Annotated in this window: 49 protein-coding genes and 3 tRNA genes (1 of these 52 running past the window's edge); 26 read left to right on the forward strand and 26 right to left on the reverse strand. The window is 72.5% G+C overall.

The window, feature by feature from the left end:
* The 4 genes from recO to ACFYUS_RS12030 form a co-directional block, all read left to right on the forward strand.
* Positions 1–575: the 3' portion of a DNA repair protein RecO gene (recO, locus tag ACFYUS_RS12015; protein WP_388848988.1), read on the forward strand. It extends 175 nt beyond the left edge of the window; the window shows 575 of its 750 coding nt (coding positions 176–750); its start codon lies off the left edge, out of view; the stop codon is at positions 573–575.
* 61 nt (positions 576–636) lie between these two features.
* On the forward strand, positions 637–2,154 hold the full coding sequence (locus tag ACFYUS_RS12020) for a RodZ domain-containing protein (protein ID WP_388848991.1): 1,518 nt from the start codon (positions 637–639) through the stop codon (positions 2,152–2,154).
* Positions 2,155–2,224: 70 nt separating this feature from the next.
* A complete protein-coding gene (locus ACFYUS_RS12025) occupies positions 2,225–3,049 on the forward strand; it encodes an isoprenyl transferase (RefSeq protein WP_388848994.1) in 825 nt (274 codons plus the stop codon).
* A gap of 2 nt (positions 3,050–3,051) precedes the next feature.
* Positions 3,052–3,564, forward strand: coding sequence for a YcxB family protein (locus ACFYUS_RS12030; protein WP_388848997.1), 513 nt, complete (start codon positions 3,052–3,054; stop codon positions 3,562–3,564).
* 57 nt (positions 3,565–3,621) lie between these two features.
* On the opposite strand, the gene ACFYUS_RS12035 is transcribed toward ACFYUS_RS12030, so the two are convergent.
* From ACFYUS_RS12035 to ACFYUS_RS12050, 4 genes are all read right to left on the reverse strand, one after another.
* Positions 3,622–4,032, reverse strand: a complete 411-nt coding sequence (locus tag ACFYUS_RS12035) for a Fur family transcriptional regulator (RefSeq protein ID WP_382856207.1) — start codon at positions 4,030–4,032, stop codon at positions 3,622–3,624.
* A gap of 72 nt (positions 4,033–4,104) precedes the next feature.
* Positions 4,105–4,998: a metal ABC transporter permease gene (locus tag ACFYUS_RS12040; RefSeq protein WP_388849001.1), complete on the reverse strand. Its 894-nt coding sequence runs from the start codon at positions 4,996–4,998 to the stop codon at positions 4,105–4,107.
* 2 nt (positions 4,999–5,000) lie between these two features.
* On the reverse strand, positions 5,001–5,768 hold the full coding sequence (locus ACFYUS_RS12045) for a metal ABC transporter ATP-binding protein (RefSeq protein WP_388849004.1): 768 nt from the start codon (positions 5,766–5,768) through the stop codon (positions 5,001–5,003).
* Between the two features lie 9 nt (positions 5,769–5,777).
* The gene (locus ACFYUS_RS12050; protein ID WP_388849007.1) at positions 5,778–6,731 is read right to left on the reverse strand and encodes a metal ABC transporter substrate-binding protein; all 954 of its coding nucleotides are present in this window, start codon (positions 6,729–6,731) and stop codon (positions 5,778–5,780) included.
* Positions 6,732–6,897: 166 nt separating this feature from the next.
* On the opposite strand from ACFYUS_RS12050, the gene ACFYUS_RS12055 reads away from it, so the two are divergent.
* Positions 6,898–8,280 carry a glycine--tRNA ligase gene (locus ACFYUS_RS12055; RefSeq protein ID WP_388849011.1) on the forward strand — a complete coding sequence of 461 codons (1,383 nt, stop codon included), beginning with the start codon at positions 6,898–6,900 and terminating at the stop codon, positions 8,278–8,280.
* Between the two features lie 82 nt (positions 8,281–8,362).
* On the opposite strand, the gene ACFYUS_RS12060 is transcribed toward ACFYUS_RS12055, so the two are convergent.
* The 4 genes from ACFYUS_RS12060 to ACFYUS_RS12075 all read right to left on the reverse strand — a co-directional run bounded on the left by ACFYUS_RS12060 (position 8,363) and on the right by ACFYUS_RS12075 (position 12,312).
* Positions 8,363–9,061, reverse strand: coding sequence for a VC0807 family protein (locus tag ACFYUS_RS12060; protein WP_388849014.1), 699 nt, complete (start codon positions 9,059–9,061; stop codon positions 8,363–8,365).
* Between the two features lie 107 nt (positions 9,062–9,168).
* On the reverse strand, positions 9,169–9,759 hold the full coding sequence (locus ACFYUS_RS12065; protein ID WP_388849017.1) for a TetR/AcrR family transcriptional regulator: 591 nt from the start codon (positions 9,757–9,759) through the stop codon (positions 9,169–9,171).
* Positions 9,760–9,775: 16 nt separating this feature from the next.
* A complete protein-coding gene (locus ACFYUS_RS12070) occupies positions 9,776–10,804 on the reverse strand; it encodes an aldo/keto reductase (protein ID WP_388849020.1) in 1,029 nt (342 codons plus the stop codon).
* Between the two features lie 71 nt (positions 10,805–10,875).
* Complete coding sequence (locus ACFYUS_RS12075; RefSeq protein WP_388849023.1) at positions 10,876–12,312, reverse strand: MFS transporter; 1,437 nt, start codon at positions 12,310–12,312, stop codon at positions 10,876–10,878.
* Positions 12,313–12,413: 101 nt separating this feature from the next.
* On the opposite strand from ACFYUS_RS12075, the gene ACFYUS_RS12080 reads away from it, so the two are divergent.
* Complete coding sequence (locus ACFYUS_RS12080; protein WP_388849026.1) at positions 12,414–13,310, forward strand: helix-turn-helix domain-containing protein; 897 nt, start codon at positions 12,414–12,416, stop codon at positions 13,308–13,310.
* Here ACFYUS_RS12080 and ACFYUS_RS12085 read toward each other — a convergent pair.
* Positions 13,280–14,722 carry an MFS transporter gene (locus ACFYUS_RS12085; protein ID WP_388849029.1) on the reverse strand — a complete coding sequence of 481 codons (1,443 nt, stop codon included), beginning with the start codon at positions 14,720–14,722 and terminating at the stop codon, positions 13,280–13,282. The two genes, ACFYUS_RS12080 and ACFYUS_RS12085, sit on opposite strands and share 31 nt — an antisense overlap.
* A 52-nt stretch (positions 14,723–14,774) precedes the next feature.
* Here ACFYUS_RS12085 and dusB point away from each other — a divergent pair, with 52 nt between their 5' ends.
* From dusB to ACFYUS_RS12110, 5 genes are all read left to right on the forward strand, one after another.
* A complete protein-coding gene (dusB, locus tag ACFYUS_RS12090; protein WP_388849032.1) occupies positions 14,775–15,911 on the forward strand; it encodes a tRNA dihydrouridine synthase DusB in 1,137 nt (378 codons plus the stop codon).
* 356 nt (positions 15,912–16,267) lie between these two features.
* Positions 16,268–18,979: a pyruvate, phosphate dikinase gene (ppdK, locus tag ACFYUS_RS12095; RefSeq protein ID WP_388849035.1), complete on the forward strand. Its 2,712-nt coding sequence runs from the start codon at positions 16,268–16,270 to the stop codon at positions 18,977–18,979.
* Positions 18,980–19,491: 512 nt separating this feature from the next.
* The gene (locus ACFYUS_RS12100; RefSeq protein WP_388849038.1) at positions 19,492–20,526 is read left to right on the forward strand and encodes a helix-turn-helix domain-containing protein; all 1,035 of its coding nucleotides are present in this window, start codon (positions 19,492–19,494) and stop codon (positions 20,524–20,526) included.
* 86 nt (positions 20,527–20,612) lie between these two features.
* Positions 20,613–21,062 (forward strand): group III truncated hemoglobin, encoded by a 450-nt coding sequence (locus ACFYUS_RS12105; RefSeq protein WP_388849041.1) that lies wholly within the window; start codon positions 20,613–20,615, stop codon positions 21,060–21,062.
* Between the two features lie 101 nt (positions 21,063–21,163).
* Positions 21,164–21,583 (forward strand): VOC family protein, encoded by a 420-nt coding sequence (locus tag ACFYUS_RS12110; RefSeq protein WP_388849044.1) that lies wholly within the window; start codon positions 21,164–21,166, stop codon positions 21,581–21,583.
* A gap of 8 nt (positions 21,584–21,591) precedes the next feature.
* Here the strand turns inward: ACFYUS_RS12110 and ACFYUS_RS12115 are convergent, their stop codons facing one another.
* The 6 genes from ACFYUS_RS12115 to ACFYUS_RS12140 form a co-directional block, all read right to left on the reverse strand.
* A complete protein-coding gene (locus ACFYUS_RS12115; RefSeq protein ID WP_388849047.1) occupies positions 21,592–22,353 on the reverse strand; it encodes an SDR family NAD(P)-dependent oxidoreductase in 762 nt (253 codons plus the stop codon).
* A 5-nt stretch (positions 22,354–22,358) separates the two neighbouring features.
* The gene (locus ACFYUS_RS12120; RefSeq protein ID WP_388849050.1) at positions 22,359–23,939 is read right to left on the reverse strand and encodes an MFS transporter; all 1,581 of its coding nucleotides are present in this window, start codon (positions 23,937–23,939) and stop codon (positions 22,359–22,361) included.
* A 77-nt stretch (positions 23,940–24,016) separates the two neighbouring features.
* Positions 24,017–24,601 (reverse strand): TetR/AcrR family transcriptional regulator, encoded by a 585-nt coding sequence (locus ACFYUS_RS12125; RefSeq protein ID WP_388849053.1) that lies wholly within the window; start codon positions 24,599–24,601, stop codon positions 24,017–24,019.
* A 37-nt stretch (positions 24,602–24,638) separates the two neighbouring features.
* Positions 24,639–24,929, reverse strand: a complete 291-nt coding sequence (gene nirD / locus ACFYUS_RS12130; protein ID WP_388849189.1) for a nitrite reductase small subunit NirD — start codon at positions 24,927–24,929, stop codon at positions 24,639–24,641.
* 110 nt (positions 24,930–25,039) lie between these two features.
* Positions 25,040–27,553: a nitrite reductase large subunit NirB gene (gene nirB / locus ACFYUS_RS12135; RefSeq protein ID WP_388849056.1), complete on the reverse strand. Its 2,514-nt coding sequence runs from the start codon at positions 27,551–27,553 to the stop codon at positions 25,040–25,042.
* Positions 27,550–28,962, reverse strand: a complete 1,413-nt coding sequence (locus tag ACFYUS_RS12140) for an NAD(P)/FAD-dependent oxidoreductase (protein ID WP_388849059.1) — start codon at positions 28,960–28,962, stop codon at positions 27,550–27,552. The genes nirB and ACFYUS_RS12140 overlap by 4 nt, the downstream gene beginning before the upstream one ends.
* Before the next feature lie 272 nt (positions 28,963–29,234).
* Between ACFYUS_RS12140 and ACFYUS_RS12145 the strand changes: the two genes are divergently transcribed.
* From ACFYUS_RS12145 to ACFYUS_RS12155, 3 genes are read left to right on the forward strand one after another with little or no spacing between them, the layout of a single operon-like run.
* Positions 29,235–30,542 (forward strand): ferric reductase-like transmembrane domain-containing protein, encoded by a 1,308-nt coding sequence (locus tag ACFYUS_RS12145; protein ID WP_388849192.1) that lies wholly within the window; start codon positions 29,235–29,237, stop codon positions 30,540–30,542.
* On the forward strand, positions 30,535–30,720 hold the full coding sequence (locus ACFYUS_RS12150; RefSeq protein ID WP_388849062.1) for a hypothetical protein: 186 nt from the start codon (positions 30,535–30,537) through the stop codon (positions 30,718–30,720). Before ACFYUS_RS12145 ends, ACFYUS_RS12150 begins: the two co-directional genes overlap by 8 nt.
* A gap of 37 nt (positions 30,721–30,757) precedes the next feature.
* On the forward strand, positions 30,758–31,543 hold the full coding sequence (locus ACFYUS_RS12155; protein ID WP_388849065.1) for a sulfite exporter TauE/SafE family protein: 786 nt from the start codon (positions 30,758–30,760) through the stop codon (positions 31,541–31,543).
* A gap of 18 nt (positions 31,544–31,561) precedes the next feature.
* On the opposite strand, the gene ACFYUS_RS12160 is transcribed toward ACFYUS_RS12155, so the two are convergent.
* The 3 genes from ACFYUS_RS12160 to ACFYUS_RS12170 all read right to left on the reverse strand — a co-directional run bounded on the left by ACFYUS_RS12160 (position 31,562) and on the right by ACFYUS_RS12170 (position 33,964).
* Positions 31,562–32,275: a class F sortase gene (locus ACFYUS_RS12160; RefSeq protein ID WP_388849068.1), complete on the reverse strand. Its 714-nt coding sequence runs from the start codon at positions 32,273–32,275 to the stop codon at positions 31,562–31,564.
* 97 nt (positions 32,276–32,372) lie between these two features.
* Positions 32,373–32,942 (reverse strand): hypothetical protein, encoded by a 570-nt coding sequence (locus ACFYUS_RS12165; protein WP_388849071.1) that lies wholly within the window; start codon positions 32,940–32,942, stop codon positions 32,373–32,375.
* 254 nt (positions 32,943–33,196) lie between these two features.
* Positions 33,197–33,964 carry an aminotransferase class IV gene (locus tag ACFYUS_RS12170; RefSeq protein ID WP_388849075.1) on the reverse strand — a complete coding sequence of 256 codons (768 nt, stop codon included), beginning with the start codon at positions 33,962–33,964 and terminating at the stop codon, positions 33,197–33,199.
* Between the two features lie 367 nt (positions 33,965–34,331).
* Between ACFYUS_RS12170 and ACFYUS_RS12175 the strand changes: the two genes are divergently transcribed.
* From ACFYUS_RS12175 to cutA, 3 genes are read left to right on the forward strand one after another with little or no spacing between them, the layout of a single operon-like run.
* Complete coding sequence (locus ACFYUS_RS12175; protein WP_388849079.1) at positions 34,332–36,065, forward strand: ABC transporter ATP-binding protein; 1,734 nt, start codon at positions 34,332–34,334, stop codon at positions 36,063–36,065.
* Positions 36,062–37,960: an ABC transporter ATP-binding protein gene (locus ACFYUS_RS12180; RefSeq protein ID WP_388849082.1), complete on the forward strand. Its 1,899-nt coding sequence runs from the start codon at positions 36,062–36,064 to the stop codon at positions 37,958–37,960. The genes ACFYUS_RS12175 and ACFYUS_RS12180 overlap by 4 nt, the downstream gene beginning before the upstream one ends.
* A complete protein-coding gene (gene cutA / locus ACFYUS_RS12185; RefSeq protein ID WP_388849085.1) occupies positions 37,957–38,679 on the forward strand; it encodes a divalent cation tolerance protein CutA in 723 nt (240 codons plus the stop codon). The genes ACFYUS_RS12180 and cutA overlap by 4 nt, the downstream gene beginning before the upstream one ends.
* 12 nt (positions 38,680–38,691) lie before the next feature.
* Here the strand turns inward: cutA and ACFYUS_RS12190 are convergent, their stop codons facing one another.
* Genes ACFYUS_RS12190 through ACFYUS_RS12200 form a run of 3 tightly spaced genes read right to left on the reverse strand, consistent with a single transcriptional unit; the run spans position 38,692 to position 42,301 of the window.
* A complete protein-coding gene (locus ACFYUS_RS12190) occupies positions 38,692–40,785 on the reverse strand; it encodes a molybdopterin oxidoreductase family protein (RefSeq protein ID WP_388849088.1) in 2,094 nt (697 codons plus the stop codon).
* Between the two features lie 45 nt (positions 40,786–40,830).
* Positions 40,831–41,547 (reverse strand): vancomycin high temperature exclusion protein, encoded by a 717-nt coding sequence (locus ACFYUS_RS12195; protein WP_388849091.1) that lies wholly within the window; start codon positions 41,545–41,547, stop codon positions 40,831–40,833.
* 31 nt (positions 41,548–41,578) lie between these two features.
* Positions 41,579–42,301: an aquaporin gene (locus ACFYUS_RS12200; protein ID WP_388849094.1), complete on the reverse strand. Its 723-nt coding sequence runs from the start codon at positions 42,299–42,301 to the stop codon at positions 41,579–41,581.
* 66 nt (positions 42,302–42,367) lie between these two features.
* On the opposite strand from ACFYUS_RS12200, the gene ACFYUS_RS12205 reads away from it, so the two are divergent.
* The 6 genes from ACFYUS_RS12205 to ACFYUS_RS12230 all read left to right on the forward strand — a co-directional run bounded on the left by ACFYUS_RS12205 (position 42,368) and on the right by ACFYUS_RS12230 (position 49,610).
* Positions 42,368–42,871, forward strand: a complete 504-nt coding sequence (locus tag ACFYUS_RS12205) for a GNAT family N-acetyltransferase (RefSeq protein ID WP_388849195.1) — start codon at positions 42,368–42,370, stop codon at positions 42,869–42,871.
* An 89-nt stretch (positions 42,872–42,960) separates the two neighbouring features.
* Positions 42,961–43,785 carry a sirohydrochlorin chelatase gene (locus ACFYUS_RS12210; RefSeq protein WP_388849097.1) on the forward strand — a complete coding sequence of 275 codons (825 nt, stop codon included), beginning with the start codon at positions 42,961–42,963 and terminating at the stop codon, positions 43,783–43,785.
* Between the two features lie 35 nt (positions 43,786–43,820).
* Complete coding sequence (locus ACFYUS_RS12215) at positions 43,821–45,167, forward strand: deoxyguanosinetriphosphate triphosphohydrolase (RefSeq protein WP_388849100.1); 1,347 nt, start codon at positions 43,821–43,823, stop codon at positions 45,165–45,167.
* A gap of 117 nt (positions 45,168–45,284) precedes the next feature.
* A complete protein-coding gene (locus ACFYUS_RS12220; RefSeq protein WP_388849103.1) occupies positions 45,285–46,544 on the forward strand; it encodes an NAD(P)/FAD-dependent oxidoreductase in 1,260 nt (419 codons plus the stop codon).
* 39 nt (positions 46,545–46,583) lie between these two features.
* Positions 46,584–48,476, forward strand: a complete 1,893-nt coding sequence (gene dnaG, locus ACFYUS_RS12225; protein WP_388849106.1) for a DNA primase — start codon at positions 46,584–46,586, stop codon at positions 48,474–48,476.
* A 78-nt stretch (positions 48,477–48,554) separates the two neighbouring features.
* On the forward strand, positions 48,555–49,610 hold the full coding sequence (locus tag ACFYUS_RS12230; RefSeq protein ID WP_388849109.1) for an RNA polymerase sigma factor: 1,056 nt from the start codon (positions 48,555–48,557) through the stop codon (positions 49,608–49,610).
* Positions 49,611–49,618: 8 nt separating this feature from the next.
* Here ACFYUS_RS12230 and ACFYUS_RS12235 read toward each other — a convergent pair whose 3' ends face one another.
* The 4 genes from ACFYUS_RS12235 to ACFYUS_RS12250 all read right to left on the reverse strand — a co-directional run bounded on the left by ACFYUS_RS12235 (position 49,619) and on the right by ACFYUS_RS12250 (position 55,181).
* A complete protein-coding gene (locus tag ACFYUS_RS12235) occupies positions 49,619–51,571 on the reverse strand; it encodes an ABC transporter ATP-binding protein (RefSeq protein ID WP_388849112.1) in 1,953 nt (650 codons plus the stop codon).
* Complete coding sequence (locus tag ACFYUS_RS12240) at positions 51,571–53,304, reverse strand: ABC transporter ATP-binding protein (RefSeq protein WP_388849115.1); 1,734 nt, start codon at positions 53,302–53,304, stop codon at positions 51,571–51,573. The genes ACFYUS_RS12235 and ACFYUS_RS12240 overlap by 1 nt, the downstream gene beginning before the upstream one ends.
* A gap of 96 nt (positions 53,305–53,400) precedes the next feature.
* Entirely contained in the window at positions 53,401–54,840 is a 1,440-nt protein-coding gene (locus tag ACFYUS_RS12245) for an FGGY family carbohydrate kinase (protein ID WP_388849118.1), read from the reverse strand.
* A 29-nt stretch (positions 54,841–54,869) separates the two neighbouring features.
* Positions 54,870–55,181 carry a YtxH domain-containing protein gene (locus tag ACFYUS_RS12250; RefSeq protein WP_388849121.1) on the reverse strand — a complete coding sequence of 104 codons (312 nt, stop codon included), beginning with the start codon at positions 55,179–55,181 and terminating at the stop codon, positions 54,870–54,872.
* Positions 55,182–55,317: 136 nt separating this feature from the next.
* On the opposite strand from ACFYUS_RS12250, the gene ACFYUS_RS12255 reads away from it, so the two are divergent.
* The 3 genes from ACFYUS_RS12255 (at position 55,318) to ACFYUS_RS12265 (ending at position 55,708) form a co-directional block, all read left to right on the forward strand.
* Positions 55,318–55,390, forward strand: a tRNA-Asn gene (locus ACFYUS_RS12255).
* Positions 55,391–55,395: 5 nt separating this feature from the next.
* Positions 55,396–55,468, forward strand: a tRNA-Asn gene (locus ACFYUS_RS12260).
* A gap of 166 nt (positions 55,469–55,634) precedes the next feature.
* A tRNA-Ile gene (locus tag ACFYUS_RS12265) sits at positions 55,635–55,708 on the forward strand.
* 478 nt (positions 55,709–56,186) lie between these two features.
* Here ACFYUS_RS12265 and ACFYUS_RS12270 read toward each other — a convergent pair.
* Complete coding sequence (locus tag ACFYUS_RS12270; protein ID WP_388849124.1) at positions 56,187–56,627, reverse strand: hypothetical protein; 441 nt, start codon at positions 56,625–56,627, stop codon at positions 56,187–56,189.
* Positions 56,628–56,635 lie beyond the last annotated feature (8 nt).

A 56,635-nucleotide genomic window follows, 5' to 3' on the forward strand; every position in this document is an offset into this window, starting at 1 on the left:
TGCAGTTCTTCGCCCGGGGGAGCGAACTGGTCGGACGCGGCCTTCCGCTGTGCACGCAGAGCGAGACCATCGCCGCGTACGGCGGCGGGATCGTCACCGACTACGCCCGGTACACCGCCGGCACGGCCATGCTGGAGACGGCGGAACGGTTCACCGACCACGAGGGCGAGCCCGCCGTCCAGCAGTACCTGCTCCTCGTCGGCGGTCTGCGGACGCTCGCCCGGGGCGAGCACGCCCCCCACCTCATCCTCGACGCCTTCCTCCTCCGCTCCCTCGCCGTGAACGGCTACGCGCCCAGCTTCGAGGACTGCGCGAAATGCGGCCTCCACGGGCCGAACCGGTTCTTCTCGGTCGCCGCGGGCGGGGTCATATGCGGTGACTGCCGGGTCCCCGGAAGCGTCGTACCCTCCACCGAGGCCATCGGTCTGCTCAGCGCGCTGCTCACCGGCGACTGGGCGACGGCGGACGCGTGCGAGCCGCGTCACGTCAGGGAGGGCAGCGGGCTCGTGTCCGCCTATCTCCACTGGCACCTGGAGCGCGGCCTGCGCTCGCTGCGGTACGTGGAGAAGGGCTGACGAGGGCCCGGAGGGCGCGGTCGCGCACGGACGGCCGTGCGCAGGGGGAGGAGTGCGGGCGATGGAGAACGACGCGGACCTGCCGCGGCGGATCGGTGTCTACACCGTCGAGCGGGAGCTCGGCGCGGGCGGCATGGGGACGGTCTACCTCGCCCGGTCCCCGGGCGGCCGGGCCGTCGCGGTCAAGGTGGCCCGCCCCGAGCTGGCGGCCGACCCGCACTTCCGCCGACGGTTCCGCGCGGAGGTCGAGGCCGCCCGCCGGGTCGGCGGTTTCCACACGGCCCCGGTCGTGGACGCCGACCCCGACGCGAAGGTGCCCTGGCTGGCCACCGCGTACATCCCCGGACCCACGCTCGCCGAGCTGATCGAACTCCAAGGCCCCATGGACGAGGGGCGGTTGAGGTCCCTCGGGGCCGCTCTCGCGGAAGCGCTCCAGGCCGTCCACGCCTGCGGGCTCGTCCACCGGGACCTCAAGCCGGGGAACATCATCATGGCCGAGGACGGACCCCGCGTCCTCGACTTCGGCATCGCGCGGGCCGTGGAGTCCACCCGGCTCACCGCCACCGGCGCGGCCTTCGGCACCCCCGGCTACCTCGCGCCCGAGCAGGCGCAGGGCGAAGACGTCGGCGCCGCCGCCGACGTCTTCGCCCTCGGCGCCGTCCTCGTCGCGGCGGCCGGCGGCCGCGCCTTCGGCACCGGCACGCCCATGGGGCTCATGTACCGCTCGGTCCACGAGCCCGCGGACGTCTCCGCCCTGCCGGGGGAGCTGCGGCCACTGGTCGCCGCCTGCCTGTCCAAGGACCCGGCCGACCGTCCCGCGCCGGAGGAGCTTCTGCGCGCGCTGAGGGCGGACGCGGGCGCGGGGCCGGTGCCGGCCGCGCGCCCGAGCCCAGGCCCTGTACCGACTCCGAGTCCGGATCCGCGCCGGAGCCCGGACCCCGTACCGGACGCGAGCCCGGACCCCGTACTGGACGCGGACCTGGATCCCGTACCGGACGCGAACCCGGACCCCGTCCCCGTCCCCGTACCGAACACGCTCGTGCTCGCCGCCCCCGACCGGACGCGTGTCGAGCCGCCCGCCCCGGCCGGACCCCCGCGCAGGCCCCGCACGGTCACCCTCGTGATCGTGGCCGTCGCCGTGACGGGCGCGCTCGGGGGCGGTCTGCTCGCGTTCACCCGGCAGGGGGACGAGGTCAAGGGCGCCGGGCCCTCCGTCACCGCTTCGGATTCCCGGTCGGCCACGGCCTCCCGGTCGGCCACGACGGAGGCCTCCGCCCCGCCGACCACCACGCCTCCCGCCCCGCCCGGGGCGAGCGCGGCCCCCAAGGACAGGGTCACCGTCGTCGTGACCGCCGCGAGTGACGAGACGAGCTGGGTATCGGCGAAGGGCGACGACGGCCACGTGCTGTTCGACGGAGTGCTGACCGTCGGCGAGACCAGGACCTTCACGGACAAGAAGCAGGTCGCCCTGGTCCTCGGCAATGCCGCCGCCGTCCGGATCGTCGTCAACGGCAAGCAGGTCCCGAACGACTTCCCGCCCGGTCAGGTCCAACGTCTCACCTACGGCAGGGGCGACTAGGCGCCCCACCCGCCGTGGGAAACTCGACTACGCGTGAAGTACGGCAACACCTCTTAGGAGATCCATCGCCATGGCCATCGCACGACTCCTCGGGCGCCAGCGCCGGGAATACAGGACCCCCGAGCCGCACCCGTCCGGTGCCCGCCCGCCGAAGCTCCAGACCGAGCTGGTGCCGGAGCACGTCGCGATCGTCATGGACGGGAACGGCCGCTGGGCCAAGGAGCGCGGGCTTCCGCGCACCGAGGGGCACAAGGTCGGCGCGGAGCAGGTGCTCGACGTGCTGCAGGGCGCGATCGAGATGGGCGTGGGCGCGATCTCGCTGTACGCCTTCTCCACCGAGAACTGGAAGCGCTCGCCCGAGGAGGTGCGCTTCCTCATGAACTTCAACCGCGACTTCATCCGCAAGACCCGCGACCAGCTCGACGAGCTCGGCATCCGGGTGCGCTGGGTGGGCCGCATGCCCAAGCTGTGGAAGTCCGTCGCCAAGGAGCTCCAGGTCGCGCAGGAGCAGACGAAGGACAACACCAAGCTCACGCTGTACTTCTGCATGAACTACGGCGGCCGCGCCGAGCTCACCGACGCGGCGCAGGCGATGGCCGAGGACGTGAAGGCGGGCCGGCTCGAACCGGCGAAGATCACCGAGAAGACCATCCAGAAGTACCTGTACTACCCGGACATGCCGGACGTGGACCTGTTCCTGCGGCCCAGCGGCGAGCAGCGCACCTCCAACTACCTGATCTGGCAGAGCGCGTACGCCGAGATGGTCTTCCAGGACGTGCTGTGGCCCGACTTCGACCGCCGCGACCTGTGGCGGGCCTGCGTCGAGTACGCCCAGCGCGACCGCCGCTTCGGCGGCGTCGACCCGGCGGACCTCGCGGTCCTCGACAAGGCGTGAGCGTGGGGGAGCGGCTGGAGCTCGTCTACTCGGCCGAGTTCGCCGAGGTGTACGAGGCGGTACGGGTCAGGCTGCGGTCCACCCGCTGGTGGCGGCTGTTCCGGTGGACCACCAGGGCTGTCTGCGCGCTGGCCGCCCTCGTCGCCGTCGTGGCGCTGCGGCACGGCGACGTGGAGGTGGTGGTCAAGCTCGTCTTCCTCGGCCTGGTGGCCGTGGCCTGCGCCGAGCTGGTGCCGTGGGCGTCCGCCCGCAGCCTCTTCCGGCTGATCGGCTCCCAGGGCGAGGCCCGGGCGGTCCTCGACGAGGACGGCGGGCGGTGGACCACCCGGGACACCGACACGGCGATCCGCTGGGCACTGCTGACCCGGTACGCGGAGACGCCCCGGCTCTTCGTCCTCTTCACGGAACGTTCGTCCGGCACCGGCTTCGCGTACCTGCCCAAGCGCGGACTCGACGGTCCGGCCGACGAGGACCGGCTGCGGGCGATCCTGGACCGGAACACGGTCAGGGCCTGAGACGACGCCGAAGGGCCCGCACCGGATCGATCCGGTGCGGGCCCTTCGGCCATCGGGTCACTTCCCGGCGCACTCCGCGCACGTCCCGAAGATCTCCACGGTGTGCGCCACGTTCACGAAGCCGTGTTCCGACGCGATGGTCTCGGCCCACTGCTCCACCATCGGGCCCTCCACCTCCACGGCCTTGCCGCAGACGCGGCAGACCAGATGGTGGTGGTGGTCGCCGGTCGAGCAGCGGCGGTAGACCGTCTCGCCGTCACTGGTGCGCAGCGCGTCGACCTCGCCCGCGTCCGCGAGGGACTGGAGCGTGCGGTAGACGGTGGTGAGGCCGACGGAGTCGCCGCGGTGCTTGAGCATGTCGTGCAGCTCCTGGGCGCTGCGGAACTCGTCCACCTCGCTCAGCGCTGCCGACACTGCTGCCCGCTGTTTGGTCGAGCGGCCGCGTACGGGGGGTCCTGCCGTCGCCACGGGGGCCTCCTTGGATGCTTGTCTGCCCCCGCCATTCTGCCAGCCCCCCATGCCGCCGGGATCAGTCGCGGATCAGACCTTCACGTCGTCCGCGGGCCGCCGCGTGGCCGGAACCTGCGCGTCGCAGTCCCGCGTGGCCGCCTCGGCCGCGCGGGCCCGCCGCTTGGCGAGCGGGGTGGCGAGCAGGGTCAGGACGATGAAGATCCCGATCGCGTACAGGACGATCGTCGCGCCGGGCGGGGCCTCCACGTAGTACGTGGTGATCGTGCCGGACAGGGCCACGACGATCCCGATGAGGACCGCGCCCACGAAGGTCGTGCGGAAGGACTTCGACAGCTGCTGGGCCGCCGCGACGGGCACGACCATGAGCGCGCTGACGAGGAGCAGCCCGACGACCCGCATGGCGACCGTGACGGTCACCGCGGCCGTGACCGCGATCAGCAGGTTCAGGGCGCGCACCGGCAGGCCGGTGACCCGGGCGAACTCCTCGTCCTGGCTGACGGCGAAGAGCTGCCGCCGCAGGCCGACCGTGACCAGGACCACGAAGGCGGCCAGGATGCCGATCGCGGTGATGTCCTCGGGCGAGACCGTGGTGAGCGAGCCGAAGAGGTACGAGGTGAGGTTGGCGTTGGAGCCGGTCGGCGAGAGGTTGATCAGCAGGACGCCGCCCGCCATGCCGCCGTAGAAGAGCAGCGCGAGCGCCATGTCGCCCCGGGTCTTGCCGTACGCCCGGATCAGCTCCATGACGACGGAGCCGACGACGGCGACCAGCGTCGCCATCCACACCGGGTTCGCCGACATGAGGAAGCCGAGGCCGACGCCCGTCATGGCGACGTGGCCGATGCCGTCGCCCATGAGGGCCTGGCGGCGCTGGACGAGGTAGACGCCGACGGCGGGCGCGGTGATGCCGACGAGGAGGGCGGCGATCAGCGCCCGCTGCATGAAGGCGGGTTCGAGGAAGTCCATGGTCAGGTCAGCAGTCCCGTGCGGAGCGGCTCGCCGGCCGCGTGCGGATGTACGTGGTCGTGGCCCGGCAGGGCGTGCTGGCCGAGGGCCTCGGGCGGCGGGCCGTCGTGGACGACACAGCCGTCGCGCAGGACGACCGCGCGGTCGATGAGGGGCTCCAGGGGGCCCAGCTCGTGCAGGACGAGGAGGACGGACGTGCCGCCGGCGACCTGCTCGCGCAGGGTCGCGGCCAGGATCTCCTGGCTGGCGAGGTCCACGCCGGCCATCGGCTCGTCCATGATCAGGAGTTCGGGCCGGGAGGCGAGCGCGCGGGCGATCAGGACCCGCTGGTGCTGGCCGCCGGAGAGCGCGGAGACGGAGTCCCTGGCGCGGTCGGTGAGGCCGACGAGTTCGATGGCCCGCTCGACGGCGGCCTTGTCGTCCTTCGTCAGCCAGCCGAACCTGCGGCGGGAGAGCCGGCCGGAGGAGACGACCTCGCGGATGGTGGCGGGGACGCCGCTCGCGGCGGTGGTGCGCTGCGGCACGTAGCCGACGCGGGCCCAGTCGCGGAACCGCTTCTGCTCGGTGCCGAACAGCTCGATCGTGCCGCCGGTCAGCGGCACCTGGCCGATGACGGAGCGGATGGCGGTGGACTTGCCGGAGCCGTTGGCGCCGAGCAGGGCGACGACCTCGCCGCGCCGGACGGTCAGGTCGACGCCCCGGAGGACGGGGCGGGCGCCGAGCGCCGCCGTGGCTCCGTGGATCGAGAGGACGGGCTGGTCATCACTCACGACGGCCTCCTACTTGGCGCCGAGCGCGGTCTTCAGCGCGGCGAGGTTGGACTGCATGACCTCGATGTAGTCGTGGCCCTTGGACTTGTCGGTGATGCCTTCGAGCGGGTCGAGCACATCGGTCCTGAGACCGGTGTCGCCGGCGAGGGTCTTCGCGGTCTTGTCGCTCGCGAGGGTCTCGAAGAAGACGGTGGAGACCTTGTCCTTCTCCGCGATCGCGTGGAGCTCCTTGACGCGGGCGGGGCTCGGCTCGGACTCGGGGTCGATGCCGGTGATGCTCTCCTGCTCCAGGCCGTAGCGCTCGGCGAGGTAGCCGAAGGCGGAGTGGGTGGTGATGAAGGTCCTGGTGGCGGTGGTCCTCAGGCCCGTCTCGAACGCGGTGTTCAGCTCGCCGAGCTTCTTCACCAGGGCGTCGGTGTTCTTCTCGTAGTCGGCGGCGTGGTCCGGGTCGGCCTTCTCGAAGGCGGCGCCCACGCCCTTGGCGACCTCGGCGTACTTCACGGGGTCCAGCCAGACGTGCGGGTCGGCGCCGGCCTCGGACTCCGCCTCCTCGCCGCCGTGGTCGTGGCCGACCTCGGCGCCGTGCTCCTCCATCTTCGTGAGGGTGGCGGCGTCGACGGTGTTCTTCACGCCGGCCTGGGCGATGGCCTCGTCGACGGCGGGCTGGATGCCCTTGAGGTAGAGGAGGACGTCGGCCTCGCCGAGCTCGCCGACCTGCCGCGGCTTGAGCTCCAGGTCGTGCGGCTCGACGCCGGGCTTGGTGAGCGTGTTGACGGCGACGTGGTCGCCGCCTATCTGCTCGGCCAGGTACTGCATGGGGTAGAACGACGCGACCACGTCCAGCTTGCCGCCGTTCCCCTTGTCCGCGGCGTCGGAGGTCCCGGAGCAGGCGGAGAGGGTGACGGCGCCGAGCGCGACGGCTCCGGCGAGGGCGGTGCTGGGTATCAGTCGGCGTACGTTCATGACAGTCATTTTCAACAAAGATGGAAACGGTTGTCAATTGCCTTGTCTGTGTTCCGGACCACCCGGGACATCGCGGGCCTTCGTCGCAGAACCGATTTGATACGGGGCCCCAGGGCGCCGGTAACCTGAGGCATTCGCACTTCGTCGTCGTAATGAAGAGAGCACCGTGGCCGCCGACAAGATCGACACCATCGTCAGCCTGAGCAAGCGCCGTGGCTTCGTTTTCCCCTGCAGTGAGATCTACGGCGGTCAGCGCGCCGCCTGGGACTACGGACACCTGGGCGTCGAGCTCAAGGAGAACATCAAGCGCCAGTGGTGGCGTTACATGGTCACCTCGCGCGAGGACGTCGTCGGCATCGACTCGTCGGTCATCCTGGCCACCGAGGTCTGGGAGGCCTCCGGCCACGTCGCCACCTTCACCGACCCGCTGACCGAGTGCACCTCCTGCCACAAGCGCTTCCGCGCCGACCACCTGGAGGAGGCGTACGAGGAGAAGCACGGCCGCCTCCCCGAGAACGGCCTCGCCGACCTGAACTGCCCGAACTGCGGCAACAAGGGCACCTTCACCGAGCCCAAGAACTTCTCGGGCCTGCTCGCCACCCACCTCGGCCCGACCCAGGACTCCGGCTCCGTCGCGTACCTGCGCCCCGAGACCGCCCAGGGCATCTTCACCAACTTCTCCCAGGTGCAGACCACCGCGCGCAAGAAGCCCCCGTTCGGCATCGCGCAGATGGGCAAGTCCTTCCGGAACGAGATCACTCCGGGCAACTTCATCTTCCGCACGCGCGAGTTCGAGCAGATGGAGATGGAGTTCTTCGTCAAGCCGGGCGAGGACGAGCAGTGGCAGGAGTACTGGATGCAGCAGCGCTGGAACTGGTACACCGGCCTGGGTCTCCGCGAGGAGAACATGCGCTGGTACGAGCACCCGCAGGAGAAGCTCTCCCACTACTCGAAGCGCACCGCCGACATCGAGTACCGCTTCTCCTTCGGCGGCAGCGAGTGGGGCGAGCTCGAGGGCGTCGCCAACCGCACCGACTACGACCTGAGCGCCCACTCCAAGGCCTCCGGCGCCAGCCTCACGTACCTGGACCAGGAGTCCGGCGAGCGCTACACGCCGTTCGTCATCGAGCCGGCGGCCGGTGTCGGCCGCACGATGCTGGCCTTCCTGCTCGACGCGTACACCGAGGACGAGGCCCCCAACGCCAAGGGCGTCATGGAGAAGCGCACCGTGCTGCGCCTCGACCACCGCCTGGCCCCGGTCAAGGCCGCCGTCCTGCCGCTGTCGCGCAACCCGCAGCTCTCCCCGAAGGCCAAGGGCCTCGCGGCGGACCTGCGCCAGAACTGGAACATCGAGTTCGACGACGCCGGCGCCATCGGCCGCCGCTACCGCCGCCAGGACGAGATCGGCACCCCGTTCTGCATCACCGTCGACTTCGACACCCTCGACGACAACGCGGTGACCGTGCGCGAGCGCGACACCATGAAGCAGGAGCGCGTCTCCCTCGACCAGATCCAGGGCTACCTGGCCAGCCGCCTCCTCGGCTGCTGAACCCTCTGATCGCTTCTTCCACGGGAAGGCCCCCGGTTCCGTCTTCGGAACCGGGGGCCTTCCCGTCTGTGCGTCGTGTACGTCAGGCGGTCGCGGCCGCTGCCGCCGCGGCCTCGGCCTCGGCCTGGCGCCGGGCCCCCTCCGCCGCGCGGCGCTTGCCGAACCAGGCCGTCCACACGCCGAGGGCACCGAGGACGCCGTAGATCATGATCGGGCTGAGCGTGACCATGGTCTTGGTCGCGAGGACGTACGCGAGGGCGATGCGGACCAGCGCCTCGGTCACGTACGCCACGCCCCACACCAGCGTCATCGTGCGCATGGTGTTGCGGAAGCCCTCGAACTGCCACATGCCGTTCCACCAGGCCGTGGACTCCGGGGTGCCGTCGGTCGCGAACTTGCGGCCGAAGTAGAACATCAGCGGGCGCGGGGCGAGCAGCGTCACCAGGCACAGCAGGCCGAACAGGCCCGTCACCGCCGAGTCCTTGATCAGGAGCGCACGGGCGGTGTGCGCGCCGACCAGCGAGACCACGGCCGTGATCACCAGGAAGACCAGGGTGACCATGGCGAACTCGTCGATCTTGCGGCGCCAGGCGGCCATGATCGCGGTGTCGAGGACCGGCCAGGCGCCGCTGAGGAGCAGCGCGGAGAACTCGGACCAGCCGTGGTCCTCGGTCAGCGTGTTGTACGTGAGGATCGGCGCGACGACGTTGAGGCCGATCGTGAGGACCCACCCGATCGCGGAGGCCCCGCCTGATCGGGCCGGCTTGGCGGGTGTGGACATGGTTCCCCCTGGGATCTCTACGGTCGAGGTGCGGGGGAACGGTAGTCATGCACCGGACAGGGAAGGGGAAATTCCAAGCCAAATGATCTTCAAAAGGGGTGCGCGGCTCAGGCCTTCAGTGCGCGCTGTACGAGGGACACGACCGCCGCGAACGCGTCCTCGACGTCCGGGGCCGACCAGTCGGCGGCGTGCGCCGGATTGTGGAAGCGGTCCGTGGCGTCGAAGACCGCGCGCGCCGTCGTCGCGAAGTCCCGCTCCGGCGCCGCGAACAGGCCCTCGCGGCGACCGTCCTCCAGGATGCGGGCGATCTGCTCGACGAGGTGCTCCTCGTGCCGGTCGACCACCGCGCTGTTCTCGCCGATCAGCACCTGGAAGGTGGCCATCAGCTCCGGATCCCCGCCCGCCTTCTTGCGCTTCAGGGCGAACAGGGCCGTGAGCCAGCCGGTCAGCCGCCAGTCCGCCGGGCCCTCGGCCTCCATGTACGGCGTGAGCTCCACGATCGTCCGCTCCAGCCACCGCTCGGTGACCGCCTCGCGCAGCGCCGCCTTCGTGCGGAAGTGCCGGTAGACGCTGCCGTGGCTCACGCCGAGCACCCGCGCCACGTCGACGACGGTCGCCTTCCCCGGCCCGTAGCGTCGCAGCACCTCCTCGGTGGCTTCGAGGATGCGCTCTGCGGTCAGGGTCTCGGTGGCGGCCATGGAATGACAGTACCCGTCAGTGCTCACTGTCCAGGTGGGCCATCTGGGCCTCCGGGTAGCGGGCGCCGGCCGCCGCGTCCGCCGGGACGGCCTCCTCGATCGCGGCCAGGTCGGCGGCGTCGAGGGTGACGTCCAGGGCGCCGAGGGCCTCGGCGAGGCGGTCGCGGCGGCGGGCGCCGATCAGGGGGACGATGTCGGTGCCCTGGGCGAGGACCCAGGCGATCGCGGTCTGGGCGACCGTGACGCCCTTGGCCTCGGCGACCGCGCGCAGCCGGTCCACGAGGTCCAGGTTGTGGTCGAGGTTGTCGCCCTGGAAGCGCGGGCTGAAGCCGCGGAAGTCGCCGGGGCCGAGCTGCCGGTCCCGGGTGAAGTGGCCGCTGATCAGGCCGCGGGAGAGGACCCCGTACGCGGTGACGCCGATGCCCAGCTCGCGGGCGGTGGGGAGGATCTTCTCCTCGATGGAGCGGGATATCAGGCTGTACTCGATCTGGAGGTCCGCGATCGGGGCGACGGCCGCCGCCCGGCGCAGGGTGTCCGCGCCGACCTCGGAGAGGCCGATGTGCCGGACGTGCCCCGCCTCGACCAGTTCGGCGATGGCGCCGACGGTCTCCTCGATCGGCACGTCGGGGTCGACGCGGGCGATCCGGTAGATGTCGATGTGGTCGGCGCCGAGGCGCTGGAGCGAGTACGCCGCGAAGTTCTTCACGGCGGCCGGGCGGCCGTCGTACCCGCTGAAGCCGCCCTCGACCGTGCGCAGGGCGCCGAACTTCACGCTGGTCAGCGCCTGCTCGCGGGCGGCGGCGGGCGCGGTCCGCAGCGCTTCGGCGATGAGCAGTTCGTTGTGGCCCATCCCGTAGAAGTCGCCCGTGTCGAGCAGGGTGACGCCGGCGTCCAGGGCCGCGTGGATCGTCGCGATCGACTCGGCCCGGTCGCTCTCGCCGTACAGGGCGGACATGCCCATGCAGCCGAGGCCGAGCGCGGAGACGACGGGGCCGGTGGCGCCGAGCGGACGGGTGGGGACGGGGTTCTTCGCTGTGGTGGTCATGGAACAACCATGACATGTGCGATGACAGATTTCAATATCTGTCACTCCATCTTCGTTCTTCGTTCCGGGGGTCACTTCACCGTGCGGGGGAGGCGCAGGCTCAGCAGCAGCGCCAGCGCCACCACGCCCAGCTGGACGAGCAGCGTCGTCCGCAGCGCCGAGCCCATGGCGGCCGGCGAGGACGCCAGCGAGAGGAAGAGCGAACCCAGCGTCGCCACGCCCAGCGTCAGCGCCGACTGCTGCGTGGTCACCATGACCCCGCTGCCCACGCCCGCCCGCTCCGACGGCACCTCGGAGAGCACCACCCGGAACAGCACCGGCAGCTGGAGCCCCTGGCCGAGCCCCGCCACCGCCATCCCCGGCACCAGGTCCCCGACCGAAAGGCCCTGCCAGTCGCGCCCCACCGACCACACGATCGCCGCGATGCCGAGCCCCTGGAGCAGGGCCCCCACCGGCACGATCCGGGTGCCCCAGCGCCGTACGAGCCGCGGCCCCGCCAGCGAGGCGCCGAAGAAGGCCAGCGCCATCGGCACGAGCGCCATGCCCGAGGCCACCGCGCCCATCCGCAGGCCCTGCTGGAGCGCCACCGCGATCACGAACATGAAGCCGGAGAAGCCCAGCGAGAGCGCCAGGACCACCGGGAGCCCCCGCCGCAGCGGGACCAGGGCGAGCAGGCTCGGCGGGACCAGCGGGACGGCGCCCCGGCGGTCCGCCCGCCGCTCCACCCACCAGAAGGCCCCGGCCGCGAACGGGAACACCGCGAGCGACACCCAGGTCCACAGCGGCCAGCCCGCCGCCCGGCCCTCCGTCAGCGGCGCGAGCAGGGCCAGCAGCGCGAGCGCGAGGAGCAGCGTGCCCGGCACGTCCACCGGCGCCGGCCGGTCCGAGCGGGTCTCCGGCACGGTACGGAGGGCGAGGGCCAGGCCCGCCACCGCCACCGGCACGTTCACCAGGAACACCGCGCGCCAGCCGGAGCCCGCGATGTCGGCGGTCACGAGCACCCCGCCCAGGATCTGGCCGCCCGCCATCGCGAGCCCGGCGGTCGCCCCGTACAGGCTCAGCGCCCGCGCCCGGCGCGGCCCCTCGGTCGAGGAGTGGATGGTCGCGAGGACCTGCGGCAGCATCAGCGCCGCCGCCGCGCCCTGCGCCACCCGCGCCGCGACCAGGGTCCAGGCGTCCGGGGCGAGCCCGCAGGCCAGCGAGGTCAGTCCGAAGGCGGCCATGCCGGCGAGGAAGAGCCGGCGGCGGCCGAAGAGGTCGCCGAGCCGCCCGCCGAGGACGAGCAGCACGGAGTACGCCAGGCCGTACCCGGCGACGACCAGCTCCAGGAGCGCCGGGCCCGCGGCGAGGTCCTGGTCGATGGACGGCAGGGCGACGTTGACGATGAAGAAGTCGATGAGGGGGAGCGCGGCACCGAGGAGGACGGTGAACAGGCCGGGGGTGCCGAGCGCCGGGGCCCGGCGACCGGCAGGGGGAGCCGTACGGACGGAGGGGGAGGTCGTAGTCACGGGACCGAGCCTCCGCCTCCGCTCAGCCTGGTACCAGAGTGTCTTTATCCTGGTAGAAGCACTACCTGGAAACCGGCTGACCGCCCCGGCACCCTGGAGGCATGACCGTCATGGCGATGAGCGCACCCGAGCAGGACGTCCGGCGCCACGAGCTCGCCGCCTTCCTGCGCAGCCGCCGCGAGCGCATCACCCCCGAGGAGGTCGGTCTGCCCCGGGGCCGGCGCCGCCGCACCCCCGGCCTGCGCCGGGAGGAGGTCGCGCAGCTCTCCGCCGTCGGCGTCACCTGGTACACGTGGTTGGAGCAGGCCCGGGACATCCAGGTCTCCCCGCAGGTCCTCGACGCCCTCGCCGGAGCCCTGCTGCTCGACCCGACCGAGCGCAGCCACCTCTTCGCCCTCGCGGGCCACGCGGACCCGCACCCCGAGGCGCCCTGCTCCGCCGTCACGCCCACCCTGCGCCGCCTGCTCGACCAACTGGAGCCCGTGCCCGCCGCGATCCAGAACAGCCGGTACGACTTCCTCGCCCACAACCGCACCTTCGGGCAGCTCTTCTGCGACCTGGACGCGCTGCCCCGCGAGGACCGCAACTCCCTCTGGCTGGCCTTCACCAACGAGGACTTCCGCGCCTCGGTCACCGACCTCCCCGAGGTCATGCGCGCCCTCGCCGGCAAACTCCGCGCCGCCATGGCCGAACACCTCGCCGAGCCCGCCTGGAAGCAGCTCGTGCGCCGCCTGGAAGACGCCTCGCCCGAGTTCCGCGAGCTCTGGGCCCGGCACGAGGTGGTCGCCCCCGGCGGCCGCGTCAAGGTCATCCGCAACGCGCGCGTGGGGCTCCTCAGCTTCGAGCACACCAACCTGTGGCTCGGCCCGAACGCCGGGACCCACCTCGTCACCTACGTCCCCGTGGACGACGCCACCCAGGCCGGCGTCGCCCGCCTCCTCGACCTGGTGGTCCGGGAGCGGGCGGCTCAGGGGGACGGCACCTTGGCGGTGGCGTGAGGCCCGTCCTCCGTACCGCTCTCCGGGGCCAGGGACCGCGCCGTGCGTTCCGCCGTGCGCCGAGCCCAGGGTCCGCTGGTGAGGGCTCCGACCGCGAGGACGGCGAGCCCGCAGCCGGTGATGATCCAGTAGCCGGGGCGGGCCGCGGCGACGAAGGCGTCGGTGTCGAGGGCGGCGCCGGCCCCGGCCGCGAGGACCGTGCCGATCACGGCGACGCCGAGGGTCTGGCCGACCTGGCGGCTCGTCGAGGCGACGGCTGCCGCGACCCCGGCCTGGGCGCGGGGCATGCCGGAGACCGCGGTGTTGGTGATGGGGGCGTTGACCAGGCCGAAGCCGATGCCGAAGACCACGTAGCCGGTGAGGAGGAGCGGGTCGCTCGTCTCGGCGGAGAAGGCGGCGAAGAGCAGGGGGCCCGCCGCCATCGCCGTGCCCGCGAGGAGCAGGGAGGGGCGCGGGCCGCGCGATGCCGTGAGGCGTCCGGACAGGGGGGCGAAGACGAAGGTCATGCCGGCCATCGGGAGCATCCAGAGGCCGGCGGCCAGGGGGGAGAGGCCGCGGACGTCCTGGAGGTACAGGGTGTTCAGGAAGAGGAAGCCGCCGAGGGAGGCGAAGGCGCAGACCGCGATGACGGTGGCCCCGCTGAAGGGCGCGCTGCGGAAGAACCGGAGGTCGATGAGGGGCTCGTGGCGCCGGGGCTCGTAGAGGAGCAGCCCGACGAGGGCGGCGGCGGCGATCCCGGCGAAGAGCGGGTCGGTCTCGATGATCGCGTACGTGAGCGAGCCGAGGAGCACGGTCACCAGGACCTGCCCCACGGGGTCGGGGCGCCGGGGCCGGGGAGCGCGGGACTCGGGGACGTACCGCAGGGTCAGGAGGAGGGCGAGGAGGGCGACCGGCAGGTTCACCCAGAAGATCGCCCGCCAGCCGACCGACTGGACGAGCACGCCGCCGACCAGCGGTCCGGCGGCCATGGAGACGCCGACGACCCCGCCCCAGACCCCGATGGCACGCGCGCGTTCCGCCGGTTCCGTGAAGGTGTTCGTGATGATCGACATGGCGACCGGGTTCAGCATCGAGCCGCCCACGGCCTGGACCGCCCGGAAGGCGATCAGGGACTCCAGGTTCGGCGCGAGGGAGCAGAGCAGCGAGCCGAGGGCGAAGACGGCGAGGCCGGTGACGAAGACCTTGCGGCGGCCGATCCGGTCGGCGGTGGAGCCCGCGAGCATCAGCAGGGAGGCGAGGACCAGGGTGTAGGCGTCGATGGTCCACTGCATGCCGGCGACGGTGGCGCCGAGGTCCTCGCGCATGGCGGGCAGGGCGACGTTCAGCGCGGTGTTGTCCAGGCTGACGATCAGCAGGCTCGTGCAGCAGATCGCGAGGACGACGAGACGGCGCTCGCGTGTGAGCTCGGGCATGCCTGGATCGTACGGCTGTCTAACAATCTTCGCCGTGCGCGACAATGGCTGAATGACCGCGTTCACCCCTCTCGCCATCGGGCCGCACATCGTGCAGCCGCCGGTGGTGCTCGCCCCCATGGCCGGCATCACCAACGCCCCCTTCCGTACCCTCTGCCGTGAGTTCAGCGGTGGCAAGGGGCTGTTCGTGAGCGAGATGATCACGACGCGCGCCCTGGTCGAGCGCAACGAGAAGACGATGCAGCTCATCCGCTTCGACGAGACGGAGAAGCCGCGCTCGATCCAGCTGTACGGGGTGGATCCGGTGACGGTCGGCAAGGCCGTGCGGATGATCGTCGACGAGGACCTCGCCGACCACATCGACCTGAACTTCGGCTGCCCGGTCCCGAAGGTGACCCGGAAGGGCGGCGGCTCGGCGCTGCCCTACAAGCGGCCGCTGCTGCGGGCGATCCTGAACGAGGCCGTGTCCAACGCGGGCGACCTGCCGGTCACGATGAAGATGCGCAAGGGCATCGACGACGACCACATCACGTACCTGGACGCGGGCCGGATCGCGGTCGAGGAGGGCGTGACGGCGATCGCCCTGCACGGGCGGACGGCGGCGCAGCACTACGGCGGTACGGCCGACTGGGACGCGATCGCGCGGCTCAAGGAGCACGTGCCGGAGATCCCGGTGCTCGGCAACGGCGACATCTGGTCGGCGGACGACGCCCTGCGGATGATGCGGGAGACGGGCTGCGACGGCGTCGTCGTCGGCCGTGGCTGCCTGGGCCGCCCGTGGCTCTTCGGGGACCTGGTGGCGGGCTTCGAGGGCACCGGCGCCTACGCGCAGCCGGGGCTGCGGGAGGTCGCGGACGCGATGGTGCGGCACGCGCGGCTGCTCGGCGAGTGGCTGGGCGACGAGGCACGCGGTGTCATCGACTTCCGCAAGCACGTGGCCTGGTACCTGAAGGGCTTCTCGGTCGGCTCCGAGATGCGCAAGAAGCTCGCGATCACCTCTTCCCTGGACGAGCTGCGCGCTCAGTTGAGCGAGCTCGACCTGGACCAGCCGTGGCCGGTGGGTGCGGACGGCCCCCGGGGTCGTACGTCCGGAAACAACCGAGTTGTCCTGCCGGACGGCTGGCTCAAGGACCCCTACGACTGCGCCGGAGTGAGCGAGGACGCAGAGCTGGACACGTCCGGCGGCTGAGATTCGGCCCTTCCGGGGGAGTGATCCTCGCCACCCCTGAGGGGGGTGGTGCTCAGATGAGCGGGTTACGGAAGGGTGCATCGCCTGAAGGGGTGGCACTGGGTGCCACCCTTTTTGTGTTCAAGAGTTGAACGCAAGTGCTCGATTGTCCGCTCATCTGAGCGTGTAACCCCTGGATTACGCCAAATGGCCTTCGGGGCGTGAAATCGGAAGCTTTACCTCGGTAACTTTCGAAGTGCTGGCGGACGGGTGGTTAAGACCGCGTGACCGGCAGGCGTACCTCCCCAGAAGCCTTCGATCTGGGTATGTTCCTCGCCGTCAGGGCAGCCAACCGAGTCATCGAGGAGTCGGGACCCGTGTCGGAAAACAATGATCAGAAGTTCGTCTACGACTTCACCGAGGGCAACAGGGACCTGAAGGACCTGCTCGGTGGCAAGGGCGCCAACCTCGCCGAGATGACCAACCTCGGTCTTCCGGTGCCTCCGGGCTTCACGATCACCACCGAGGCGTGCAAGGTCTACCTCGAGAGCGGCTCGGAGCCGGTCGAGCTCCGCGACGAGGTGAGCGCGCACCTCGACGCCCTCGAGCAGCAGATGGGCAAGAAGCTCGGCCAGGCCGACAACCCGCTTCTCGTCTCGGTCCGCTCGGGCGCCAAGTTCTCCATGCCGGGCATGATGGACACCGTCCTCAACATCGGCCTCTCCGACGAGTCGGTGGCCGGCCTCGCCCGCCAGGCCGACAACGAGCGCTTCGCCTGGGACTCGTACCGCCGGCTCATCCAGATGTTCGGCAAGACCGTCCTCGGCGTCGACGGCGAGCTCTTCGAGGAGGCCCTCGACGAGGCCAAGGCCGCGAAGAAGGTCGCCAGCGACACCGACCTGGACGCCGCCGACCTCAAGAAGGTCGTCGAGCAGTTCAAGAAGATCGTGAAGGCCCAGACCGGCCGCGACTTCCCGCAGGACCCGCGCGAGCAGATGGACCTCGCCATCGAGGCCGTCTTCAACTCCTGGAACACGGACCGCGCCAAGCTCTACCGCCGCCAGGAGCGCATCCCGGGCGACCTCGGCACCGCCGTCAACGTCTGCTCGATGGTCTTCGGCAACCTCGGCCCCGACTCCGGCACCGGTGTCGCCTTCACCCGCGACCCCGCCTCCGGCCACGCCGGCGTCTACGGCGACTACCTGCAGAACGCGCAGGGCGAGGACGTCGTCGCCGGCATCCGCAACACCGTGCCGCTGGCCGACCTCGAGCAGATCGACAAGAAGTCGTACGACCAGCTCATGCACATCATGAGCACCCTGGAGACCCACTACAAGGATCTCTGCGACATCGAGTTCACCATCGAGCGCGGCCAGCTCTGGATGCTCCAGACCCGCGTCGGCAAGCGCACCGCCGGTGCCGCCTTCCGCATCGCCACGCAGCTCGTGGACCAGGGCCTGATCGACGAGGCCGAGGCGCTCCAGCGCGTCACCGGCGCCCAGCTCGCCCAGCTGATGTTCCCCAAGTTCGACGAGAACGCGAAGGTCGAGCAGATCGGCCGCGGCATCGCCGCCTCCCCGGGGGCGGCCGTCGGCAAGGCCGTCTTCGACTCGTACACGGCCGTCAAGTGGTCCCGCTCCGGCGAGAAGGTCATCCTGATCCGCCGCGAGACCAACCCGGACGACCTGGACGGCATGATCGCCGCCGAGGGCATCCTCACCTCCCGCGGCGGCAAGACCTCGCACGCCGCCGTCGTCGCCCGCGGCATGGGCAAGACCTGTGTCTGCGGCGCCGAGGAGCTGGAGGTCGACACCAAGCGCCGCCGCATGACCACCGCCTCCGGCGCGGTCATCGAGGAGGGCGACGTCGTCTCCATCGACGGCTCCACCGGCAAGGTCTACCTCGGTGAGGTACCCGTCGTCCCGTCCCCGGTCGTCGAGTACTTCGAGGGCCGCATGCACGCCGGCGCCGACGACGCCGACGAGCTCGTCGGCGCGGTCCACCGGATCATGGCCTACGCCGACCGCGTCCGCCGCCTGCGGGTCCGCGCCAACGCCGACAACGCCGAGGACGCCTCGCGCGCCCGCCGCTTCGGCGCCCAGGGCATCGGCCTGTGCCGCACCGAGCACATGTTCCTCGGCGAGCGCCGCCAGTACGTCGAGCGCCTCATCCTGGCCGACACGGACGCCGAGCGCGAGGAGTCGCTGAAGGCGCTGCTCCCGCTGCAGAAGCAGGACTTCATCGAGCTCTTCGAGGCCATGGACGGGCTGCCCGTCACGGTCCGCCTGCTCGACCCGCCGCTGCACGAGTTCCTGCCCGACATCACCGAGCTGTCGGTGCGCGTCGCCCTCGCCGAGTCCCGCAAGGAGCCGCACGAGAACGACCTGCGCCTGCTCCAGGCCGTGCACCGGCTGCACGAGCAGAACCCGATGCTGGGTCTGCGCGGCGTCCGCCTCGGCCTGGTCATCCCCGGCCTGTTCACCATGCAGGTCCGGGCGATCGCCGAGGCCGCGGCCCACCGCATCGACGCCAAGGGCGACCCGCGCGCCGAGATCATGATCCCGCTCGTCGGCACCGTCCAGGAGCTGGAGATCGTCCGCGAGGAGGCCGAGCAGGTCATCGCCGAGGTCCAGGCGCAGACCGGCGTCGAGCTGAAGCTCGCGCTCGGCACCATGATCGAGCTGCCGCGCGCCGCCGTGACCGCCGGTCAGATCGCCGAGGCCGCGGAGTTCTTCTCCTTCGGCACCAACGACCTGACCCAGACGGTCTGGGGCTTCTCCCGCGACGACGTGGAGGCCTCGTTCTTCACCGCGTACCTGGAGAAGGGCATCTTCGGCGTCAGCCCCTTCGAGACCATCGACAAGGACGGCGTGGGCGCCCTGGTCCGCAGCGCCGTCCAGGCCGGCCGCGCCACCCGCCCCGACATCAAGCTCGGTGTCTGCGGCGAGCACGGCGGCGACCCGGAGTCGGTGCACTTCTTCCACGAGGTCGGCCTCGACTACGTCTCCTGCTCGCCCTTCCGGATCCCGGTGGCGCGCCTGGAGGCGGGCCGCGCGGCCGCCGAGGCGAAGGGCAGCGACAGCCGCTGAGTGCCGGGGCACCGAGCCCCGCGAGCCACCGGGGCCGCCGTCGGTCACCTCTCACCCTCACCGGCGGGCGGCGGCTCCGGATTCACAAAGAGACGGGACGGACACCTTTTGTGCGGAGGTGTCCGTCCCGTTGTTTGTTTGCTCTTCAAGCTGATGTGAATCAATGTTCAATTGCGGCCGATTGAATTATTGGGAATTGAACTTCTTCGATTCCTCGGCGCAAAGAACGGGCGGGCGCGACCCCCGGATCCCCACCCGGAGGCCGCGCCCTTTACCGATGCCGGGCAGGTGAGCCGCAACCTCGCCGACCGCCGCCGGACGGGCAAAGCCCCCCACGGTCTTCGCCACGTCACCTCGGTCCTGAAGGTTTCCTGCCCGACCCGTACAGCTTTTCGGTTCCGCCCGATTGCCGCGATGCCTTTCATCTGTGGCTGAAACACCCTGGTAACGTGCAGTGATGCTGTGCATACTCGACGTCGGGGGTGGTTGCGAGTGCACGGGTGGGGACGTTCATGCTGCGGATTCATTTCACCGGGAACGATTTGGCAGGGGTGCGGACGGCCGCCCGGCCGGACGTTCTGTGGGAAACGATTCTGAGCTTTCACCGCTTAAGAGACCGGCGCGGACCCGTCGTCTACGGGGAATGGCGCTCGGGCGCCCGCATGCGGCTCGGCGGCGAGACCCGCCTCCTCGCCGCCCTCGTTCCCAGCCGCGGCTATTTCCCCGACTTCCTGACGCCCGCGGAAGGCGTCCACGGGATCGACGAGGGCCTCCAGGCCATCCGGGCCACCGAGCCCGGCCGGCTGCGCGGCGAACTCTCGCTGCTCGCCGCCGACCGCTCCGGCGGCCGGACCGTGCCCCACTCGCTGCGCGCCCTCGCCGACGGCGCCACGGAGCCCTTCGACCGGCTCGTGGGGGCGCTCAGGAGCTACCACCGGGCCGCGATCGAGCCGTACTGGCCGCACGTCCGGGCCCGCGTCGAGGCCGACCGGGCTCGCCGCGGCCGGGCCCTCCTCGACGGCGGAGCCGAGGAGCTGCTCGCCTCGCTGCCGCCGATGCTCCGCTGGCGCGCGCCCGTCCTGGAGGCGGACTACCCCGTCGACCGGGACGTCCACCTCGACGGGCGGGGGCTGCTGCTCCAGCCCTCGTTCTTCTGCCGGGGGACCCCCGTGGTGCTGCGCGACCCCACGCTGCCCCCGGTCCTCGTCTACCCCGTCACGCACGGCGAGGCGCCGACCGTCCGCGCGCCGGGCGGCTCCTCGCTGGCCAAACTGGTCGGCCAGACCCGCTCGGCCGTCCTGCACGCCATCGGCGACGGCGGCACGACCAGCGAACTCGCCCGCAGGGCCGGCGTGTCCCTGGCCTCTGCCAGCCAGCACGCCGGCGTGCTGCGCGAGGCCGGGCTCATCACGACCCTCCGCCACGGCAACGCGGTCCTGCACACCCTCACCCCCCTGGGCGCCGCCCTGCTCGGCGGCGCCCAACGGCAGATGGACCTGCGGTGCTACACGGGTAGATACGCGGGGAACGGGCCGGTCACCTCGTAGGCGATGCCGCACCCGGCGTGCGTCGGTGCCGGGCGCCGGGTTCCCGGCATGCGCTGGACGGTCCGGAAGCGGGGACACTGGAGGGCATGCGTGCCACCTCCGACATCGGCGACCGTCGTGACCTCGACGTGCTGCTGCGGCGCTTCTACGGGGCGGCCTTCGCCGACCCGCTGATCGGGCCTTTCTTCACCGAGGTCGCCGGTACGGACCTGGAGGCGCATCTGCCGAGCATCGTCGGCTTCTGGGAGCGCGCCCTTTTCCGTACCGGCGCCTACGGGCGCGACGCCTTCGCGCCGCACGCCGGGCTCCACGCCGCCCGGCCGCTCACCGCTGCCCACTTCGGCCGCTGGGTGCAGCTGTGGCACGCGAGCGTGGACGGGCTGCACAGGGGGCCGACGGCGGAGCGGGCCAAGGCGCAGGGTGAGCGGATCGCGCTCGCGATGCTGCGGAGGCTCGCCGGGGCCGGGGCGGACACCGGGGGGACGGGCGGGGGGTTCGTCCCGCTGGCGGTGCTCGAACTGCGTTCGGTCGGCTGAGCGAAAAGAATCCTCGGGAGAGCGATGAGTTCCGAGGAGCGGGCCCGTCTTACCTCTCGACAGCACCGAACGACGCACCGCACGACGGAAGAGAGAGCGCCATGGCCCCGCAGATGATCTTCGTGAACCTGCCCGTGAAGGACGTCGACGCCAGCAAGGCCTTCTTCGAGAAGCTCGGGTACTCCTCGAACCCGCAGTTCAGCGACGAGACCACGGCCTGTGTGGTCATCAGCGACACGATCTTCGCGATGCTCCTCGAAGAGCCCAAGTTCAAGTCCTTCATGGCTCCCGGCAAGGAGATCTCCGACGCGACCAGGAGCACCGAGGTGCTGGTGACGCTGAGCGCGGAGAGCCGGGAGGAGTGCGACCGGCTCGCCGACGCCGCCCTCGCCGCCGGCGGTGGCCCGGCGAAGGAGCCGCTGGAGATGGGCTTCATGTACGGCCGCTCCTTCACCGACCTGGACGGGCACCACTGGGAGGTCTTCTGGATGGACCCGGCGGCCGTCCAGGGCCAGGTCTGATCCGGGCCTCAGGCCGAGACGCCGCCGTCGATCACCAGGTCCGCGCCGACGACGGAGCCCGCGTCGTCCGACGCGAGGTACAGCACCGCCGCCGCCACCTCGGCCGCCGAAGAGATGCGGCCGAGGGGCGACTGCTCCTTCATGCGGACCTCCCGCTCCGCCTCGGTCTCGCCGGGGCGGAGCGACATCGTGGAGTCCGAAGGGCCGGGGCTGACCGCGTTGATCCGGACTCCGTCGCCGATGTGGTCCAGGGCCGCCGCCCGGGTCATCGCCGAGACCGCCGCCTTGGAGACCTGGTAGCCGAAGACCCCCGGGATCCGGACGTGCGGGCCCAGGTTGGACGCGATGTTCACGATGGCCCCGCCGCCGTTCGCCCGCATGTGGGCGACCTCGGCCTGGAGGGCGTGCAGCACCCCCGTGACGTTGATGTCGAGCAGCGCCTGCCAGTCCTCCAGGGGGAAGTCGGCCGCGCTGTGGCCGCCCCGGAAGACCCCCGCGTTGTTCACGGCGACGTCCAGGCGGCCGAAGAGCTCGACCGCACGCCGGACCAGCTCCCGGGTGGACCCGGCGCTCGCCACGTCGGCGGTCACCGCGGCGGCCGTGCCCCCGGCGGCCTCGATCAGCGCGACCGTCCCGTCGAGGGACTCCGGCGTACGGCCGGCGACGACGACCTTCGCCTCCTCGGCGGCGAAGGCGAGCGCGATGGCCCGGCCCAGACCGGAACCGGCTCCGGTGACGAGGACGGTGCGGTCGGTGAAGCGTGCGGACATGGTGGTCAGCCTTTCTGACGGAGGAGTACGGCGGCGGCGAGAGCGGTGAACAGGGCGGCCGCGGCCGCCAGCGACACCGCGTCGCCGCCGAGGGTGAGCAGGGCGGCGAAGAGCACGGTCGGCCCGAGCTCCATCGCCGTGTTCAGGACGCCGCCCGCGAGGCCCGCACGGTGCGCCGGGACCCCGTCGGTGGCGAGGACGGCCGCGCCCGCGAAGGACAGGGCGCCGCCGGCAGGGAGCAGGACCAGGCCGGGCAGCAGGCCGTACGCGTACGGCACGGAGGTGTCGAACCCGGTCGCCGCGAGCAGCCCGAGCCCGGCGGCGGCCGCGCCGAGCCCGGCGGCGGTCACCCGCCCGGGGCCGTACCGCCCGATCAGCGGGCCCGCGCCCCGGCCCGCACCGAGCAGGGCGGCCGCGAAGGGCACGAAGGCGGCGGAGGTGAGCAGCGGGGACCAGCCGCGCTGCTGCTGGAGCGCGAGGGAGAGGAGGACGAAGACCGTCGCCGTGCCGGCGGCCGTGATTCCGATCGCCGCGAGGCCCAGGACCCGGCGGCCGTCCCGCAGGAAGTCCGGGGGCAGCAGCGGGTCGGCGGCCCGCCGCTCGACCGCCGCGAAGGCGGCGAGGAGGGCGAGTCCGGTGAGCAGGGGGAGGAGGACCGGGGCGGAGCCCCAGGGGCGGGCGTCGGTGAGGACGAGTCCGTGACTGGCGAGCGTGATCCCGGCGGTGGCGAGCAGGGCGCCGGGGAGGTCGAGGGAGCGGCGGGCGCGGGGCGGGGGCGGGGGCGGGGCGACGTCGGTCGTGGCCCGGGAGGGGGTGATGCCGGGCGTGGTGGTGGTCCGCGCGGTGCCGGGGCCGGGTGTGGTGGGGCGAGCGGTGTCGGTGTCGCGCGTGGTGGGGCGAGCGGTCTCGGTGTCGCGCGTGGTGGTGGTTCGCGCGGTGCCGGGGCCGGTCGCGGTTTCTGCGTGGGCGTCGGCCGGCGGCGGCGTCGGCGGCAGCAGCCTCGGTGCCAGGACCAGTGCCGTCGCCGTCACCGCGACCGGGACCGCGAAGGTGCCGCGCCAGGAGGTGGCGGCCGCGATGACCCCGGAGAGCAGGTTCCCGGCGGTGGCGCCGAGGACGGAGAGTCCGCCCCAGGTGGCCATCGCCCTGCCGTACGCGGCCGGTTCGGGGTGCAGCGCCCGCAGCACCGCCATCGCGGCCGGGGCGACGAGCGCCGCGCCGGCGCCCTGTCCGAACCGGGCGGCGAGCAGGGTCTCGTACCCGGGGGCGAGGGGCGCGAGGGCGGAGGCGGTGCCGAAGAGCAGGAGGCCGGCGGTGAGGACCCGGCGTCCGCCGGAGCGGTCGGCGAGCCGGCCGCCGAGGAGGAGCAGTCCGGCGAAGGTCAGCCCGTAGGCGGCGCTCAGCAGGATCAGTTGGGCGCGGTCGAGCCGGAACGCGGCGCCGATGCGGGGGAGCGGGACGGCGAGGGAGGCGAGCGTGAAGATGAGCGTCGTCTGGACGGCCCCGAGGAGGAGGAAGCCGTGCCGGGAGTCCACGGCGTACGCGGTGTGCACGGCCCGGGGTCGTCGTAATCCTGTCGTCGTCATTCCTGCCCCCCTGAGCTTGACCGTACGTTCCAGATTGAACCCCGAAGAAAGGGCGCCCCCCCGCGGGCGCCCGCTCCTCAGTCCAGCAGTCCCAGTGCCTGTTCCGCCGCGTCCGTGACCCGGCCCGGCTCGCTCGACACCTTGCCGACCACCCGGATCCCCTGGAGCAGGACGAGCAGCATCCGGGCGAGCGCCCGCGGGTCCCGGTCGGCCGGGAGTTCGCCCCCGGCGCGGGCCCGGGTGAGCGCCCCGTGCAGGAGCGTCTCGATCTGCTCCCAGCTCAGCTCGACCCGGCGGGCGACCACCGTGTCGTGCGGGCCCAGTTCCGCCGCCGAGTTGGTGACGAAGCAGCCGTTCAGGCGCTCCCCGTCCGCCGCCGCCTCGGCGGCGAAGCGGCGGACGAGCGCGCGCACGGCCGGCAGTGCCGGGCCCGGCGCGGACAGCTCCTCGACGATCCGCGGGTCGCGGGTCTCCAGGTAGCGGTCCATCGCCTTCAGGTACAGCTCGTGCTTGTTGCCGAAGGTCGCGTAGATGCTGGCGCGGCCGATGCCGAGGTGTTCCACGAGGTCCGACATCGTCGTCGCCTCGTAGCCGCGCGCCCAGAACAGTTCGAGGGCTGCCTGGAGCGCGGCCTCCGGATCGAATTCCTTGGTCCTGGCCATGAGGGGACCGTACGACTATCTGGAACGATCGGTCAAGTTACTTCGTGCGGACCGGATATACCGACACCGCGACCTCCTCGTCGTCCAGGCACCGGCCCGTCTCCAGGTCGAACCGCTGCTTCAGGAGCGGCGAGGCCACGAACGGCCGCCCGCCCGCCGAGCCGACGAGACCCCGGGACAGCACCTGCGCCCCCGTGAACGGATCGCGGTTGTCGATCGCGTACGCGCGGCCCGACCGGTCCCGGAAGACCGCCGCCTGCCGGCCGTCCGGCAGCAGCGCCGCCACGCCCCGGCCGGGGGTCAGCCGGGCCTCCTCGCAGACCGTCATCCAGGAACCGGGGGACGAGGAGAGTTCGAGCGTTCCCGTCGGTTCGAGCGTTCCCGTCGGTTCGGGCGCTCCCGTCGGTTCGGGCGCTCCCGCAGGTTCGAGCGTCGTCGTCATCGGGAGGTGACTCCTTCCAGGGTCAGGACCGTGAGGTCCGGCTTGATCTGGTCGCGCTCCGGCACGAACCGGACGGACGGATCCGGCGCCCCCGGGGCGTTCACGAAGGAGACGAAGCGCCGCAGCCGCTCCGGGTCGTCGAGGGTCTCGGCCCACTCGTCCCGGTAGCCGGCGACGTGCGCGGCCATCAGCGCCTCCAGTTCGTCGCAGAGTCCCAGGGAGTCGTGCACCACCACGTCCTTGAGGTGGTCGAGCCCGCCCTCCAGCCGCTCCAGCCAGGTCGACGTCCGCTCGAGGCGGTCCGCCGTCCGGATGTAGAACATCAGGAACCGGTCGATGAGGCGGACCAGTTCGGCGTCCGAGAGGTCCTGCGCGAGGAGGTCCGCGTGGCGCGGGGTCGCGCCGCCGTTCCCGCCGACGTACAGGTTCCAGCCGTTCGCCGTCGCGATGATCCCGAAGTCCTTCGACTGGGCCTCCGCGCACTCGCGGGCGCAGCCCGAGACCGCCGACTTCAGCTTGTGCGGGGCGCGCAGGCCCCGGTAGCGCAGCTCCAGCCCGATCGCCATCTTCACCGAGTCCTGGACGCCGTACCGGCACCAGGTCTGCCCCACGCAGGACTTCACCGTGCGCAGCGCCTTGCCGTACGCGTGCCCCGACTCGAAGCCCGCGTCGACCAACCGCGTCCAGATCGAGGGAAGCTGGTCCACCCGGGCGCCGAAGAGGTCGATCCGCTGACCGCCGGTGATCTTCGTGTAGAGCCCGAAGTCCCGCGCCACCTCGCCGATCACGATCAGCTTGTCCGGGGTGATCTCGCCGCCGGGGATGCGCGGCACCACCGAATAGGAGCCGTTGCGCTGCATGTTGGCGAGGAAGTGGTCGTTGGTGTCCTGGAGGGAGGCCTGCTCGCCGTCCAGGATGTAGCCGTTGTCGAGGCTGGCGAGGATGGAGCCGACGGTCGGCTTGCAGACCTCGCAGCCCTCGCCGCCCCGCGCCTCCTCCCGCCCGTGCGAGTCGAGCAGCGCGGCGAAGGAGGTCAGCCGCAGGGTGCGGGCGATCTCGTACAGCTCGCTCCGGGTGTACGAGAAGCAGCCGCACAGCCCCTCGTCGACGGCGGCCGGCAGCAGCTTCTCGATCGTCTTCACGCAACTGCCGCATCCCGTACCGGCCTTGGTGCACCTCTTCACCTCGGGGAGGCTCGTGCACTGGCCGATCGCGTGCTTCGTCACGTTGTGGCAGGAGCAGATGACGGCGTCGTCCGGCAGCGCGGACGGGCCGAGCGCGACCGGGGCGCCGGCGCCCGCCGGGAGCACCAGCCGCTCGGGGGAGACGGGGGGTACGGAACCGGTGAGCGGGCGCAGGAGCCCGTACTGCTCGGCGTCGCCGACCAGGACACCGCCGAGGAGCACCCCGTCACCGGAGACGACCAGCTTCTTGTAGACGCCCGAGCGGGAGTCCGAGTACACGACGTCGAGGCAGCCCTCGGCCGTCCCGTGCGCGTCGCCGAAGGAGGCCACGTCCACGCCGAGCAGCTTCAGCTTGGTCGACATGTCGGCGCCGGTGAAGCCCTGGGGGCTCTCCTCGGCGATCACCGCCGCCGCCGTCTGCGCCATCTCGTAGCCCGGCGCCACCAGGCCGTACACCCGGCCGTCCGAGGCGAGCGCGCACTCGCCGATCGCGAAGACCGCCGGGTCGGAGGTCCGGCACAGCTCGTCCACGGCGATGCCGCCGCGCTCGCCGACGTCCAGACCGCAGTCGCGGGCCAGCTGGTCCCGGGGCCGTACGCCCGCCGAGAACACGACCATGTCCGTGGCCAGTTCGGAACCGTCCGACAGCCGCATCCCCGTCACGGCGCCGTCGTCCCCGGCCACGACCTCCTGCGTGCCCGTGCCCGTGTGCACGGTCAGGCCCATCCGCTCGATCGTCCGCAGCAGGGCCGCGCCGCCGCCCTCGTCGACCTGCACCGGCATCAGCCGCGGCGCGAACTCCACCACGTGCGTGTCCAGTCCCAGGCCCTTCAGCGCGCCCGCCGCCTCCAGGCCGAGCAGACCGCCGCCGACGACCGCGCCCGTCGTCGCCGTCTTCGCGTACTCCTCGATCGCGAGGACGTCCTCGATCGTGCGGTAGACGAAACAGCCGCGGGCGTCCCTGCCGGGGACGGGCGGCACGAAGGGGTACGAGCCGGTGGCGAGCACGAGCGTGTCGTACGCGACGACCCGCCCCGAGCGGGCCGTCACCGTCCGGGCCGCCCGGTCGATCGACTCGGCCGGGTCGTCCGTGTGCAGCTCGATCCCGTGCCTGGTCAGGAAGCCGTCCTCGACCATCGACAGGTCGTCCGGCGTCTTCCCCGAGAAGTACGAGGTCAGCTGCACGCGGTCGTAGGCCGGGCGCGGCTCCTCGCACAGGACCACGATCCTGGCCCGCCCGGCGACGCCACGCTCGGCGAGCGCCTCCAGGAACCGCTGTCCGACCATTCCGTGGCCGACCAGGACGATGGTGGGGGTGGTGGTCATGCGGAGCCTCCGTCGTGGGTGAGCAGATGCAGCAGGGGGGCCTCCTCCGGCAGGGCCTCGTCGCCCTCCCAGGCCCTCGCGAGCGCGCCGACGGCGGCGAGGTCGCCGAGCAGGACGCCCCCGACGAGCCGGTCGCCCCGGACGACGACCTTCCGGTACGCGGCGCGGGTGGCGTCGGTGAGGGTGACGACGTCGTCGCCGGGCCGGGGGGTGGTCTCGCCGAAGGCGGCGAGGTCGAGGGGGGTGGGGCCGGTGAGGGTGAGGCGGGTGAGGGCGCGGGTCCCCGTGTACCCCGTGGTGGGCACCTGTTCCGCAGGGGCGGAACGGGTGGGCACGACGGACGGCGCCGGAGGCTCCTGCGCCTGGACCCGCACCGGATGCGCGGCGCCCTCGGGGTGCGGGTAGGGACGGGAGCCGGAGGCGCCGGCAGGGGCGCCGTCCCGTGTGCCCACCCTCCCCCGAGTTCTCGGCTCCGCTCGAGCAGGGGGGACCCCCTTCGCCCCGCGGGACGATTGCCCGCACTGATCCAGCAGCAGGTCCGCCAGGACGTCCGCCTGCTCCAGCGCCGGGCCCGCCAGGCCGTACACGCGGCCCGCGTGTTCCGCGCAGTCGCCGATCGCGTGGATGGACGGGTCCGAGGTGCGGAGCTCGTCGTCGACGACGATGCCCGTCGCGACGGACAGGCCCGCCTCGCGGGCCAGGGCCACGCGGGGCCGTACCCCGCACGCCAGGACCACGACCTGCGCGTCGAGGACGTAGCCGTCGGCAAGCTCGACGGCGGTGACCGAGCCGTCCCGTCGGCGCAGGCCGCTGACACGGCACTCGGTGTGGACCTCGACTCCGAGGGCCTCGACATGCGAGCGCAGCAAGGCGGACGCCTGGTCGTCGAGTTGGCGTTCCATCAGGCGTTCGCCCTGTTGGGCGAGGACGACGTCGGCGCCGAGGGAGGCGAGGGCGCGTGCGGCGGAGACGCCGAGGAGGCCGCCGCCGATGACGACGGCCCGTACCCCGGGCCGTACGAGGGCACGGAGGGACAGGCAGTCGTCGAGGGTGCGGAAGGGGTGGACGCCGGCGGGGAGCGCCGCCCCGCGGAGCCCGCGCAGGGGCGGGAGCACCGGGTTGGAGCCGGTGGCGAGGACCAGCCGGTCGTACGGGACGAGGGAGCCGTCCGCGCACTCGACCGTCCGGGCCGCGCGGTCGATCCGTGCCGCCCGGACCCCGAGCCGTACCGGCTCCCGGGTCCCGGGGAGGGCGATGACCTCGGGGGCGTACCGTCCGGCGAGGACGTCGGCGAGCAGCACCCTGTTGTAGGGGGCGTGCGGTTCCTCGCCCAGGAGGGTGACGGGCAGGCGCTGGGCGAGCCGGGCGCCCGCCGTTCCGCCCCCGACCACCACGATCCGTGTACTCATACCGGAAGGGTGCGGGGCGGGTGTTACCCGTCGGCATCCCGGCTGTTTCCCGTACGGAACGCTGATCTCCGTCCGGGGCGGCGACCGCTGTGAGGCCCGTCGGATTAACGCGCGGTCAGTCTCGGCTCAAGCCCGCCTTAAGGACGGCGTTTCCGTATACGGGCCGCCCTAGGGTGCCGGACGTGACCACCGAGGCCAGCCACCCCCTCTACACCCCTCTGTCCGTTCCGCTGTCCGAGCGGTCGCCGGCCGAGGTCCCGCCCGTGCCCGCCCTGCGGCTCGCCCCCGGACGGCTGCGGAACGCGATCGCCGCAGGCGCCGGGGCCGTCGCCCTGCTGTGGGGCGTCCAGGCCCGGCCCTCCGCCCGCCTCGACGCGTTCTTCGCGACCGGCGCCCACCTCACCGGCCTCCTCGCCGGGTACGGCGTCCTCGTCCTGCTGCTGCTCATGGCCCGCGTCCCGGCCGTCGAGCACGGCGTCGGCGCCGACCGGCTCGCCCGCTGGCACGCCCTCGGCGGGCGGTACGTCCTCGGTCTGATCGGCGCCCACGCGCTCCTCGCCCTCTGCGGTTACGCCGTGCACACCCGTACCGACCTGGTCACCGCCACCGGGGGCCTCCTCTCGTACGGGGCGATCGCCGCCGCCACCGCGGGCACCGGCCTCTTCGTCGCCGTCGGCGTCACCTCCGCCCGGGCCGTCCGCCGCCGCATCCGGCACGAGACCTGGCGGGCCGTCCACCTCGGCGCCCTCCTCGCCGCCGCGCTCGGCTTCGTCCACCAGCTCGCCGGACCCGACCTCGCCGGCGGGCTCCTCACCCGCTGGCTCTGGTCGATGGCCCACGGCACCGTCGCCGTCCTCCTCGTCTGGTACCGGTTCGTCGTCCCCGTACGCGCCGCCCTCCGCCACGAACTGCGGGTCGCCGAGGTCCGCGACGAGGGCCCCGGGGTCGTCTCCGTCCTCGTCCGGGGCAGGGGAGTGGCGCTGCTGCGCGCCGAGCCCGGCCAGTTCTTCCGCTGGCGCTTCCTCCGGCGCGGCCTCTGGGCGACCGCCCTGCCGTTCTCCCTCTCCGCGCCCGTCCGCGACGACACCCTGCGGATCACCGTGAAGGCGATCGGCGACCACACCCGCCGCATCCGCCGCCTCCGCCCCGGTGTCCGCGTCCTCGCCTCCGGCCCCTTCGGCGCGCTCACCGCGCACCGCCGCACCCGCCGCAAGGTCCTGCTGCTCGCCGGCGGGGTCGGCATCACCCCGCTGCGCGTCCTCTTCGAGACCCTGCCCGGCGGCCCCGGCGACGTGACCCTCCTCTACCGGGCCTCGGACGCCACGGGCCTGGTCCTGCGCGCCGAGCTGGAGGCCATCGCCCGCGAACGCCAGGCCGCCCTGCACTTCCTCCTCGGCCCCTCGGACGGCGCCTTCGACCCCCTCGCGCCCCGCGCGCTGCGCCGGCTCGTGCCCGAACTCGCCGCCCACGACGTGTACCTGTGCGGACCGCCCGGGATGTCCCGCGCCGCGACCGCCTCCCTGCTCCGGGCCGGGGTGCCGGCCTCCCGCATCCACAGCGAGGACTTCGACCATGCCTAGACACAGTGCTCCCCGCCGCACCGAGCTCGCCCGGCGGCGGCTCGCCGCCGCGCTCCTCGGCACCGGGGCGCTCGCCGCGACGCTCCTCACCGCCGTCGTCACCCCGGCGGCCCCGCCCGCCCCCGACCGCGAACCGGGCGCCGCAAGCTCAGACGTAGCTCAACGATCCGCAGATTGATGGACGGGGCAACGATCACGTCCCTAGGCTCACGGCCATGCCCGACATCTCCCTGACCACCCTTGTCCTGCTCTGCCTCGCCGCGCTCGTGGCGGGGTGGATCGACGCCGTGGTGGGCGGTGGCGGGCTGCTCCAGCTGCCCGCCCTGCTCCTCGGACTGCCCCACGTGCCGGCCGCGCACATCCTCGGTACGAACAAGGCCGTCTCCATCGTGGGCACCACCGGGGCCGCCATCACCTACGTGCGCAAGGCGCCCGTACAGGTGTGGACGGCGGTACGGATCGGGCTCGCGGCCCTCGCCGGCTCCATGGGCGGCGCGTTCTTCGCGGCCGGGATCAGCAGCGACGTCCTGCGCCCGGTGATCATGGTGGTGCTGCTCGGGGTCGCGGCCTTCGTGATGCTGCGGCCGTCCTTCGGCGCGCAGGCCGAGGGGGAGGACCGGGCGCCGCTGACCCGGGCGCGGATCGTGACCGCGATCGTGGTCGTCGGCGGCGGGATCGGCTTCTACGACGGCCTGTTCGGGCCGGGCACCGGGACCTTCCTCGTCCTCGCGCTGACCGCCGTGCTCCATCTGGACCTGGTGACGGCCTCCGCCACCGCCAAGATCGTGAACGTCTGCACCAACGCGGGCGCGCTCGTCATGTTCGCGTACCAGGGCAATGTGTACTGGCAGCTCGCGGCCGTCATGGCCGTCTTCAACCTGGCCGGCGGGATGCTCGGGGCCCGCATGGCGCTGCGCAAGGGGGCCGAGTTCGTCCGCGGGGTGCTGCTCGTGGTCGTGCTCTCGCTGGTCGCGAAGCTGGCCTTCGACCAGTGGGCGTGACGCGGTGCTTCGCCGGCCCTACTTCGCCGCGGAAGCCGCCCCGGAGTTCGCCGCGGAGCCCGCCGCGGACTTCACCCCGGAGTCCGTCCCGGACTTCGCCCCGGAGTCCGTCCCGGACTTCACCCCGATGAGGTGGCCGAAGGCGACCACGTTCCCCTGGTAGCCGCTCTTCTTCGAGAAGCCGCCGCCGCAGGTGATCACCCGGATCTCGGCCCGGTCCGCCTCGTCGTACACCTTCCGGTCCGGGAAGTGCTTGCTGTCGTACACCTCGATCGCGTCGACCGTGAAGACGGCCGTCCGCCCGTCCTTCCGGTCCACCTCGATCCGGTGGCCCTTCTTGAGGGCGCCGAGCGTGTAGAAGACGGCGGGTCCGTCGGCGTTGTCGACGTGGCCCGCGACGATCGCGGTGCCCTTGGCGCCGGGCGTCGTGCCGTCCCCGTACCAGCCGGCCATGTTCCGGTCCGAGGCCGGCGGCACGTCGAGCGCGCCGTTCGCCGCGAGGCCGAGGCGCATCATCGGGGTGTCCACGTCGGTCTCGGGGATCCGCAGCCGGACCGGCGGCGAGGGCGGCAGCGGGTCGGCGGCGGCGTCGGTGTGCACGCTCGGCCCGGCGGCGAAGGCCTGCGCGGCCGACGGCACGGGCGGGGTGACGTCGTGCGAGCCGCTCTGGACGAGCCAGAGTCCGACGCACGCGGCCGCGGCTATGCCCCAGCCCTTGCTCTTGTCGCTCACCTGGATTCCCCGGTTCCCTCGGTCGCTTCGTGGGGTGTGGCCCTGCCCCCGCCGGGCCGTATTCGGGCACGCGGCGGGGGCAGGACAGGCGGTGGCCTCAGTGCCCCTGCGCGCCGCTCGCCCGGCGACGCAGGACCAGGACACCGCCGACGGCAGCCGCGGCCAGCACCGCCGCGCCCGCCGCGACCTGGGCGGTGTCGGGGCCGACACTGCCCCCGACACCGGTCTGGACGTGGCCGCTGGGACCCCGGTGCTTGACGGTCAGGTCGCCCCGGGCCGTCTTGCCGTTGTCACAGGCCACGCTGATCCAGTAGGAGCCGGCCTTGACGTGCTCCGGCACCTCGAACTGCCCGACCACGACTTCCTTGTGCGTGCTCGGGTTCAGTTGGAACTCGCCCGCGCCGAGCGAGTTCGCGTCCCCGACGCCGTGCCCGTGCTTGCCGCAGGCGAGCGTGTTCACGGTGACGGTCTCGCCCGGGGACGCGGACGACGGGAAGATCTCCAGCGGCTCGCGGTTCCCACCCGACTCGTGGTTCCCGCCCGACTCGTGGCTCTCGTTGTTCCACTCGGAGGGGTCGTTGCTCGCGTACGCCGCGGGAGCGGCGAACGCCCCGATCGCGGCGACCGCCAGCGCGGTACCGGTGAACAGTCGGGCAATGGTGCGCATGGGGGTCCTCCGGGGCGCGCGAGCGGTCATGCGGGCCGGTCCTCCCGGGAGGGACATCCCGGGGCCGGACCTTCTAAGACCGAGATAAGAGCCGCGCCGCGCACCTCGCCTCCTGATGGGGCATCAGGATTGCTCCGTCCGATACGGTGTGTCACCTGGATTCCGGACGTTTCCGCAGGTCAGACCTGCTCATGGGGTGTCAGGTGAAGGTCCGTGCCGAACGGGTGAGAGCGCCCCGGAGGGCCTGGGGCGCACTACGGCCGGATCTCGTCCCCCTCCACCGCCGCGTACGCCGCCCACACCCGCCCCATCAGCTCCTCGTCCACCGTGAACGCCACCTCGTCGATCGCCGTCACGGGCGCGATCGTCCGGGAGTTGGAGACGAACGCGGCCCGGTAGTCCGGCAGGTCGGCCAGGGTGACCGGGCGCCGGACCGACTCCAGGCGCGGCTCCAGGAGGGCCATCGTGATGCCGTGGAGGCAGGGGGCCGACGGCCAGACCACCGAAGTGCCGTCCCAGAAGGCGATGTTGCTGATCGCGCCTTCGGAGATCTCGCCGTACGGGGAGGTCAGCAGGGCCTCGTCGAAACCGGCCCGTCGGGCCGCCTCGCCGTGGAAGCGCTGCCCGAAGCCGCCCAGGTGCTTGATGTGCGGCGCGGGCCGCCAGTAGTCGGCGGTCGTCAGTCGCTGCGGGGCGCCGAGGCCGTCGGGGGCCGGGTCGGCGACGGTCACGACGGTGCGGACGCCCGGGTACACGTACACCCGGACCGAGGCGTCCCGCCGCCCGGCGTTCCCGAGGGCCCCGTCGACGAGCCCGCGCACCCGCTCGCCCTCCAGCCCCCGGCCGAAGAGCTCGCGGGTGGAGCGGTCGAGGCGGTCGAGGTGCAGGCCGAGGCCCTTCACGCGCCCGTCCCGTACCTGCATCGCCGTGAAGTGGCCGTAGCCGCTCATGAGGGCGGCGAGGAGCTCCGGATCGGCCGCCGGGACGCCGTCGATCTCGGTGTGCGGGGGAGGTGTCGTCATGCCCTCACCGTACGGCGCGCGGGAACGGGCGTGACGGGGACCGGACTTCGCGCCGGGACGAGTGCGACTCCGGCCGGACTCCGCGCCGGAGCGCCGGAGCACGCGTGTCCAGGGCCGGACTCCGCGCCGGAGTGCCGGAGCATGCGTGTCCAGGGCCGGACTTCGCGCCGGAGTGCCGGAGCATGCGTGTCCAGGGCCGGACTTCGCGCCGGAGCGCCGGAGCAGGCGTGGCTCGGGCCGGGCTTCGCGTCGGAACGCGCGTGACCCGCGCCGGACTTCACATCGGAACACGCGTGACCCGCGCCAGGCGGGCTTCGTGCCGGACGCGCTTGACCTCAACCAAGCTTGAGGTATCACGATCGCCGTCATGCTGTTCCGACTGCTCGCCCCCCGCCTCCGGCCGTACCGTCCCCTCCTCGCCCTCCTCGTCGTCCTCCAGCTCGTCCAGACCCTCGCCTCCCTCGCCCTGCCCACCCTCAACGCCGGCGTCATCGACCACGGCGTCCTGCGCGGCGACACCGGCCGGGTCCTCGGCGGCGGCGCCACGATGATCGCCGTCACCTTCCTCCAGGCGGCCGCGGCGGCCGCCGCCACCTACACCGGCGCCAAGGTCGCCATGGGCGTCGCCCGCGACCTGCGCTCCGAGGTCTTCCGGCGCGTCCAGGACTTCTCCGCCCGGGAGCGCGGCCGCTTCGGCGCCGCCTCCCTCATCACCCGGACCACCAACGACGTCCAGCAGATCCAGACGTTCACCGTCCTCGTCCTCACCATGCTGGTCGCCGCCCCGCTGCTCTGCGCCGGCGGGCTCGTCATGGCCCTGCGCCAGGACGTTCCCCTCGCGCTCGTCCTCTTCGCCTTCGTGCCCGTGATGGCCGGCGCCGTCGGCACCGTCGTCCTCCGCATGCGGCCCCTCTTCCGCGGCATGCAGGAGCGCGTCGACCGGGCCGGCCGCATCCTGCGCGAACAGATCACCGGCGTCCGGGTCGTCCGCGCCTTCGTCCGCGACCGGCACGAGCGGGAACGATTCGCCGCCGCCAACGACGAACTCCTCGCCGTCGGCCTCAAGGCCGGCCGGCTCCAGGCCCTCATGTTCCCCACGGTCCTGATCGTCTGGCAGCTGACGACCGTCGCCCTCGTGTACGCCGGCGCCCACCGCATCGACTCCGGAGCCCTGCAGCCGGGCGGCCTCGTCGCCTTCCTCGGCTACCTCCTCCAGACCTCGATGTCCGTGATGATGGTCCTCTTCCTCCTCATGCACATGCCCCGCGCCGAAGCCGGCGCCGAGCGCGTCCGCGAGGTCCTCGACACCCGCTCCTCCGTCACCCCGCCCACCCACCCCGTCCGGACCCTCCCCGGCCCCGGCCGCCTCGACCTCGACGGCGTCGGTTTCCGCTACCCGGGCGCGGAGGAGTCCGTCCTCCACGACGTCGGGCTCGTCGCCCGGCCCGGCGAGACCACCGCCGTCGTCGGCTCCACCGGCAGCGGCAAGTCGACCCTCCTCGGGCTCGTCCCCCGCCTCTTCGACGCCACCGACGGCGAGGTCCTCGTCGACGGCGTCGACGTGCGGGAACTCGACCCGCAGCTCATGGCGCGGACCGTCGGGCTCGTCCCCCAGAAGCCGTACCTCTTCTCCGGGTCGGTGGCGACCAACCTCCGGTACGGCAGGCCCGACGCCACCGACGAGGAGCTCTGGCACGCCCTGGAGGTCGCCCAGGCCGCCGACTTCGTACGGGACCTCGACGAGGGCCTCGACGCCCCCGTCTCCCAGGGCGGCACCAACTTCTCCGGCGGCCAGCGCCAGCGCCTCGCCATCGCCCGCGTCCTCGTCGCCCGCCCCCGCCTCTACCTCTTCGACGACTCCTTCTCCGCCCTCGACCCCGGCACCGACGCCCGGCTCCGCACCGCCCTGCGCGCGGAGACCGCCGACGCCACCGTCGTCATCGTCGCCCAGCGCGTCTCCACCATCCGGCACGCCGACCGGATCGTCGTCCTCGACCGGGGCCGCACCGTCGGCACCGGCACCCACGCGTCCCTCATGCGGGACAACGCCACCTACCGGGAGATCGTCCTCTCCCAGCTCACCGAGGAGGAAGCCGCATGAGCACGGCGACCGAGACCCGCGCCCCGAGCCCCTCGACGGCCCCCGCCACCAGTGCCGTGAAGGCCCCCGCCCGCACCGGGCCCCCGCCGCAGCGCGGCCCCGGCCTCGCCGCCCCCTCCCTCGAACGCTCCCTCTCCTTCCGCTCCTCCGGCCTCCGCCTCCTGCGCACCCTCGCCCCCGACCGGGCCCTCCTCCTCGCCGTCCTCGCCGCGGGCGCCGCCGCCGTCTCCCTCTCCGTCCTCGGCCCCCTCCTCCTCGGCCGCGCCACCGACCTCGTCGTCACCGGGGCGGGCGGGGCCACCGGCGTCGACTTCGCCGCCGTCGGCCGGATCCTCGCCCTCTCCGTCGCCGTCGTCACCGGCTCCTCCGCCCTCACCTGGGTCCAGCTGCGGACCGCCACCACCGTCGTCCAGCGGGCAGGGCACAGGCTCCGCGAACAGGCCCAGCACAAGCTGGCGAGGCTGCCCCTCACCTACCTCGACGGGCAGCCGCGCGGCGAGGTCCTCTCCCGCACCACGAACGACATCGACAACATCACCCAGACCCTCCAGCAGGCCTTCAGCCAGATGACGCGCGCCCTGCTCACCCTGGCCGGCGTCCTCGTGATGATGTTCTGGATCTCCCCGCTGCTCGCCCTCGTCGCCCTCGCCACCGTGCCCGTCTCGGTCGCCGTCGCGACCTTCGTCGGCAAGCGCGCCCAGCCGCAGTTCGTGAAGCAGTGGGCCGTCACCGGCCGGCTCGGCAGCCACGTCGAGGAGATGATCACCGGCCACACCGAGGTCGTCGCCTTCGGCCGCCGCGCCGAGGCCGTGGCCCGCTTCGACGAGCTCGGCGAGGAGCTCTACCGGGCGAGCTTCCGCGCCCAGTTCGTCTCCGGCTTCATCCAGCCCGCCCTGACCCTCGTCGGGAACCTGAACTACGTCGCCATCGCCGTCGTCGGCGGACTGCGGGTGGCGAGCGGCACCCTGTCCGTCGGCGACGTGCAGGCCTTCATCCAGTACTCGTACGAGTTCAACGGCCCCATCAACCAGGTCGCCGCGATGGCCAACCTCCTCCAGTCCGGAGTGGCCTCCGCCGAGCGGGTCTTCGACCTCCTCGACGCCGAGGAGGAGTCCCCGGACCCGAAGGAACCGCAGAGGCCCGCCGAGCTCCGCGGCCGGGTCTCCTTCGAGAAGGCCGCCTTCCGGTACGAGGAAGGAAAGCCGCTCGTCGAGGACCTGTCGCTCACCGTCGAACCCGGCCGGACCGTCGCCATCGTCGGCCCCACCGGCGCCGGCAAGACGACCCTGGTCAACCTGCTGATGCGCTTCCACGAGGTGACCGGCGGCCGGATCACCCTCGACGGCGTCGACACGGCCGCGATGACCCGGGAGGAGCTGCGCTCCGCCACCGGCATGGTCCTCCAGGACACCTGGCTCTTCGGCGGCACCATCGCCGACAACATCGCCTACGGGGTGCCCGGAGAGGTCTCCCGCGAGCGGATCGTCGCCGCCGCGAGGGCCGCCAGCGCCGACCGCTTCGTCCGCACCCTGCCCGACGGGTACGACACCGTCCTCGACGAGGACGGCGGCGGGCTCAGCGCCGGCGAGAAGCAGTTGATCACCCTGGCCCGCGCCTTCCTGGCCGACCCGGTGATCCTCGTCCTCGACGAGGCCACCAGCTCCGTCGACACCCGCACCGAGCTCCTCGTGCAGCAGGCCATGGCCTCCCTGCGGGCCGGCCGCACCAGCTTCGTCGTCGCCCACCGGCTCTCCACGATCCGGGACGCCGACACGATCCTGGTGATGGAGGGCGGCGCGATCGCCGAGCGGGGCACCCACGAGGAACTCCTCGCCGCCGGGGGCGCCTACGCCCGGCTGCACGCCGCCCAGTTCGCCCGTACGGTGGAGACGTGATCGTCACCGTCCGCACCACCACCGACGCCCGCGCCAAGGCCGACGCCCTGGCGCGCGGCGCCGTCGAGGCCCGGCTCGTGGCCTGCGCGCAGATCTCCGGGCCCGTGACCTCCGTCTACCACTGGCAGGGCGCGATCGAGACCACCGAGGAGTGGGAGGTGGTGTTCAAGACCACCGAGGCCCGCTACCCGGCCCTGGAGATGTACGTCCTCTCCGCCCACGACTACGCGACGCCCGAGATCCTCGCCACCCGCGTCACCAGGGTCGGCGAGGAGTACGCCCGCTGGGTCGAGCGGGAGACCGCCGCGGCCCGGCCGATCGAGCCCCCGGCCCAGGACGAGCGGCCGTTCTTCGTGTACGGGACGCTGCGCCCGGGCGCGTACAACCACGACCGGTTCCTCGCCGGCCGGATCGGCACCGAGGCGGACGCCGTGCTGCACGGGGCGGTCCTGCACGACGGGCCCGGTTATCCGTACGTCGTCCCGGCGGCCGAGGGCCGGGTGGTCGGCACCCTGCTCACGCCCTCGCCCGGCGACTACGGCGACCTGTTCGGCCTGCTCGACCGCCTGGAGCTGCCCGTCGGGTACGAGCGGGTCGCGATGGACGTCGAACGGGTACGGGACGGGGCGCGGGTGTCCGCCTGGGTGTTCCTGGCGGCCCCGGACGCGCCCCTCGGGCAGGTCATCGAGAGCGGCGACTGGTTCAAGAAGGAGCGGTGACCGGCTCCGGACTCAAGAAGGGTCCGCGACCGGTTCGAGCCGCACCGCGCACACCTTGAACTCGGGCATCCGCGAGACCGGGTCGAGCGCCGGGTTCACCAGGGTGTTCGCCCGCCCCTCCCCGTACCAGTGGAACGGCATGAAGACGGTGTCCGGGCGGATGGACGCGGTGATCCGGGCCGGGGCGACGGCCCGCCCGCGCCGCGAGACCACCGCGATCCGCTCGCCCTCGGCGACCCCGAGCCGCTCGGCGAGCCGCGGGTGGAGCTCCACGAAGGGGCCCGGCGCGGCGGCGTTCAGCTCGGCGACCCGCCGGGTCTGCGCCCCCGACTGGTACTGGGACACGACCCGGCCGGTGGTGAGCACGACCGGGTACTCGCCGTCCGTCTCCTCGGCCGCCGCCCGGTGCACCACCGGCACGAACCGGGCCCGCCCGTCGGCCGTCGCGAACCGGTCGAGGAAGAGGCGGGGCGTCCCCGCGTGCCCGGGCTCCGGGCAGGGCCAGAAGACGCCTTGCTCCTCCTCGATCCGCCGGTAGCTGATGCCCGCGTAGTCGGCGGGCCCGCCGGCCGAGGCGCGGCGCAGCTCCTCGAAGACCTCCTCCGGGTCGGTCGGGAAGCCCTTCTCCCGGCCGAGCAGCCCGGCGAGCCCGTGCAGCACCTCCAGGTCGCTGCGGACGCCCGCCGGAGGGGTGAGGGCGCGGCGGCGCAGCAGCACCCGCCCCTCCAGGTTGGTCATGGTCCCCGTCTCCTCCGCCCACTGGGTCACCGGCAGGACGACGTCGGCGAGTTCGGCGGTCTCGGAGAGCACGACGTCGGCGACGGCGAGGAAGTCGAGCGAGCGGAGCCGCCCCTCGACGTGCGCGGCGCGCGGGGCGGAGACGACCGGGTTGGAGCCCATGAGGAGCAGGGCCCGCACCTCGTCGCCGAGTGCGTCGAGGAGCTCGTACGCGCTCCGCCCGGGCCCCGGCAGCGACTCCGGCGCGACGCCCCACACGCCGGCCACGTGCGCGCGTGCGGCGGGGTCGTCGAGCTTGCGGTAGCCGGGCAGCTGGTCGGCCTTCTGGCCGTGCTCGCGGCCGCCCTGGCCGTTGCCCTGCCCGGTGAGGCAGCCGTAGCCGGAGAGCGGCCGGCCGGCCCGGCCGGTGGCCAGGCACAGGTTGATCCAGGCGCCGACGGTGTCGGTGCCCTTGGACTGCTGCTCGGGGCCGCGCGCGGTGAGCACCATGGCGTTCTCGGCGTCGCAGAACATCGCGACGGCCTCCCGGAGCTGCGGCACGGACACGCCGGTGATCCGCTCGACCTGTTCGGGCCAGTGGGACATGGCCCCGGCGCGGGCGTCCTCCCAGCCGGTGGTGCGTTCCCGGACGAACCCCTCGTCGACGCGCCCCTCGGCGACGACGAGGTGGAGCATGCCGAGGGCGAGCGCGAGGTCGGTGCCGGGGCGCGGCGCGAGGTGCAGATCGGCCTGCTCGGCGGTGCGGGTGCGGCGCGGGTCGACGACGATCAGCTTCCCGCCGTTCTCCTTGAGCTCGGTGAGGTAGCGCAGGGCGGGCGGCATGGTCTCGGCGAGGTTGGAGCCGACGAGGACCACGCAGCCGGTCCTCGGGATGTCCTCCAGGGGGAAGGGGAGCCCCCGGTCGAGCCCGAAGGCCCGCTGGTGCGCGGCGGCGGCCGAGGACATGCAGAAGCGGCCGTTGTAGTCGATCTGCGAGGTGGCGAGGACGAGCCGGGCGAACTTGCCGAGCGCGTACGCCTTCTCGTTGGTGAGGCCGCCGCCGCCGAAGACCCCCACGGCATCGGGACCGTGGTCGGCGCGGGTCCGGCGCAGCCCGTCGGCGACGGCGGCGAGCGCCTCCTCCCAGGACGCGGGTTCCAGGGCCCCGCTGCCGGGACGCCGGACCAGGGGCTCGGTGAGCCTGACCCGGGAGGAGAGCACGGAGGGGGCGGTGCGGCCCTTGCCGCACAGGGCGCCCCTGTTCACGGGGAAACCGGTCCGCTCGACCACCTCTGCGGGCAGCTCCGGCGTGCCGGTGGGGCGGAGCGACATGCCGCACTGCAGGGCGCAGTAGGGGCAGTGGGTGGGCACGGCGGCGGTCTCGGACATGCCGCCAGCGTGCGTCCGGAGTGTTACGGGGAGCGGCGCGGCGTATTACGGGCGGGGTGCCATGCCCTCCGCCGGGCGGGCCGCTTCGGGTGAGGCCAGCGCCCGGGTGACGCCCTCCTCGCGCGGGCCCAGGAAGTGCGGATCGGGGCGCAGGCCGGCGTCGAGGGCGGCCTTGCCCGCCGCGAAGAGCTCGCGGGTGGTGCCGTAGTACCAGGTGCGGTCGTGGGGTTCGGGGACCCCGATGCCGTACGAGTCGACCCCGGCGCGGTCGCACAGCGCGACGGCCCGCTTGATGTGGAAGTCCTGGGTGACGAGGACGGCCCGGTCGACGCCGAAGACCTTCCGGGCGCGGACGCAGGAGTCCCAGGTGTCGAAGCCCGCGTAGTCACTGACGATCCGGCCGTCCGGCACCCCGCGCGCGGTGAGGTAGGCGCGCATGGCGCTCGGTTCGTCGTACGAGGTCCGGCTGTTGTCGCCGGTGACGAGGAGGACCCGGACCTTGCCCGTGCGGTACAGCTCGGCGGCGGCGTCGAGCCGGTGCGCGAGGTACGGGGTCGGGCGCCCCTTCCAGAGGCCCGCGCCGAAGACGACGGCGACGTCCCGGGCGGGCACGTCGGCGGTGGTGCGGAGCTTCCCGGCGGTCGCGGTCTGCATCCAGGTCGCCGGGGCGAGCGCGAGGACGGCGCCCAGCATCACGGCCTGGACGGTACGGCGGCGGGCCCGGGTGGTGCGGGGGACCAGCCGGGTGAGCCGTGCCGGCATGCGGGAACCTCCGTGGTTCGGCGGCGTTCTGTCACCCCGTCCGACGCGCCCCGGCGGGATTCGGTTCACCGGACGCCTCGTCTGTTCCGTACAGCACACCCGCGAGGCCCATCCCGAGCAGCATCCCGAGCAGCTGCGCGGCGGCGAAGGCGGGCACGGACGCGGGGGCGATGCCGGTGAACGAGTCGGAGAGGGAGCGGCCGAGGGTGGCCGCCGGATTGGCGAAGGAGCCGGAGGAGGTGAACCAGATCGCCGCGCCGATGTACGCCGCGACGGCGACCGGGGCGAGGCCGGGGCGGCCGATGTGGCGCAGCCCCCGCACGACGAGGACGAGTCCGGCGGTGGCGACGGCCTCGCCGAGGAGCAGGTGCAGCGCCGAGCGCGGCTCGGTGGCCCAGGAGCCGGGGGCCCGCCCGAACATGGCCTCGGCGAGCAGGGCGCCGGTCACGGCCCCGGCGAGCTGGGCGGCGATGTAGGCGAGGACGTCGCGCCCCTTGCCGTCGTGGCGCCGGGACCACCACTCGGAGAGCGTCACGACGGGGTTGAAGTGGGCGCCGGAGAGCGGGCCGATGAGGGCGATGAGCAGCCCGAGGCCGAGTGCGGAGGCGGTGGCGTTGGCGAGCAGCCGGACGCCGGTGTCCTGGCTGAGGGAGTCGGCACGGATGCCGGAGCCGACGACGACGGCGACGAGGGAGGCGGTGCCGATGAACTCGGCTGCGGCGCGCCGGGGGAGCGCGGGCGGGGACATTCTCATAACGGAAAAGATATTCCGTGATTCGGAAGGAAAAAAGAGGGGAAGAACAGGCGTGCGGCCCGTACGATCCGGACCGTGAAGATCGACGACCTTGTCATCCGCCGCGCGACCGCCTCCGACGCCGCCGAAGCGGCCGAGGTGTGGCTGCGCTCCTACACCGCGGCGCTTCCGGGTGTGCGCCGGGCCCATACGGACGACGAGGTCCGGTACTGGATCCGGGAGATCGTCGTCCCCGGCCAGGAGACGTGGGTGGCGACCGTCGACGGCTCGGTCGTCGCCATGATGGTGCTCGACGACGAGGACCTTGATCAGCTCTACATCGATCCGCCGTGGCGCGGCCGGGGCATCGGCGACCGTCTCGTGGAGCTGGCCAAGCAGAGCCGGGCGGCCGGGTTGACGCTGTGGACGTTCCAGGTCAACGAGCCGGCCCGGCGCTTCTACGAACGCCACGGGTTCGTCGCCGCCGAGTACACCGACGGCGACCGCAACGAGGAACGCGAGCCCGACGTCCGGTACGTGTGGCGTCCGGACGGGCAGGAGCTCCCGGGCGGCGGGCACGGCACGGCCTGACACCACGCGCGCGGCGTTCGTGAGGTCACGGAAAACAGCCGTGACCCCCGCGCAACGGGCGGGCAACGTGCTCCGTCCAGGATCGGTCCATGACGGATCCGGACAGCACGTTCGACAGCGCCGCCGGGCTGCTCGGCAGGATCACCGAGGAGCTCGGGACCCGGCTCGGCCGCCTTCCCCGTCCGAGGACGCGCCCACCCGTGCACGCCCCCACCCTCGTCGCCGTGGGCCACGGCAGCCGCGACCCCCGTGCCCGCGCGACGCTGGGCCGCCTCCTCGACCGGGTCCGCGAGCTCCGTCCAGGGCTGGACGTCCGCCTCGCCCACATCGAGCTGAACGAACCGCTCCTCGACGGGACGCTCTCGGAGCTCGTCGAGGAAGGGCGGGACGCCGTCCTCGTCCCCCTGCTCCTCGCCCCGGGCCACCACGTCACCCACGACCTGCCCGCCGCCGCCCGCCGGGCGGGCGCGGACGCACGCGTCGCCGAACCCCTCGGCGCCCACCCCCTCCTCGTCGAGGCCCTCGCCGACCGCCTCGTCGAGGCCGGCTGGACCCCGGACGAAGGAGAGGGGGTCGTCCTCGCCTCCGCCGGCTCCCGCGACCCGAGGTCCGGTGCGGAGGTCCGCCGGATCGCCGCACTCCTCGGCGAGCGCCTGGGCGGTGTCCCCGTCGTCCCGGCGTACGCCTCCGCCGCCGCGCCCACGGTCCCCGAGGCGGTGCGGGCGCTCACGGCCCGGGGCCGGCGCCGCATAGCCGTCGCCTCCTGCTTCACCGCCCCCGGCCTCTTCGCGAGCCGCGCCGCCGTCCACGCCCCCTGGATCGCGTCGGACCCGCTCGGCGCCCACCCGGCCCTCGCGCGCCTGCTCCTCCACCGTTACGAGAGGGCCCGCGTACGGGAACTCGCCGGCATCTGAGCCCTTCTGTCGGTCCCTCCGGTTACCTTCGAGGCATGGAAGGCAACGAGGACACCAGGGACAGCGCGGGCACCGAGGACATCGCAGGCATCGCGGACGCCACCGGTACCCCCGGCTACGACTCCGCCGCGACCGAGCGCTGGGCCGCCGAGCCCGACAAGCGGCCCGGACGCACCGCCTTCCAGCGCGACCGGGCCCGCGTGCTGCACTCCGCCGCGCTCCGCAGGCTCGCCGGCAAGACGCAGGTCGTCACCCCCGGCACCCGCAGCCGGGCCTGGGACGCCAGCCCCCGGACCAGGCTCACCCACTCCCTGGAGTGCGCCCAGGTGGGCCGCGAGCTGGGCGCCGCCCTCGGCTGCGACCCCGACCTCGTCGAGGCGGCCTGCCTCTCCCACGACATGGGCCACCCGCCCTTCGGGCACAACGGCGAGCAGGCGCTCAACGACGTCGCCAAGGACTGCGGCGGCTTCGAGGGGAACGCCCAGTCGCTCCGGCTCCTCACCCGCATCGAGCCCAAGCGCTTCGTCGAGGACGCCGACGGCGACCTCGTCAGCGTCGGCCTCAACCTCACCCGCGCCGCCCTCGACGCCGCCACCAAGTACCCCTGGCCGCGCGGCGGTCACCCCGAGGACCCCGGCTCGTCCAAGTTCGGCGTGTACGAGGACGACCTGCCCGTCTTCGAGTGGATCCGGCAGGGCGCCCCCGCCCACCGCAAGTGCTTCGAGGCCCAGGTCATGGACTGGTCCGACGACGTGGCCTACTCGGTCCACGACTTCGAGGACGGACTCCACGCCGGGCACATCGACCCCAACCTGCTGTACGCCGAGCCCGAGCGCGCCGACATCTTCGCCGTCGCCATCGGCCGCTACGTCCCCGAGGGCACCGACCCGCAGGAGCTCGCCGAGGCCCTCGACCGGCTCGTCGACCAGGAGTGGTGGCCGCACGGCTACGACGGCTCGGCCGTCGCGCAGGCCCGCCTCAAGGACGCCACCAGCCAGCTCATCGGCCGCTTCTGCCTCGCCGCCGAGACCGCCACCCGGCTGGCGTACGGCCCCGGCCGCCTCACGCGGTACGGCGCCGAGCTCGTCGTCCCCCGCACCACCCGCAACGAGTGCGCGGTCCTCAAGGCCGTCGCCGACCGGTACGTGATGCAGCGCGCCGAGCAGGAGGCGCTCCGCGCCGACCAGCGCATCGTCGTCTCCGAGCTCGCCGAGGCCCTCGTCGCCCGCGCCCCCGACGGCCTCGAACCGCAGTTCCGGGCCGCCTTCGACCGGGCCCCCGACGACCGGTCCCGCAAGCGCGTCATCGTCGACCAGATCGCCAACCTCACGGACGCCTCCGCCCGCGCCCTCCACGCCCGGCTGCGGGCCCCCTCCGCGTAGGGCCTCTTCCGTCGCCCCCCTCCGTAGGGGACCCTCGCAGGCACGGCCCGGGGAGGTACGACGGGACGAACGCCCGGGGGCGTAGGTTGGAACCGGTCGCAAAGAGGAGGAAACGACGTGGTCGACGCAGATCAGACCTTTGTCATCGTCGGCGGGGGCCTGGCAGGGGCCAAAGCGGCGGAGACCCTGCGCGAGGAGGGGTTCAACGGCCGGGTGATCCTCATCGGCGACGAACGCGAGCACCCCTACGAGCGCCCGCCCCTCTCCAAGGGCTTCCTGACCGGCAAGGAGGAGCGCGACTCCGTCTTCGTGCACGAGCCCGCCTGGTACGCCCAGCACGACATCGAGCTCCACCGCGGCCAGACCGTCACCGCCGTCGACCGCGAGGCCCGCACCGTCCGCCTCGGCGACGGCACGGTCATCCCCTACGACAAGCTGCTCCTGGCCACCGGCGCCGAGCCGCGCCGCCTCGACGTCCCCGGCACCGACCTCGCCGGCGTCCACCACCTGCGCCGGCTCGCCCACTCCGAGCGGCTCCGCCACGAGCTCAAGCAGCTCGGCCGCGACAACGGCCACCTGGTCATCGCGGGTGCCGGCTGGATCGGCCTGGAGGTCGCCTCCGCCGCCCGCGGCTACGGCGCCGAGGTCACCATCGTCGAGGCCGACCCCACCCCGCTGCACCGGGTCCTCGGCCCCGAGCTCGGCCAGCTCTTCGCCGACCTGCACACCGACCACGGCGTCCGCTTCCACTTCGGCGCCCGGCTCACCGAGATCACCGGCCAGGACGGCATGGTCCTCGCCGTCCGCACCGACGACGGCGAGGAGCACCCCGCCCACGCCGTCCTGATCGCCATCGGCGCCGCCCCGCGCACCGCCCTCGCCGAGAACTCGGGCCTCGCCCTCGTCGACCGGGCCGACGGCGGCGGCGTCGCCGTCGACGAGTCCCTGCGCACCTCCGACCCCGACATCTACGCCGCCGGTGACATCGCCGCCGTCCACCACCCGCTGCTGCACACCCGGCTCCGCGTCGAGCACTGGGCCAACGCCCTCAACGGCGGCCCGGCCGCCGCCCGCGCCATGCTCGGGCAGCGCGTCTCCTACGACCGGGTGCCCTACTTCTTCACCGACCAGTACGACCTCGGCATGGAGTACTCCGGCTGGGCGCCGCCCGGCTCGTACGACCAGGTCGTCGTCCGCGGCGACACCGGCAAGCGCGAGTTCATCGCCTTCTGGCTCAAGGAGGGCCGGGTCCTCGCCGGCATGAACGTGAATGTGTGGGACGTCACAGAGCCCATCCAGGCCCTCATCCGCGCCCGCACGGCCGTGGACACAGAAGCCCTCGCCGATCCCTCCGTGCCCCTGGAGACACTCGTCTGACCCCGGGGAGCGACCCCCGGACCCCCGTACACTTCATGCGTGGCAGGCAGGATCAACGATGACGACGTGAAGGCGGTACGGGACGCGGTCCCGATCGATGCCGTCGTGTCCGAGTACCTCCAGCTGCGCAACGCGGGCGGCGGGAACCTCAAGGGCCTCTGCCCCTTCCACGACGAGAAGTCGCCCTCCTTCCAGGTCAGCCCCAGCAAGGGACTCTTCCACTGCTTCGGCTGCCAGGAAGGCGGCGACACCATCGCCTTCGTGATGAAGATCGACCACCTCTCCTTCTCGGAGACGGTCGAGCGCCTCGCCGCGAAGGCGGGCATCACCCTGCGGTACGAGGAAGGCGGCTACAACCCCGGCCACCAGCGCGGGGAACGCATCCGGCTGATCGAGGCCCACAAGATCGCCGCCCAGTACTACGCCGACCAACTCGGCTCCGCCGAGGCCGAGATCGGCCGGAAGTTCCTCGCCGAGCGAGGCTTCGACCAGGCCGCCGCCGAGCACTTCGGCGTCGGCTACTCCCCGGCCGGCTGGGACCACCTCACCCGCTTCCTGCGCGGCAAGGGCTTCTCCGACAAGGAACTGCTCCTCTCCGGCCTCTCCCAGGACGGCCGCCGCGGCCCCATCGACCGCTTCCGCGGCCGCCTCATGTGGCCGATCAAGGACGTCGGCGGCGAGATCGTCGGCTTCGGCGCGCGCAAGCTCCGCGAGGACGACAACGGCCCCAAGTACCTCAACACGCCCGAGACGCCGATCTACAAGAAGTCCCAGGTGCTCTACGGCATCGACCTGGCCAAGAAGGACATCGCCAAGGTCAGCCGGGCCGTCGTCGTCGAGGGCTACACCGACGTCATGGCCTGCCACCTCGCCGGCGTCACCACCGCCATCGCCACCTGCGGCACCGCCTTCGGCGGCGACCACATCAAGATCCTCCGCCGGCTCCTCATGGACAACGGCTCGGCCCGCGTCATCTTCACCTTCGACGGCGACGCCGCCGGCCAGAAGGCCGCCCTGCGCGCCTTCGAGGACGACCAGAAGTTCGCCGCCGAGACGTACATCGCCATTGCCCCCGACGGCATGGACCCCTGCGAACTCCGGCTCGCCAAGGGCGACGAGGCCGTCGCCGAACTCGTCCAGCCCCGCACCCCGCTCTTCGAGTTCGCCCTCCGCCAGATCGTGACGCGCTACGACCTGGAGACCCCGGCGGGCCGCGCCGCCGCCCTCGACGAGGCCGCGCCGATCGTCGCGAAGATCAAGAACATCGCCTCCCAGCACGAGGTCGCCGTCCAGCTCGCCGGCATGCTCGGCATCCTCGACACCCAGTTCGTGGTCCGCCGGGTCGCCCAGATCGCCCGCTGGCAGCGCCAGGGCGGCGAGCGCGGCCCCGGCCGGCCGCAGCAGCCCCAGCGGACGTACGACACCCCGGCCCCGGCCGCCGTCCCCTCGGGCCCCGCGCTCAACCTGCGCAGCCCCGCCCACCGCACCGAGCGGGAGCTCCTCAAGCTCGCCCTCCAGCGGCCCGAACTGGTCTCCCCGGCCTTCGACGCGTACGGGACCGACGAGTTCACCGCCCCGCCGTACGCGGCCGTCCGCCAGTGCGTCCACGACGCGGGCGGCGCCACCGGCGCCCCCTCCGACTACCTCGACGCCGTCCGCGAGGCCGCCCCGAACGACTCGGTCCGCGCCCTCGTCACCGAACTCGCCGTCGAGACGATCTTCGCCAAGACCGTCGACGAGGCCTACGCCGGCGACCAGCTCGTCACCGTCCGCCTCCGCGCCGTCGACCGCCGCCTCCGCGACGTCCAGGGCACCCTGGCCCGGCTCGGGACGAACGGCGACCCCGCGCAGATCGCCGCCGTGCAGAACGAGCTGTGGGTCCTCACCCAGTACGGGCAGTCCCTGCGGAACAACGGCGCCGCCGCCCTCTGACGCACGTTCGGTCACGGCGCGGTCTCAAAAAGTCACCGCACGCCCCTCGTGGCGGCGATGTGTCGTACCCCACACTGGATGACGGTGTCGTTCCGCCCCTCCTGGAGGTCGCCCGCCGTGCAGACCGAGATCCAGACCACCGAACCGGACGAGCAGGCCGAACTCCCCGAACTCCCCGAGATCCCGCCCCAGCGCCGCCGTACCGGCGACCCCGGCGGCAACGGCCCCTCCTCCGACCTCTTCCGCCAGTACCTGCGCGAGATCGGCCGCATCCCGCTGCTCAGCGCCGAGGAGGAGGTCGAGCTCGCCCGCCGCGTCGAGGCCGGGCTCTTCGCCGAGGAGAAACTCGCCAACACCCCCGATCTGGACACGCGGTTGGCGGGCGATCTGGACCAGCTCGTCGTCCTCGGCCGGATCGCCAAGCGCAGGCTGATCGAGTCCAACCTCCGCCTCGTCGTCTCCGTCGCCAAACGGTACGTGGGCCGCGGCCTCACCATGCTCGACCTCGTCCAGGAGGGAAACCTCGGCCTCATCAGGGCCGTCGAGAAGTTCGACTACGCGCGCGGCTACAAGTTCTCCACGTACGCCACCTGGTGGATCCGCCAGGCCATGTCCCGGGCCCTCGCCGACCAGGCCCGGACCATCCGCGTCCCCGTGCACGTCGTCGAGCTCATCAACCGGGTCATCCGCGTCCAGCGCCGCATGCTCCAGGAGCGCGGCTACGAACCCACCGCCGAAGAGGTCGCCGCCCAGCTGGACCTGGCCCCCGAGCGGGTCGGCGAGGTCCTCCGCCTCGCCCAGGAACCCGTGTCCCTGCACGCCCCCGTCGGCGAGGAGGAGGACGTCGCCCTCGGCGACCTCATCGAGGACGGCGACGCCGCCTCACCCGTCGAGTCCGCCGCCTTCCTGCTGCTCCGCCGCCACCTGGAGGACGTCCTGTCCACCCTCGGCGAGCGCGAGCGGAAGGTCGTCCAGCTCCGCTACGGCCTGGACGACGGCAGGCCCCGCACCCTGGAGGAGATAGGACGGATCTTCGGCGTGACGCGCGAACGCATCCGCCAGATCGAGTCCAAGACCCTCACCAAGCTGCGGGACCACGCCTACGCGGACCAGCTGCGCGGCTACCTCGACTAGGACGGGTACTAGTCGACCTCGGCGACCGCCTGGGCGAACTGCGCCGCGTACAGCCGGGCATAGGCCCCGCCGGACGCCAGCAGCTCGTCGTGCGTGCCCTGTTCGACGATCGAGCCGTTCTCCATCACCAGGATCACGTCCGCGTCCCGGATCGTGGAGAGCCGGTGCGCGATCACGAACGACGTGCGGCCGTGCGCCAGGCGCGCCATCGCCTTCTGGATGAGGACCTCGGTGCGGGTGTCGACCGAGCTGGTCGCCTCGTCCAGGACGAGGATCACCGGGTCGGACAGGAACGCCCGCGCGATGGTGATCAGCTGCTTCTCGCCCGCGCTGACCCCCGCCCCGTCGTCCTCGACGACCGTGTCGTACCCCTCGGGCAGGGTCCGGATGAACCGGTCGGCGTGGGCGGCGCGCGCCGCCTCCTCGACCTCGGCGCGGGTGACCGCGCGCGTGGCGCCGTACGCGATGTTGTCCGCGATGGTGCCGCCGAAGAGCCAGGTGTCCTGGAGGACCATGCCGATGCCCTTGCGCAGCTCCTCGCGGGACATCTTCGCGACGTCCACCCCGTCCAGGGTGATCCGGCCGTCCGTCACCTCGTAGAACCGCATGAGCAGGTTCACCAGGGTCGTCTTGCCGGCGCCGGTCGGGCCGACGATCGCGACCGTCTGGCCCGGGTCGACGGTGAGCGACAGGTCCTCGATGAGCGGCTTGTCCTCCTCGTACCGGAAGGAGACGCCCTCCAGGGCCACCTTGCCCTTGAGGTCCACGGTCCCCCAGCCTTCGGCCAGGGGTGCCCCCGTCTCGCTCGTCGGCGCGTCCGGCTCCTGCTCCTCGGCGTCGAGCAGCTCGAAGACCCGCTCCGCCGAGGCGACACCGGACTGCACCAGGTTCGCCATCGACGCGACCTGCGTCAGCGGCATCGAGAACTGGCGGGAGTACTGGATGAAGGCCTGCACGTCACCGATGGACAGGCTGCCGGTCGCCACCCGCAGACCGCCGACCACGGCCACCAGGACGTAGTTGATGTTCGAGACGAAGAACATCACCGGCTGCATCACACCGCTGTTGAACTGCGCCTTGAACCCGGCCTCGTACAGGGCCTCGTTCTGCTCGGCGAAGTCCTGCGCGGACTCCTCCTGCCGGCCGAAGACCTTCACCAGGCTGTGCCCGGTGTACATCTCCTCGATGTGCGCGTTGAGCGCGCCCGTCGACTTCCACTGCTGCACGAAGTGCGGCTGCGAGCGCTTGCCGATCTTCGCGGCGACGAAGACCGACACCGGCACCGTCACCAGCGCCACCAGGGCGAGCAGCGGCGAGATCCAGAACATCATGAAGAGCACGCCGACGATCGTGAGCAGCGAGTTGATCAGCTGGCCCATCGACTGCTGGAGGGTCTGCGAGATGTTGTCGATGTCGTTGGTCGCCCGGGACAGCACCTCGCCGCGCTTCGCCTTGTCGAAGTACGACAGGGGGAGCCGCGCCAGCTTCGTCTGGACGTCCTCCCGCATCCGGTAGACCGTCCGGTTGATCACCTTGATCGACAGGCGGGTGGAGACCAGCATGAGCAGGCCGGCCGCCACGTAGATCACGAGGACCCACAGGAGGACCTCGCCGACCGCGCCGAAGTCGATGCCCTGGCCGGGGGTGAAGTCGACTCCGGACAGCATGTCGGCCATGCCGCTCTCGCCACCGGCCCGGAGCTTCTCCAGGGCCTGCTCCTTCGTGGCGCCCTGGGGCATGTTCCGCCCGACGACGCCGGCGAAGATCAGGTCCGTCGCCTTGCCGAGGATCTTCGGCCCGACCACGGAGGCCGCCACCGACAGCACGCCGGCGATCAGCATCAGCCAGAGCGTGCCGCGCTCGGGCGCCAGCTGCTTGAGCAGCCGCTTGCCCGAGCCCTTGAAGTCCATGGACCGCTCACCGGACTGGCCCATCATCATGCGTCCGCCAGGACCGGCCATCAGGCTGCCTCCGCCTCGGTCAGCTGGGAGAGCACGATCTCCCGGTACGTCTCGTTCTCCGCCATCAGCTCACGGTGCCGTCCGGTGCCCACGACCCGGCCCTCGTCGAGGACGACGATCCGGTCGGCGTCGCGGATGGTCGACACGCGCTGGGCGACGATCACCACGGTCGAGTCGGCCGTCTCCCGGGACAGCGCGGCCCGGAGCAGGGCGTCCGTCTCGTAGTCGAGCGCGGAGAAGGAGTCGTCGAACAGATAGATCTCCGGCCGCTGCACGAGCGTCCGCGCGATCGCGAGCCGCTGCCGCTGCCCGCCGGAGACATTGGTGCCGCCCTGCGCGATCGGCGCGTTCAGACCACCCTCCAGCTTGGACACGAAGTCCTTGGCCTGGGCGACCTCCAGGGCGTGCCAGAGCTCCTCGTCGGTCGCGTCGGGCTTCCCGTACCGCAGGTTCGTCGCCACCGTCCCGGAGAACAGGTACGGCTTCTGCGGGACGAGCCCCACGGTCCTCGCCATCAGCTTCGGGTCGAGCTCCCGCACGTCCACGCCGTCGACGAGGACCTCGCCGCCGGTGGCGTCGAAGAGCCGGGGCACGAGCCCGAGCAGCGTCGACTTGCCGCTGCCCGTCGAGCCGATGATCGCGGTGGTCTCACCGGGCCGGGCGACCAGCGCCACGTCCTTGAGGACCGACTCCTCCGCGCCCGGGTACCGGAAGTCCGCGCTCCTGACCTCCAGGTGCCCGCGCCGCAGCAGCTTCGTCACCGGCTCGGCCGGCGGCACGACGCTGGTCCCGGTGCCGAGGACCTCCTCGATGCGCTCCGCGCAGACCTCGGCGCGCGGCACCATCATGAACATGAAGGTGGCCATCATGACGGCCATCACGATCTGCATCAGATAGGCGAGGAAGGCGGTCAGCGCGCCGATCTCCATCCCGCCGCTGTCGATGCGGTGCGCGCCGAACCAGACCACGGCGACGCTGGAGACGTTCACGACGGTCATCACCGTCGGGAACATCAGCGCCATCAGCCGCCCGGTGGCCAGCGACACGTCGGTCAGCTCGCCGTTGGCGCCCCGGAAGCGCTCCTCCTCGTACCCGTCCCGCACGAAGGCGCGGATGACCCGGTTGCCGGTGATCTGCTCGCGCAGCACCCGGTTCACGGTGTCGAGGCGCGTCTGCATGGTCCGGAAGAGCGGCCGCATCCTCCGCACGATCAGCGAGACGGCGACGCCGAGGACCGGCACCACCGCGAGCAGGACGCCCGACAGGGGGACGTCCTGGCCCAGGGCCATCACGATGCCGCCGACGCACATGATGGGCGCCGAGACCATCAGGGTGAACGCCATCAGGACCAGCATCTGGACCTGCTGCACGTCGTTGGTCGTACGCGTGATCAGCGAGGGCGCGCCGAAGTGGCCGAGCTCCCGGGCGGAGAAGGACTGCACCCGGTCGAAGACGGCGGCGCGCACGTCGCGGCCGAGCGCCGAGGAGGTGCGCGCGCCGTAGTACACGGCACCGATGTTGCAGACGACCTGGACGACGGAGACGCCGACCATCAGGGCGCCGAAGCGCAGGATGTAGCCGGTGTCCCCGTTGACGACACCGTTGTCGATGATGTCGGCGTTCAGGGTGGGCAGATAGAGGCTCGCGCAGGTCTGCAGGAACTGCAGCAGGACGAGCAGCGCGATGGGTTTTCGATACGGCCGCAGGTGGGTTCGGAGAAGTCTTATGAGCACGGGTCCTACTATCGCCCGCACCGCCGGAGCGTTACGACTCCGTTTCGGGGCGCGGGCGGCACCCTGGGCAAGACTTTACGAACCCGTGTGCGGGCCTCAGGCGCCGAACGCTCCCGGGTGGATCTGCTCCCGCGTCGCCGCGTACTGCTGCCGCACCGCCTGCCCGACCGCGAGGTCCTCGCCGGGCTCCAGGATCTGCGCGACCGCGCCCTGCCAGGCCGGCGGGGCGGACGGGGACAGCGTGCCCCGCGCGACCCCGAGCGCCCAGGCGGCCTGCCGGGCCGCGCCGAGCGCCGCGTAGTCGGCCGGCTGGGGGACGACGACCTGCGCGCCGAAGAGCGCCGGCGCGAGCGCCTGTACGGCCGGCAGGGCGGCCGCCGCGCCGAGCAGGAAGACCCGCCGCACCTCCACGCCCCGCCCGCGCAGCACGTCCATGGCGTCGGTGAGCGCGCAGAGCATGCCCTCGAACGCCGCCCGCGCCAGGTGCTCGGGCTTCATCGACTCGCGCCGCAGCCCGCTGAGCGTGCCCGCGGTGTGCGGCAGGTTCGGGGTCCGCTCGCCCTCCAGATAGGGCAGCAGGACGAGCCCGGAGGCGCCGGGCGTCGACTTCAGCGCGAGCGCCGACAGCTCGTCGAGGGACTCCACCCCCAGCATCTCGGCGGTCCCGCGCAGCGCCCGTACGGCGTTCGAGGTGGAGACGACGGGCAGGTGCATGCCGGTGGCGTCGGCGAAGGAGGTGACCATGCCGCTGGGGTCGGTGAGGGCCTCGTGGTGCACGGCCATCACGGAGCCGGAGGCGCCGAGCGAGACCACCGCGTCCCCGGGGCCGAGGCCCAGGCCGAAGGCGGCGGCCATCGTCTCGCCGGTGCCGGCGGAGACGAGGAGGCCCTCGGGGGTGATCCCGGCGGCCTCGGAGGGTCCGAGGACCTCGGGCAGCACGGCCTGGTGGCCGAGGGCCAGCTCGACGAGGTCGGGGCGGTACGTGCCGGTGCGGGCCGACCAGTAGCCGGTGCCGGAGGCGGCGCCGCGGTCGGTGGTGCGGCGGGCGGGCCGGCCGAGGAGCTGCCAGACGAGCCAGTCGTGGGGCTGGAGGACCATCGCGATCCGCTGGGCGTTCTCCGGCTCCGTACGGGCCAGCCAGCGCAGCTTGGCGACCGCCTGCCCGGCGCCGGGCGCGCTGCCGACGGCCTCGGCCCAGGCCTGCCGTCCGCCCAGTGCCTCGACGAGGTCGGCGGCGGCGACCTGGGCCCGCTTGTCGTTCCGGACCAGCGCGGGCCGCACCAGGCCGCCCTGGGCGTCGAGCGGCACGAGCCCGTGCTGCTGCGCGGAGACGCCGATGGCCTCCACGCCCTCCAGGAGCCCGCCGGTGGCGGCCTCGCCGAGCGAGAGCAGCCAGGTCTGCGGATCGACGTCGACGGCCTTGGGTTCACCGGGATGAGCGGCGTACCCCTGCCGCAGTACGGCACCCGTGTCCGTGTCACAGACGACGATGCGTGTGAACTCCGTAGAGCTGTCCAGTCCGGCGACTATCCCCATGGCACATGATTCTGCCGCACGCGCGGGGTTCAGGTGTTGCTGGTGCCCCACTCCTCGTCGTCGGCCTTGCCGCCGGCCCGGCCGCGCTCGCGCAGCGCCTGCACCCGGTTGGTCACGGAGGGCGGCAGCTTGTCGCCCACCTTGTCGCCCACGAGGTGCGCGGCCTTGCCCGCGGCCTGCCGTCCGGTCTGGGCGGCGGACTCCGCGGCGTTCCGTACGGCGGGGTTCTGCGCGAAGTCCTTCGCGGACTTCTTCATCTGTTCGTAGCGCTCTCGTCCGGCCCGTGTGCCGACCACGTAACCGAGGGCGAGTCCCGCGACGAACGTCAGCTTGTACCGCACGGCGGCGATCCTTCCCTGGAGGCCCTGGGGGAACCGATTGGCGGAGCACCCCCCTGCTTGCGCTAATGTATGTCTCGCAGCGAGCGACCGCCGCCCGGGAAGGCCCGAGGTGGATCCGATCGGTGCAACGCAGCAATCCCCTGTAGCTCAATTGGCAGAGCAGCCGGCTGTTAACCGGCAGGTTACTGGTTCGAGTCCAGTCGGGGGAGCGCGATCCCCTGTAGCTCAATTGGCAGAGCATTCGGCTGTTAACCGGAGGGTTACTGGTTCGAGTCCAGTCGGGGGAGCGAGACGGAAGAGGACCCTTCGGGGTCCTTTTTCGCGTCTCCGGGAACCATCCGGAGCCGCACGCAGTCTTCAAGGTCGAGCAGAGCCGATCATCCGAAGCAGGAGATCGTATGAGCGGCTATGCTGCGGCAGACGGCGCGCACACATGTACGCGCCTCACCGTTCGGGGCGGTAGCTCAGCCGGTTAGAGCAGCGGACTCATAATCCGTCGGCCGTGGGTTCGAGTCCCACCCGCCCCACCGAAGAAAAACGTTCTGACCTGCGGAAACGCCCCTGGAGGGGTGTTTCCGCAGGCGGAGCCCACCTCTCGCCCATGAGGCGAGGAGAGTGCCCCCGGTCTGCCGTGCCGGTCCCTGACCTTCTCCGCCCGTGGTTCCGGGTGGAACGCAGGTGCGGATCCAGGACGATGATTCCACGGTGATCCCTGACCCCCGCGTGTGACACGCCGCACACTGGTCCGAATGGATGGGTGCCGGGCGGGGCGGCCGACCGGATGCCTGCTCGCCGCCCGGAGGGCGGGAGGGTGCTACCGGGCAGCGCGAAGCGCCCCTCGGCCGGGTGCGAGAGCAGAGCCGGGAAATGAACCCCGGTCGACGCAGGCCAAAGGGAGTCGAACTCTCCGGCGAAAAGGGCGCCTTTATACGGCAGCGCGCCACCGGATCGCAACCACATGAAGATTTCGGGCGAATCGCCGGTCCGGAATCCGGTCGGCGGGAATCAGCCCTGCCGGGCCTGAACCCCTCCCGTGCACGAGGTGCGCCCGAATGCGCCCATGGTGGTGGAGCGCTGGACGTGCTTGTCGCGAATGGTGAGGGTGCAGGAGGCCTGTCCGCCCTTTTCGCCGAGGACGACGGTGACGGTCGGGGCCTTGCCGAGAGGCATCTGGACCGACTTGGTCCAGGGGAGCGTGACGTCTTTCTCGACCGTGGCCGTGCCGGCCTCGCTGCGGGCGAGATAGGAGATCTCCGCGGTTCCCGTTCCCGTGACCGCGTACGTCACCTCGGCGCCCGGCGCGGCCTCCGGCCGGGGCTGCTCGTCGGTGCCGAGGGTGCCGTAGCCGACGAGTCCGGCGCAGGTGAGCAGGGCGATGCCGGCGATCAGCCATCCACGACGGCCGGGGGAAGCCCCCGTGCTCCCGGGCTCGTTCTCCTCCGGCACTGCGCTTT

Source organism: Streptomyces sp. NPDC004284, assembly GCF_042874035.1.
Taxonomy (GTDB): Bacteria; Actinomycetota; Actinomycetes; order Streptomycetales; family Streptomycetaceae; genus Streptomyces.

Excerpts from the sequence above, each read along its gene's own strand:
- ACFYUS_RS12020 (WP_388848991.1), top strand. The coding sequence starts at position 637 with ATGGAGAACGACGCGGACCTGCCGCGGCGGATCGGTGTCTACACCGTC.
- ACFYUS_RS12025 (WP_388848994.1), top strand. The coding sequence starts at position 2,225 with ATGGCCATCGCACGACTCCTCGGGCGCCAGCGCCGGGAATACAGGACC.
- ACFYUS_RS12040 (WP_388849001.1), bottom strand. The coding sequence starts at position 4,998 with ATGGACTTCCTCGAACCCGCCTTCATGCAGCGGGCGCTGATCGCCGCC.
- ACFYUS_RS12050 (WP_388849007.1), bottom strand. The coding sequence starts at position 6,731 with ATGAACGTACGCCGACTGATACCCAGCACCGCCCTCGCCGGAGCCGTC.
- ACFYUS_RS12060 (WP_388849014.1), bottom strand. The coding sequence starts at position 9,061 with ATGTCCACACCCGCCAAGCCGGCCCGATCAGGCGGGGCCTCCGCGATC.
- ACFYUS_RS12065 (WP_388849017.1), bottom strand. The coding sequence starts at position 9,759 with ATGGCCGCCACCGAGACCCTGACCGCAGAGCGCATCCTCGAAGCCACC.
- ACFYUS_RS12070 (WP_388849020.1), bottom strand. The coding sequence starts at position 10,804 with ATGACCACCACAGCGAAGAACCCCGTCCCCACCCGTCCGCTCGGCGCC.
- ACFYUS_RS12080 (WP_388849026.1), top strand. The coding sequence starts at position 12,414 with ATGACCGTCATGGCGATGAGCGCACCCGAGCAGGACGTCCGGCGCCAC.
- ACFYUS_RS12085 (WP_388849029.1), bottom strand. The coding sequence starts at position 14,722 with ATGCCCGAGCTCACACGCGAGCGCCGTCTCGTCGTCCTCGCGATCTGC.
- dusB (WP_388849032.1), top strand. The coding sequence starts at position 14,775 with ATGACCGCGTTCACCCCTCTCGCCATCGGGCCGCACATCGTGCAGCCG.
- ACFYUS_RS12100 (WP_388849038.1), top strand. The coding sequence starts at position 19,492 with ATGCTGCGGATTCATTTCACCGGGAACGATTTGGCAGGGGTGCGGACG.
- ACFYUS_RS12105 (WP_388849041.1), top strand. The coding sequence starts at position 20,613 with ATGCGTGCCACCTCCGACATCGGCGACCGTCGTGACCTCGACGTGCTG.
- ACFYUS_RS12110 (WP_388849044.1), top strand. The coding sequence starts at position 21,164 with ATGGCCCCGCAGATGATCTTCGTGAACCTGCCCGTGAAGGACGTCGAC.
- ACFYUS_RS12115 (WP_388849047.1), bottom strand. The coding sequence starts at position 22,353 with ATGTCCGCACGCTTCACCGACCGCACCGTCCTCGTCACCGGAGCCGGT.
- ACFYUS_RS12120 (WP_388849050.1), bottom strand. The coding sequence starts at position 23,939 with ATGACGACGACAGGATTACGACGACCCCGGGCCGTGCACACCGCGTAC.
- ACFYUS_RS12125 (WP_388849053.1), bottom strand. The coding sequence starts at position 24,601 with ATGGCCAGGACCAAGGAATTCGATCCGGAGGCCGCGCTCCAGGCAGCC.
- nirD (WP_388849189.1), bottom strand. The coding sequence starts at position 24,929 with ATGACGGTCTGCGAGGAGGCCCGGCTGACCCCCGGCCGGGGCGTGGCG.
- nirB (WP_388849056.1), bottom strand. The coding sequence starts at position 27,553 with ATGACCACCACCCCCACCATCGTCCTGGTCGGCCACGGAATGGTCGGA.
- ACFYUS_RS12140 (WP_388849059.1), bottom strand. The coding sequence starts at position 28,962 with ATGAGTACACGGATCGTGGTGGTCGGGGGCGGAACGGCGGGCGCCCGG.
- ACFYUS_RS12150 (WP_388849062.1), top strand. The coding sequence starts at position 30,535 with ATGCCTAGACACAGTGCTCCCCGCCGCACCGAGCTCGCCCGGCGGCGG.
- ACFYUS_RS12155 (WP_388849065.1), top strand. The coding sequence starts at position 30,758 with ATGCCCGACATCTCCCTGACCACCCTTGTCCTGCTCTGCCTCGCCGCG.
- ACFYUS_RS12165 (WP_388849071.1), bottom strand. The coding sequence starts at position 32,942 with ATGCGCACCATTGCCCGACTGTTCACCGGTACCGCGCTGGCGGTCGCC.
- ACFYUS_RS12170 (WP_388849075.1), bottom strand. The coding sequence starts at position 33,964 with ATGACGACACCTCCCCCGCACACCGAGATCGACGGCGTCCCGGCGGCC.
- ACFYUS_RS12175 (WP_388849079.1), top strand. The coding sequence starts at position 34,332 with ATGCTGTTCCGACTGCTCGCCCCCCGCCTCCGGCCGTACCGTCCCCTC.
- ACFYUS_RS12180 (WP_388849082.1), top strand. The coding sequence starts at position 36,062 with ATGAGCACGGCGACCGAGACCCGCGCCCCGAGCCCCTCGACGGCCCCC.
- ACFYUS_RS12190 (WP_388849088.1), bottom strand. The coding sequence starts at position 40,785 with ATGTCCGAGACCGCCGCCGTGCCCACCCACTGCCCCTACTGCGCCCTG.
- ACFYUS_RS12195 (WP_388849091.1), bottom strand. The coding sequence starts at position 41,547 with ATGCCGGCACGGCTCACCCGGCTGGTCCCCCGCACCACCCGGGCCCGC.
- ACFYUS_RS12200 (WP_388849094.1), bottom strand. The coding sequence starts at position 42,301 with ATGAGAATGTCCCCGCCCGCGCTCCCCCGGCGCGCCGCAGCCGAGTTC.
- ACFYUS_RS12210 (WP_388849097.1), top strand. The coding sequence starts at position 42,961 with ATGACGGATCCGGACAGCACGTTCGACAGCGCCGCCGGGCTGCTCGGC.
- ACFYUS_RS12215 (WP_388849100.1), top strand. The coding sequence starts at position 43,821 with ATGGAAGGCAACGAGGACACCAGGGACAGCGCGGGCACCGAGGACATC.
- ACFYUS_RS12230 (WP_388849109.1), top strand. The coding sequence starts at position 48,555 with ATGACGGTGTCGTTCCGCCCCTCCTGGAGGTCGCCCGCCGTGCAGACC.
- ACFYUS_RS12235 (WP_388849112.1), bottom strand. The coding sequence starts at position 51,571 with ATGGCCGGTCCTGGCGGACGCATGATGATGGGCCAGTCCGGTGAGCGG.
- ACFYUS_RS12245 (WP_388849118.1), bottom strand. The coding sequence starts at position 54,840 with ATGGGGATAGTCGCCGGACTGGACAGCTCTACGGAGTTCACACGCATC.